The 57,671-nt window shown below is 45.0% G+C and carries 48 protein-coding genes, 1 pseudogene and 1 other annotated feature (2 of these 50 cut by a window edge); of the genes and pseudogenes, 12 read left to right on the plus strand and 37 right to left on the minus strand.

Features of this window, described 5'->3' with window-relative positions:
- From MC50_RS26040 to MC50_RS26055, 4 genes are all read right to left on the minus strand, one after another.
- On the minus strand, positions 1–1,089 hold the 5' portion of the coding sequence (locus MC50_RS26040; RefSeq protein ID WP_032686803.1) for an APC family permease. The gene continues 270 nt to the left of window position 1, outside the view; 1,089 of the gene's 1,359 nt are visible here — the first part of the coding sequence; its start codon is at positions 1,087–1,089; its stop codon lies beyond the left edge, outside the window.
- Positions 1,079–1,144, minus strand: coding sequence for a membrane protein YoeI (gene yoeI / locus MC50_RS29315; RefSeq protein WP_099002043.1), 66 nt, complete (start codon positions 1,142–1,144; stop codon positions 1,079–1,081). Before yoeI ends, MC50_RS26040 begins: the two co-directional genes overlap by 11 nt.
- A 236-nt stretch (positions 1,145–1,380) precedes the next feature.
- The gene (locus MC50_RS26050; RefSeq protein ID WP_047665304.1) at positions 1,381–2,271 is read right to left on the minus strand and encodes a LysR substrate-binding domain-containing protein; all 891 of its coding nucleotides are present in this window, start codon (positions 2,269–2,271) and stop codon (positions 1,381–1,383) included.
- A gap of 37 nt (positions 2,272–2,308) precedes the next feature.
- The gene (locus tag MC50_RS26055; protein WP_047665306.1) at positions 2,309–3,133 is read right to left on the minus strand and encodes an SDR family oxidoreductase; all 825 of its coding nucleotides are present in this window, start codon (positions 3,131–3,133) and stop codon (positions 2,309–2,311) included.
- A gap of 175 nt (positions 3,134–3,308) precedes the next feature.
- Here MC50_RS26055 and hisL point away from each other — a divergent pair, with 175 nt between their 5' ends.
- The 9 genes from hisL (at position 3,309) to hisIE (ending at position 10,564) form a co-directional block, all read left to right on the plus strand.
- Complete coding sequence (hisL, locus tag MC50_RS26060) at positions 3,309–3,359, plus strand: his operon leader peptide (RefSeq protein WP_099130698.1); 51 nt, start codon at positions 3,309–3,311, stop codon at positions 3,357–3,359.
- Positions 3,335–3,457: a sequence feature (His leader region), on the plus strand. It overlaps the preceding gene by 25 nt.
- A 46-nt stretch (positions 3,458–3,503) precedes the next feature.
- On the plus strand, positions 3,504–4,403 hold the full coding sequence (gene hisG / locus MC50_RS26065) for an ATP phosphoribosyltransferase (RefSeq protein ID WP_004864517.1): 900 nt from the start codon (positions 3,504–3,506) through the stop codon (positions 4,401–4,403).
- A 56-nt stretch (positions 4,404–4,459) separates the two neighbouring features.
- On the plus strand, positions 4,460–5,764 hold the full coding sequence (hisD, locus tag MC50_RS26070) for a histidinol dehydrogenase (RefSeq protein ID WP_004864519.1): 1,305 nt from the start codon (positions 4,460–4,462) through the stop codon (positions 5,762–5,764).
- Positions 5,761–6,822: a histidinol-phosphate transaminase gene (gene hisC / locus MC50_RS26075; RefSeq protein WP_004864522.1), complete on the plus strand. Its 1,062-nt coding sequence runs from the start codon at positions 5,761–5,763 to the stop codon at positions 6,820–6,822. Before hisD ends, hisC begins: the two co-directional genes overlap by 4 nt.
- On the plus strand, positions 6,819–7,886 hold the full coding sequence (gene hisB / locus MC50_RS26080; RefSeq protein ID WP_047665309.1) for a bifunctional histidinol-phosphatase/imidazoleglycerol-phosphate dehydratase HisB: 1,068 nt from the start codon (positions 6,819–6,821) through the stop codon (positions 7,884–7,886). The genes hisC and hisB overlap by 4 nt, the downstream gene beginning before the upstream one ends.
- A complete protein-coding gene (gene hisH, locus MC50_RS26085; RefSeq protein WP_032686800.1) occupies positions 7,886–8,476 on the plus strand; it encodes an imidazole glycerol phosphate synthase subunit HisH in 591 nt (196 codons plus the stop codon). The genes hisB and hisH overlap by 1 nt, the downstream gene beginning before the upstream one ends.
- Positions 8,476–9,213, plus strand: coding sequence for a 1-(5-phosphoribosyl)-5-[(5-phosphoribosylamino)methylideneamino]imidazole-4-carboxamide isomerase (gene hisA / locus MC50_RS26090; RefSeq protein WP_032686799.1), 738 nt, complete (start codon positions 8,476–8,478; stop codon positions 9,211–9,213). The genes hisH and hisA overlap by 1 nt, the downstream gene beginning before the upstream one ends.
- Positions 9,195–9,971, plus strand: a complete 777-nt coding sequence (gene hisF / locus MC50_RS26095) for an imidazole glycerol phosphate synthase subunit HisF (protein WP_004864530.1) — start codon at positions 9,195–9,197, stop codon at positions 9,969–9,971. The genes hisA and hisF overlap by 19 nt, the downstream gene beginning before the upstream one ends.
- Positions 9,965–10,564, plus strand: coding sequence for a bifunctional phosphoribosyl-AMP cyclohydrolase/phosphoribosyl-ATP diphosphatase HisIE (hisIE, locus tag MC50_RS26100; RefSeq protein ID WP_004864532.1), 600 nt, complete (start codon positions 9,965–9,967; stop codon positions 10,562–10,564). The genes hisF and hisIE overlap by 7 nt, the downstream gene beginning before the upstream one ends.
- Positions 10,565–10,669: 105 nt before the next feature.
- On the opposite strand, the gene MC50_RS26105 is transcribed toward hisIE, so the two are convergent.
- The 8 genes from MC50_RS26105 to MC50_RS26140 form a co-directional block, all read right to left on the minus strand.
- Complete coding sequence (locus MC50_RS26105; RefSeq protein ID WP_032686797.1) at positions 10,670–11,677, minus strand: acyltransferase family protein; 1,008 nt, start codon at positions 11,675–11,677, stop codon at positions 10,670–10,672.
- Between the two features lie 344 nt (positions 11,678–12,021).
- On the minus strand, positions 12,022–13,326 hold the full coding sequence (locus MC50_RS26110) for a glycosyltransferase family 2 protein (protein ID WP_047665311.1): 1,305 nt from the start codon (positions 13,324–13,326) through the stop codon (positions 12,022–12,024).
- A gap of 121 nt (positions 13,327–13,447) precedes the next feature.
- On the minus strand, positions 13,448–14,593 hold the full coding sequence (locus tag MC50_RS26115) for a glycosyltransferase family 4 protein (RefSeq protein ID WP_162180079.1): 1,146 nt from the start codon (positions 14,591–14,593) through the stop codon (positions 13,448–13,450).
- Complete coding sequence (locus MC50_RS26120) at positions 14,594–15,484, minus strand: glycosyltransferase (RefSeq protein WP_047665312.1); 891 nt, start codon at positions 15,482–15,484, stop codon at positions 14,594–14,596.
- The gene (gene glf, locus MC50_RS26125) at positions 15,481–16,635 is read right to left on the minus strand and encodes a UDP-galactopyranose mutase (RefSeq protein WP_032699196.1); all 1,155 of its coding nucleotides are present in this window, start codon (positions 16,633–16,635) and stop codon (positions 15,481–15,483) included. Before glf ends, MC50_RS26120 begins: the two co-directional genes overlap by 4 nt.
- Before the next feature lie 18 nt (positions 16,636–16,653).
- On the minus strand, positions 16,654–18,546 hold the full coding sequence (locus tag MC50_RS26130) for a DUF4422 domain-containing protein (RefSeq protein ID WP_047665315.1): 1,893 nt from the start codon (positions 18,544–18,546) through the stop codon (positions 16,654–16,656).
- A gap of 14 nt (positions 18,547–18,560) precedes the next feature.
- On the minus strand, positions 18,561–19,301 hold the full coding sequence (gene rfbB / locus MC50_RS26135; protein ID WP_000433876.1) for an O-antigen export ABC transporter ATP-binding protein RfbB: 741 nt from the start codon (positions 19,299–19,301) through the stop codon (positions 18,561–18,563).
- Positions 19,301–20,068 carry an ABC transporter permease gene (locus tag MC50_RS26140; protein WP_015583927.1) on the minus strand — a complete coding sequence of 256 codons (768 nt, stop codon included), beginning with the start codon at positions 20,066–20,068 and terminating at the stop codon, positions 19,301–19,303. The genes rfbB and MC50_RS26140 overlap by 1 nt, the downstream gene beginning before the upstream one ends.
- Positions 20,069–21,450: 1,382 nt before the next feature.
- On the opposite strand from MC50_RS26140, the gene MC50_RS26145 reads away from it, so the two are divergent.
- Positions 21,451–22,455 (plus strand): NAD-dependent epimerase, encoded by a 1,005-nt coding sequence (locus MC50_RS26145; RefSeq protein ID WP_032695380.1) that lies wholly within the window; start codon positions 21,451–21,453, stop codon positions 22,453–22,455.
- Positions 22,456–22,849: 394 nt separating this feature from the next.
- Here MC50_RS26145 and ugd read toward each other — a convergent pair whose 3' ends face one another.
- The 21 genes and pseudogenes from ugd to MC50_RS28615 form a co-directional block, all read right to left on the minus strand.
- Positions 22,850–24,016 (minus strand): UDP-glucose 6-dehydrogenase, encoded by a 1,167-nt coding sequence (gene ugd / locus MC50_RS26155; RefSeq protein ID WP_004864551.1) that lies wholly within the window; start codon positions 24,014–24,016, stop codon positions 22,850–22,852.
- A 384-nt stretch (positions 24,017–24,400) separates the two neighbouring features.
- A complete protein-coding gene (locus tag MC50_RS26160) occupies positions 24,401–25,516 on the minus strand; it encodes an acyltransferase family protein (protein ID WP_047665319.1) in 1,116 nt (371 codons plus the stop codon).
- A 241-nt stretch (positions 25,517–25,757) separates the two neighbouring features.
- Positions 25,758–26,904: pseudogene (locus MC50_RS26165) on the minus strand (UDP-glucose 6-dehydrogenase).
- A 230-nt stretch (positions 26,905–27,134) separates the two neighbouring features.
- The gene (gndA, locus tag MC50_RS26170; protein ID WP_047665321.1) at positions 27,135–28,538 is read right to left on the minus strand and encodes an NADP-dependent phosphogluconate dehydrogenase; all 1,404 of its coding nucleotides are present in this window, start codon (positions 28,536–28,538) and stop codon (positions 27,135–27,137) included.
- A 170-nt stretch (positions 28,539–28,708) separates the two neighbouring features.
- Positions 28,709–30,106, minus strand: coding sequence for an undecaprenyl-phosphate glucose phosphotransferase (gene wcaJ, locus MC50_RS26175; RefSeq protein WP_047665323.1), 1,398 nt, complete (start codon positions 30,104–30,106; stop codon positions 28,709–28,711).
- Positions 30,107–30,196: 90 nt separating this feature from the next.
- Positions 30,197–31,576 carry a phosphomannomutase CpsG gene (gene cpsG / locus MC50_RS26180; RefSeq protein ID WP_047665326.1) on the minus strand — a complete coding sequence of 460 codons (1,380 nt, stop codon included), beginning with the start codon at positions 31,574–31,576 and terminating at the stop codon, positions 30,197–30,199.
- A 15-nt stretch (positions 31,577–31,591) separates the two neighbouring features.
- Positions 31,592–33,007, minus strand: coding sequence for a mannose-1-phosphate guanylyltransferase/mannose-6-phosphate isomerase (locus tag MC50_RS26185; RefSeq protein ID WP_047665328.1), 1,416 nt, complete (start codon positions 33,005–33,007; stop codon positions 31,592–31,594).
- Positions 33,008–33,040: 33 nt separating this feature from the next.
- Positions 33,041–34,063, minus strand: coding sequence for a hypothetical protein (locus MC50_RS26190; protein WP_047665330.1), 1,023 nt, complete (start codon positions 34,061–34,063; stop codon positions 33,041–33,043).
- A 28-nt stretch (positions 34,064–34,091) separates the two neighbouring features.
- A complete protein-coding gene (locus tag MC50_RS26195; RefSeq protein WP_047665333.1) occupies positions 34,092–35,162 on the minus strand; it encodes a glycosyltransferase family 4 protein in 1,071 nt (356 codons plus the stop codon).
- 17 nt (positions 35,163–35,179) lie between these two features.
- Positions 35,180–36,238: a hypothetical protein gene (locus tag MC50_RS28610; RefSeq protein WP_127913553.1), complete on the minus strand. Its 1,059-nt coding sequence runs from the start codon at positions 36,236–36,238 to the stop codon at positions 35,180–35,182.
- Between the two features lie 202 nt (positions 36,239–36,440).
- The gene (locus MC50_RS26200) at positions 36,441–37,709 is read right to left on the minus strand and encodes an oligosaccharide flippase family protein (RefSeq protein ID WP_047665336.1); all 1,269 of its coding nucleotides are present in this window, start codon (positions 37,707–37,709) and stop codon (positions 36,441–36,443) included.
- 68 nt (positions 37,710–37,777) lie between these two features.
- Positions 37,778–38,854 carry a glycosyltransferase family 4 protein gene (locus MC50_RS26205; protein WP_047665339.1) on the minus strand — a complete coding sequence of 359 codons (1,077 nt, stop codon included), beginning with the start codon at positions 38,852–38,854 and terminating at the stop codon, positions 37,778–37,780.
- 38 nt (positions 38,855–38,892) lie between these two features.
- Complete coding sequence (locus tag MC50_RS26210; protein WP_190306315.1) at positions 38,893–39,975, minus strand: glycosyltransferase; 1,083 nt, start codon at positions 39,973–39,975, stop codon at positions 38,893–38,895.
- Positions 39,976–39,977: 2 nt separating this feature from the next.
- Positions 39,978–41,144: a glycosyltransferase family 4 protein gene (locus MC50_RS26215; RefSeq protein ID WP_047665342.1), complete on the minus strand. Its 1,167-nt coding sequence runs from the start codon at positions 41,142–41,144 to the stop codon at positions 39,978–39,980.
- Positions 41,145–41,427: 283 nt separating this feature from the next.
- Positions 41,428–43,578 carry a polysaccharide biosynthesis tyrosine autokinase gene (locus MC50_RS26220; protein WP_047665344.1) on the minus strand — a complete coding sequence of 717 codons (2,151 nt, stop codon included), beginning with the start codon at positions 43,576–43,578 and terminating at the stop codon, positions 41,428–41,430.
- Positions 43,579–43,595: 17 nt separating this feature from the next.
- Positions 43,596–44,030, minus strand: a complete 435-nt coding sequence (locus tag MC50_RS26225) for an arsenate reductase/protein-tyrosine-phosphatase family protein (protein ID WP_072025013.1) — start codon at positions 44,028–44,030, stop codon at positions 43,596–43,598.
- 5 nt (positions 44,031–44,035) lie between these two features.
- Complete coding sequence (locus MC50_RS26230) at positions 44,036–45,169, minus strand: polysaccharide export protein (protein WP_047665346.1); 1,134 nt, start codon at positions 45,167–45,169, stop codon at positions 44,036–44,038.
- 133 nt (positions 45,170–45,302) lie between these two features.
- Positions 45,303–46,742: a capsule assembly Wzi family protein gene (locus MC50_RS26235; protein ID WP_047665349.1), complete on the minus strand. Its 1,440-nt coding sequence runs from the start codon at positions 46,740–46,742 to the stop codon at positions 45,303–45,305.
- 959 nt (positions 46,743–47,701) lie between these two features.
- Complete coding sequence (locus MC50_RS26240) at positions 47,702–48,331, minus strand: phosphatase PAP2 family protein (RefSeq protein WP_047665352.1); 630 nt, start codon at positions 48,329–48,331, stop codon at positions 47,702–47,704.
- Between the two features lie 473 nt (positions 48,332–48,804).
- Positions 48,805–49,695, minus strand: coding sequence for a UTP--glucose-1-phosphate uridylyltransferase GalF (gene galF / locus MC50_RS26245; protein WP_032686773.1), 891 nt, complete (start codon positions 49,693–49,695; stop codon positions 48,805–48,807).
- Between the two features lie 171 nt (positions 49,696–49,866).
- The gene (locus MC50_RS28615; RefSeq protein ID WP_127913552.1) at positions 49,867–50,166 is read right to left on the minus strand and encodes a hypothetical protein; all 300 of its coding nucleotides are present in this window, start codon (positions 50,164–50,166) and stop codon (positions 49,867–49,869) included.
- Between the two features lie 440 nt (positions 50,167–50,606).
- Between MC50_RS28615 and MC50_RS26250 the strand changes: the two genes are divergently transcribed.
- Positions 50,607–52,193, plus strand: coding sequence for a TerC family protein (locus tag MC50_RS26250; RefSeq protein ID WP_047665688.1), 1,587 nt, complete (start codon positions 50,607–50,609; stop codon positions 52,191–52,193).
- Between the two features lie 626 nt (positions 52,194–52,819).
- Here MC50_RS26250 and asmA read toward each other — a convergent pair.
- From asmA to alkA, 4 genes are all read right to left on the minus strand, one after another.
- Positions 52,820–54,667, minus strand: a complete 1,848-nt coding sequence (gene asmA, locus MC50_RS26255) for an outer membrane assembly protein AsmA (RefSeq protein ID WP_047665354.1) — start codon at positions 54,665–54,667, stop codon at positions 52,820–52,822.
- Between the two features lie 27 nt (positions 54,668–54,694).
- Positions 54,695–55,276 carry a dCTP deaminase gene (gene dcd, locus MC50_RS26260; RefSeq protein ID WP_004864592.1) on the minus strand — a complete coding sequence of 194 codons (582 nt, stop codon included), beginning with the start codon at positions 55,274–55,276 and terminating at the stop codon, positions 54,695–54,697.
- A gap of 90 nt (positions 55,277–55,366) precedes the next feature.
- Complete coding sequence (gene udk, locus MC50_RS26265; protein WP_004864593.1) at positions 55,367–56,008, minus strand: uridine kinase; 642 nt, start codon at positions 56,006–56,008, stop codon at positions 55,367–55,369.
- Positions 56,009–56,237: 229 nt separating this feature from the next.
- On the minus strand, positions 56,238–57,086 hold the full coding sequence (gene alkA, locus MC50_RS26270; RefSeq protein ID WP_047665356.1) for a DNA-3-methyladenine glycosylase 2: 849 nt from the start codon (positions 57,084–57,086) through the stop codon (positions 56,238–56,240).
- Between the two features lie 137 nt (positions 57,087–57,223).
- On the opposite strand from alkA, the gene yegD reads away from it, so the two are divergent.
- A protein-coding gene (gene yegD / locus MC50_RS26275) for a molecular chaperone (RefSeq protein WP_047665690.1) crosses the window boundary here: on the plus strand, positions 57,224–57,671 show its 5' end (the start). It continues 905 nt past the right edge of the window; only the first 448 of its 1,353 coding nucleotides appear in the window; it begins with the start codon at positions 57,224–57,226; its stop codon lies beyond the right edge, outside the window.

Below are 57,671 nucleotides of genomic sequence, written 5' to 3' on the forward strand. Positions count from 1 at the left end.
GTTAATCAGCGCCGTCGCCGTCACCAGGTCGAATTTAATCGCCAGCAGAGCAATCGCGCCAACCAGCAGCACGTTCCACGCCGGAGTACGCCATTTCGGGTGGACGTAGCCGAAGAAACGGGTCGGGAACACGCCGTCGCGGCCCATGACGTACATCAGACGAGAAACGCCTGCATGCGCGGCCATACCGGAAGCCAGCACGGTCACGCTGGAGAAGATCAGCACGCCCCACTGGAAGGTTTTACCCGCGACGTACAGCATAATTTCAGGCTGTGATGCGTCCGGATCTTTAAAGCGCGAGATATCCGGGAAATAGAGCTGCAGGAAGTAAGAGGCGCCGATGAAAATCAGGCCGCCAATCAGCGCAGTCAGGAAGATAGCCTTCGGAATCACGCGCTCAGCGTCTTTGGTCTCTTCAGACAGCGAAGAGATGCCATCAAAGCCGAGGAACGAGAAGCACAGAATGGTCGCACCGGTAATCATCGGCACCACGTGCGCCCCTTCAGACCAGAACGGACGGGTGCTGGTCAGTGTGCCTGCGCCTTCGCCGTGCATCACGCCGTAGATAATCAGGCCAACAATCACCGCCACGATCCCCATCTGCAGGATAACGATCAGGGTGTTGAAGTTCGCTACGGTCTTGATGCTGCGCAGGTTAGAGATGGTCATAAAGGCCACCAGCGCGACAACGAAGATCCACGAAGGAATTGAAGGCACCAGCGCTTCAAAGTAAATTTTGGCCAGCAGAATATTGATCATCGGCATGAACAGATAGTCCAGCAGCGATGACCAGCCCACCATAAAGCCCACGGCCGGGCTGATGGATTTCTGAGCGTAGGTGTAAGCGGAACCCGCTGACGGGAAACGACGAACCAGTTTACCGTAGCTCAGTGCCGTAAAGAGAATGGCGATCAGTGCGAAGGCGTAAGCCGTCGCGACGTGACCGTCGGTCAAACCAGAGACGATACCAAACGTATCGAACAGCGTCATCGGCTGCATATAGGCCAGGCCCATCATTACAACCGGAATCAACGTAAGCGTTTTACGTAATTCCACGCGAGAGGTTTTTGGAGTAGCGTTATGCGACATGGTGGTTATCCCCTTTTACGGCGAAGGCCAGCGCGTAAGCAAAAAATTGCCCCATTTTAGTGTATTCCTCAGCGACAACGACTGTCGGTTTTTAGTAAATATCTATCCGGTACGAAGCCCGGCCTCTTGGTATTGAATGATGTGTCTTTAAAGCAAAAAAATAACCGACACTTTAAAAAAGCGTCGGCTAGTTTCTATTTTTTCAGGCCGCGTATTTTGCAACACTTACTGGCCAAATGACAAGATGTTGGAGCGCCAAATCGTCGCCACAATTACTTAACAGATTAATATTTATACAATTTTAATATCATAGATCGTATGGATAGCATTATTTGCTAAAATCTCGCTGCGCCACCATGCGCAAGAGAGTCCGGCGGCGTCTTCATTCCAGCCCAGCCATGCCCGATGCGCGGGTAAATGAGAGGCCACCTCTTTCTCTATCAGCTCACCGCTTTCCAGCTGAGCCTGCACCAGATACCTTGGCACATACCCCCATCCCAGCCCCGCGCTAATCAACATCAGCTGGCCGGCAAAATCGTACGTCACCAGGCTTTCCTGATCGTCAACCGACGGCCACTCCCCGCCGCTCACAATAGCCCGATAGTGTTTCATCGCCCGCCAGCTTAGCGGCGCATCCATTTTTGCCAGCGGATGCTGCGGCGCGATAACGAAGATGTGCGCCAGCTCACCTAGCTGGCTAAAGCCATAGCCGACCCGCGCCGGCGGATCGCTTAATACCCCAACGACAATATCTGCCCGCCCTTCCACCAGCGCATTCCAGCCACTGGCCGGCGTATCGCGGACAAAACGCAGTCGGGCAGCGGTATGCTGCTGATAGAACCGGCTGACCAGAGGCGCCAGTAAAAAGAAGGGGAAAGTGTTATCCACCGCCAGCACCAGCGCATTTTCCCAGCCCTGATGCAGTTTAATCGCCTGTTTTTCCAGCTCGCGGACGGTATGCAGAACTTCGCGCCCCTTTTCCAGCAGCATCTGTCCGGTGGGGGTAAAGCGCGCCCGATGGCCGCTGCGGTCAAGCAGCTGAATATTGAGATCGCTTTCCAGCTTATGAATGGTATAGCTCAGCGCAGAAGGCGTTTTGTACAGCTTTGCCGACGCAGCGGCAAAGCTCCCCTCTTTTTCCAGCGCATCCAGAATGACGAGCACATCCAGCAGTGGTTTCATCGCCGCCCCCTCAGGTTCGCGATTCCCCGCTGGCGGATTACTCCATCGGCATCACCAGCGGATCGGGGTACTGATAATCAAACCCCAGTTCATAGCAGATACGGTTACCATCAATAATTTTTCCGGTGCCGCCGTTTGGGCTATCGGCAAACACCGGGGCCGGTAAGCCAAGTTCACGGGCCATTTGCGGATAGAACACGCCGCGCGCCGGATGTTTAGGCGCACATATATTATAGATGTGTCCGCCCTTCGGAGCCTGCAGCAGCAGCTCGATTGCTGAAATGACATCCTGCAGGTGTACCAGGTTCACGCCGTGCTGACCGTCCGGCGCGGACTTCCCGGCAAAGAAACGCCCGGGATGACGAGAGGGCCCCACCAGTCCGGCCAGACGCAAAATATCCACCGAGGTACCCGGAAGGTTGTGCAGCCAGTCCTCCAGCTCCTTCAACACCCTGCCGCTGGCGGTTTGCGGATCGCGCGGCGAATTTTCTTTTAACGTCCCGCTGGCATTGCCGTATACGGAAGTGGAACTGGTGAAGACAATCCGCGGGATATGGTAGGCCAGCGCCGTATCGACGAGCTCCTGTACCGCCTGCAGATAAAAATCCTCCCCAGGCCCGCTGCGGCGTGCCGGCAGCGTAATCACCAGCGCATCCACGTTCATCAATGCATCCAGATCTTCGGCATCGCAGACCAGCTGCGGCTCCAGGCGTAACGGATAGCTGTCGATACCGCACATCCTCGCCGCCTCCACGCCATCCTGGGTGGTTTTGCTGCCGGTAACCTGCCATCCCCGCGCGCTCAATGACAAAGCGAGCGGCATGCCCAGCCATCCTAAACCGACAATTGCGACCTTTTTCATACCTGGCTCCTGACTCTTTCGCTGTGCTGACTTAAGGCTACGCCAGCCAGCGGCAACTGACAATTTCTTCAGTAAAGATGAAATGAATTAATGATGGTAAAAAGCCCTTGCTTTCTGCGCTTGAAGTGGTTTAGGTTAAAAGGCATCAAATGCATAGTCATTCAAAGAGAATTTTATGAACAGCGTTCAATTTAAACACCATCATCATCACCATCATCCTGACTAGTCTTTCAGGCGATGTGTGCTGGAAGACGTTTAGATCTTCCAGAGGTGCATGAGCGCGAATAGAGCCCCCGGAAGATTTACTTCCGGGGGCTTTTTTTTGAACCAAATTCGGACAGATTCAGACAGGAATTAAGAGGAAATAAGAATGTTAGACAACAGCCGTTTACGCATAGCTATTCAAAAATCAGGCCGCCTGAGCGAAGATTCACGCGAATTACTGAGCCGTTGTGGCATTAAAGTGAATTTGCACACCCAGCGTCTGATTGCGCTGGCGGAAAATATGCCGATCGACATTCTGCGTGTCCGCGATGACGATATCCCGGGGCTGATTATGGACGGCGTGGTGGATCTCGGCATCATTGGCGAGAACGTGCTGGAAGAAGAGTTGCTGAGCCGTCGCGCTCAGGGTGAGGACCCGCGCTATTTCACTCTGCGTCGCCTTGATTTTGGCGGCTGCCGCCTGTCGCTGGCCACTCCGGCGGATGAACGCTGGGAAGGCCCGTCGTCGCTGGACGGCAAACGTATTGCCACCTCCTATCCGCACCTGCTCAAGCGCTACCTCGATCAGAAAGGCATCTCCTTTAAATCCTGTCTGCTGAACGGTTCCGTTGAAGTCGCCCCGCGCGCTGGCCTGGCCGACGCGATTTGCGACCTGGTCTCCACCGGCGCCACCCTGGAAGCCAACGGTCTGCGCGAAGTGGAAGTGATGTTCCGCTCTAAAGCCTGTCTGATCCAGCGCGATGGCGAAATGGCCGATGCCAAACAGCAGCTCATCGACCGTCTGCTGACCCGTATTCAGGGGGTGATTCAGGCGCGCGAATCCAAATACATCATGATGCACGCCCCGACCGAACGTCTGGAGGAAGTGGTGGCCCTGCTGCCAGGCGCTGAACGCCCGACTATTCTGCCGCTGGCAGGTGACAAACAGCGTGTTGCCATGCATATGGTCAGCAGCGAAACCCTGTTCTGGGAAACCATGGAAAAACTGAAAGCGCTGGGTGCCAGCTCCATTCTGGTACTGCCCATCGAGAAAATGATGGAGTAATCCACGGGGAACAGGCCCGACGGGCCTGTCTCAGAGATTAGACAGGGGAAACGACCATGAGCTTCAATACCATCATTGACTGGAACAGCTGCAGCGCAGAACAACAGCAACAACTCTTAATGCGCCCGGCGATTTCTGCCTCCGACAGCATCACCCGTACGGTGGCGGACATTCTTGATAACGTCAAAACCAATGGCGACGCGGCGCTGCGCGAATACAGCGCAAAGTTTGATAAAACCGACGTCAAAACGCTGCAAGTCAGCGAAGAAGAAATTGCCGCTGCCGGCGCTCGCCTCAGCGATGAGCTGAAACAAGCCATGGCGGTCGCAGTCAGCAATATCGAGACCTTCCACAACGCGCAAAAACTGCCGGGCGTGGACGTGGAGACGCTGCCGGGCGTACGTTGCCAGCAGGTGACCCGCCCTATCGCCTCCGTCGGCCTCTATATTCCCGGCGGTTCTGCGCCGCTGTTCTCGACGGTACTGATGCTGGCGACGCCGGCGCGCATCGCGGGATGCCAGCAGGTCGTTCTGTGCTCCCCGCCGCCGATTGCCGATGAGATTCTTTACGCGGCCCAGCTTTGCGGCGTGCGCACCATCTTCAACGTCGGCGGCGCTCAGGCGATTGCCGCGCTGGCTTTCGGCACCGAGTCGGTGGCCAAAGTCGATAAAATTTTTGGCCCGGGCAACGCCTTCGTCACCGAAGCCAAGCGCCAGGTCAGCCAGCGTCTGGACGGCGCGGCGATCGATATGCCGGCAGGGCCGTCAGAAGTGCTGGTGATTGCCGACAGCGGCGCGACGCCGGACTTTGTCGCCTCCGACCTGCTGTCGCAGGCGGAACACGGCCCGGATTCTCAGGTGATCCTGCTGACTCCGGATGCGGCGATGGGACAACAGGTCGCCCGCGCCGTTGAGCGCCAGCTGGCGGAGCTGCCGCGCGCTGAGACCGCCCGGGAAGCGCTCTCGGCCAGCCGTATTATCGTGGCCCGCGATCTCGCCCAGTGCGTAGAAATCTCCAACCAGTACGGTCCGGAACACCTGATTATCCAGACCCGTAACGCCCGTGAACTGGTTGACAGCATTACCAGCGCCGGTTCGGTGTTCCTCGGCGACTGGTCGCCGGAATCCGCCGGTGATTATGCCTCCGGCACCAACCACGTGCTGCCGACCTATGGCTATACCGCCACCTGCTCAAGTCTGGGACTGGCGGACTTCCAGAAACGCATGACCGTGCAGGAGCTGTCGCGCGAAGGCTTTGCCGCCCTCGCCTCGACCATTGAGATCCTCGCCGCCGCAGAGCGCCTGACCGCCCACAAAAATGCCGTTACGCTGCGCGTTGCAGCCCTTAAGGAGCAAGCATGAGCATCGAAGATTTAGCCCGCGCTAACGTGCGCGATCTGACGCCTTATCAGTCTGCTCGCCGTCTGGGCGGCAAAGGCGATGTCTGGCTGAACGCCAATGAGTTCCCGACCGCCGTCGAATTTCAGCTGACCCAGCAGACGCTGAACCGCTACCCGGAATGCCAGCCGAAAGCGGTGATTGAGAATTATGCCCGCTATGCCGGCGTTAAGCCGGAGCAGGTTCTGGTCAGCCGCGGCGCCGATGAAGGTATCGAGCTGCTGATCCGCGCCTTCTGCGAACCGGGACAAGATGCGGTGCTGTATTGTCCGCCAACCTACGGCATGTACAGCGTTAGCGCTGAAACCATCGGCGTGGCCTGCCGGACGGTACCGAGCCTGAGCGACTGGCAGCTCGATCTGCCGGGCATCGCCGCGAATCTCGATGGCGTGAAGGTGGTGTTTGTCTGCAGCCCGAACAACCCGACCGGGCAGATTATTAACCCCAACGATATGCGCACGCTGCTGGAGATGACCCGCGGGAAAGCGATTGTGGTGGCCGATGAAGCCTATATCGAGTTCTGTCCGCAGGCGACGCTGGCCGGCTGGCTGAGCGACTATCCGCACCTGGTGGTCCTGCGCACGCTGTCAAAAGCCTTTGCCCTCGCCGGACTGCGCTGTGGGTTTACCCTGGCGAATGCCGAGGTGATTAGTCTGTTAATGAAAGTCATCGCCCCCTACCCGCTGTCAACGCCGGTGGCCGACATTGCCGCCCAGGCGCTCAACGAGCAGGGTATCGCCGCGATGCGCGCGCGCGTGGCGCAGATTCTCGACGAGCGTGAGTATCTGATCGGTCAGCTGCGCGATATCCCGTGCGTTGAACAGGTCTTCGACGCCGAGACTAACTATGTCCTCGTACGCTTTAAAGCGTCCAGCGCAGTGTTTAAATCTTTGTGGGATCAGGGCATTATCTTACGAGACCAGAATAAACAACCCTCATTAAGCGGCTGTTTGCGTATCACTATCGGTACCCGTGCAGAGAGCCAGCGCGTGATTGACGCTTTGACTGCGGAGAATGTATGACCCAGAAGTTTCTCTTTATTGACCGTGACGGTACGCTGATTTCCGAGCCACCGGTTGATTTTCAGGTAGACCGCTTTGAAAAGCTGGCCTTTGAGCCGCAGGTGATCCCTGCCCTGCTGAAACTGCAGCAGGAAGGTTACAAGCTGGTGATGATCACCAATCAGGACGGTCTGGGGACCGACAGTCTGCCGCAGGCGGAGTTTGACGGCCCGCACAATCTGATGATGCAGGTGTTCTCTTCCCAGGGCGTCAGTTTCGACGAGGTGCTGATTTGTCCGCATCTGCCGGCCGACAACTGCGAATGCCGCAAGCCTAAAACCCAGCTGGTGCTGCCGTGGCTGGAAGAGGGCGTCATGGATAAAGCCCGCAGCTACGTTATCGGCGATCGCGCCACCGACATCGAGCTGGCGGATAACATGGGCATTACTGGCCTGCGCTATGACCGCGAGACGCTGAACTGGCCGACTATCAGCGAACAGCTGACTCGCCGCGACCGCTATGCCCACGTTGAGCGCAACACCAAAGAGACCCAGGTGGATGTCAAAGTCTGGCTGGATCGCGAAGGCGGCAGCAAAATCCACACCGGCGTCGGCTTCTTCGATCATATGCTCGATCAAATCGCCACCCACGGCGGTTTCCGTCTGGAGATTAACGTCGGCGGCGACCTCTATATCGACGATCACCACACCGTGGAAGATACCGGTCTGGCGCTGGGTGAGGCGTTGAGGCTGGCGCTGGGCGATAAGCGCGGGATCAACCGTTTTGGGTTTGTGCTGCCGATGGACGAATGTCTGGCCCGCTGCGCGCTGGATATTTCCGGTCGCCCGCACCTGGAATATAAAGCCGACTTCGCCTATCAGCGCGTCGGCGATCTGAGCACCGAGATGGTGGAGCACTTCTTCCGTTCGCTCTCCTACACCATGGCGGTCACGCTGCACCTGAAAACGAAGGGCAAGAATGACCATCATCGCGTCGAAAGCCTGTTTAAGGCCTTTGGCCGTACGCTGCGTCAGGCCATTCGCGTGCAGGGCGATACGCTCCCCTCGTCGAAAGGAGTCCTGTGATGAACGTGGTGATCCTCGACACCGGCTGTGCCAACCTCAATTCGGTAAAGTCGGCAATCGGCCGCCACGGCTACCAGCCGGCGGTCAGCCGCGATCCGGATGTGGTGCTGCGCGCCGATAAACTGTTTTTACCCGGCGTCGGTACCGCGCAGGCGGCCATGGATCAGATTCGCGAACGCGAGCTGATTGAGCTGGTGAAAGCCTGCACCCAGCCGGTGCTCGGCATCTGCCTCGGCATGCAGCTGCTGGGGCGGCGCAGCGAAGAGAGCAACGGCGTGGATTTGCTGGGCATTATCGAAGAAGACGTGCCGAAAATGACCGACCACGGACTGCCGCTGCCGCATATGGGCTGGAACCGGGTCTACCCGAAAGCCGGGAACCGTCTGTTCCGCGGTATTGATGACGGCGCGTATTTTTATTTCGTTCACAGCTATGCCATGCCGGTGAATCCTTACACCATCGCCCAGTGTCATTACGGCGAGCCGTTCACCGCGGCGGTACAGAAAGATAACTTTTTTGGCGTCCAGTTTCACCCGGAACGCTCGGGCAGCGCCGGCGCGCAGCTGCTGAAAAACTTCCTGGAGATGTGATGATCATTCCTGCTTTAGATTTAATTGACGGCACGGTTGTCCGTCTCCATCAGGGCGATTACGGCCAGCAGCGCGACTACGGCAACGATCCGCTGCCGCGCCTGCAGTCCTACGCCGCGCAAGGGGCCGAAGTGCTGCACCTGGTCGACCTGACCGGCGCGAAAGACCCGGCGAAGCGCCAGATCCCGCTGCTGAAAACGCTGGTTGCCGGAGTGAACGTGCCGGTGCAGGTTGGCGGCGGCGTGCGAACGGAAGAAGATGTGGCAGCCCTGCTTGCCGCAGGCGTGGCGCGCGTGGTGGTGGGTTCAACGGCGGTGAAATCGCCGGAAGTGGTAAAAGGCTGGTTTACGCGTTTTGGCCCGCAGCATCTGGTGCTGGCGCTGGACGTGCGTATCGACGCGCAAGGCAACAAGCAGGTGGCAGTCAGCGGCTGGCAGGAAAACTCCGGCGTGACGCTGGAAGAGCTGGTGGAGAGCTATCAATCCGTCGGCCTGCAGCACGTCCTGTGCACCGATATCTCTCGCGATGGCACTCTGGCGGGGTCCAACGTCGCGCTGTATGAAGAAGTGTGCGCCCGCTATCCGCAGGTGGCCTTTCAGTCTTCTGGCGGTATCGGCGATCTTAATGATATTGCCGCGCTGCGTGGAACCGGTGTGCGCGGCGTGATTGTCGGTCGCGCGCTGCTGGAAGGTAAATTTAACGTAACGGAGGCTATTCAATGCTGGCAAAACGGATAATCCCCTGCCTCGACGTTCGCGACGGCCAGGTAGTGAAAGGCGTGCAGTTCCGTAATCACGAAATCATCGGCGATATCGTCCCGCTGGCGAAACGCTATGCCGACGAAGGCGCTGATGAGCTGGTGTTCTACGATATCACCGCCTCCAGCGACGGCCGCGTCGTCGATAAAAGCTGGGTGTCGCGGGTAGCGGAAGTGATCGATATTCCTTTCTGTGTCGCAGGCGGAATTAAATCCCTCGACGATGCGGCGCAGATTCTCTCCTTCGGCGCCGACAAGATTTCGATTAACTCCCCGGCGCTGGCCGATCCGACGCTGATTACCCGTCTGGCCGATCGTTTTGGCGTGCAGTGTATTGTGGTGGGCATCGACACCTGGTTTGATGCCGAAAGCGGTAAATATCACGTTAACCAGTACACCGGCGATGAGAGCCGCACGCGAGTGACTCAGTGGGAGACTCTCGACTGGGTGCAGGAAGTGCAGAAACGTGGCGCCGGCGAGATCGTGCTGAACATGATGAATCAGGATGGCGTGCGTAACGGCTACGATCTTGAACAGTTGCGTAAAGTCCGCGCCGTCTGCCACGTGCCGCTTATCGCTTCCGGCGGCGCCGGCACCATGGAGCACTTCCTTGAAGCCTTCCGCGACGCCAACGTCGACGGCGCGCTGGCGGCGTCGGTGTTCCACAAGCAGATTATTAATATTGGTGAACTAAAAACGTACCTGGCAGCACAGGGCGTGGAGATTAGGGTATGTTAACTGAACAGCTGGACTGGGAAAAAACCGACGGCATGATGCCGGCCATCGTACAGCACGCCATCTCCGGCGAAGTCCTGATGCTGGGCTACATGAATCAGGATGCGCTGGCGAAGACCGAAGAGAGCGGTAAAGTGACCTTTTATTCACGGACCAAACAGCGTCTGTGGACCAAAGGGGAAACCTCCGGCAACTTTCTCAACGTGGTGAGTATTACTCCGGATTGCGATAACGATACCCTGCTGGTGCTGGTTAACCCAATCGGCCCGACCTGCCATAAAGGCACTTCCAGCTGCTTCGGTGACGCCGGCCACCAGTGGCTGTTCCTGTATCAGCTGGAACAACTGCTGGCCGAGCGTAAGCATGCGGATCCGGAAAGCTCATATACCGCGAAGCTGTACGCCAGCGGTACCAAGCGTATTGCGCAAAAGGTCGGGGAAGAAGGCGTGGAAACCGCGCTGGCGGCAACGGTGCATGACCAGTTTGAGCTGAAGAACGAAGCGTCGGATCTGATGTATCACCTGCTGGTACTGCTGCAGGATCAGGGGCTGGATTTGACGGCGGTGGTCGAGAACCTGCGTAGCAGGCATAAATAAATCGATGAAGGGAGGGTAGGCCCCTCCCCTTTTAGCCGTCGCAACGCTACTCCGGCTGCAGTGCACTAACCAGTTAAATACCGTTCAATAAAACCCAAACTATAATTAACTTATTTTGGCAATCTGACGCTTTAACGCCCGATAGAGAGGATAATCGATAAATCGCGCATAAATATAGGCAATGAATATTGATGCAAATGCCGCTATTGATATTGATACCCAGGCATTCTCAGAGTCAAAAATGAATCCGGATACGATAACCAGTTCATGCAATAAATACAAAGGGAAGCTAATATAACCGAGAAACAAGAATAAATTAGAGGTGAAAATTCTCTTTATCAATTGATTATCCGGAAGATGATCGATGAATAGCATCGGGATAAACGCAACAAATAAAAAATAGTCCAGTCGACTATGGTTCATTGCATATACGCCAACGATCGATACGATCGCCGCTGCGGTAATAAAGAAAGCCATGAACTTTTCTTTCATCAGACACTTAAAGTACTCTGTCTGTGATAAAGAAAAAAACAATGAACCAATCAGCATTGACAGCATTGCTGTTAGCATTGATGGCGGTATCCCTGATGGATGTTTATGCCACAGAAAAATAAATAATAAACCTGCAACTACCGCACGAGTCATATTTCCTAATCGCGTAAAGATTAGAGGAATTAAAAGTGACACCCAAAACTCAATACTGATACTCCATGATGGCTCATTGACTAACTTGAAGTCATGCCAGTAAAGACCATGAAGAAATAATATATTTTTTAATATCACGCTAATAGAAAAAACATCCGGACTGGAAACATAGCCGCCATGGTGTGCATTGTAGTAATAAATGGCTACCATCAGTATCGTTGACAGAAAATGAAGCGGCCATAATCTGGCAAAACGTGTAAGAACGTATTTGAAAAAGTTTCCTGAGGCGTGGGCATAGGTTAGAACAAAGCCACTCATGATGAAAAAATATACCACGCACAGATAGGCACCGCTAAATGGTCTGACTTGCGGCCAACCCATAAAGCTGCCAAACATATGGCTGAGCATGACCATACCCGCCAATATCCCACGAGTGCCATCAATGGCATCAAATCTATTAACAGACAATCTACACCCCATATTCCAATGAGTAAAACTACATTCTTTTAGAAGAAAGAATTTATTAGTAATAAAAAGAATAGCTATCAATATTCAAAGGTGATCACTGCCCGATAGAAAAAATTCAAAAGGCAGGAAGTCACAAAAAACACAAGTACACACATCGAGATATTACTGCCCCCAGTAAAACTCGACAAAAACCTATTACTCTCTAACTAATAAATTATTAATCTAACAGGAATAGAGACTCGCAAATCATATGACCAGGAGCTCTTTTATTTAACGAAAAATTTTTATTGAAAATAACAAGAACACTAACAAAGAAGTGAAACTTGCTTAACTTCTTTTTGAAATTATTTAAAAAAACGTCTTACCACTCGTAGTGGCTTAGTCAACTTCCAGGATAAAGAAGAGATTAAATTTTTGTGATGCTGATAAATTTCATTGAATTCTTGCTGTTTGATAGTTATTTCATGATGCATATTATTATTTTTGTCAGTTAACTGACGAATATTCTTTTCCTGTTCAGTAACCCGCTCTTCAATCTCATGCAATTGATTATGTAATATCGCATTTTCATCCTTTTGCTCAGCGAATGAGTCAGTCAGCGTCTCAACTTCTTGCTGTAATGCGGAGCTCTTTGCCTGGAAAAACTCAAGCTCCTTCAGAACACGATCTTTAAGGGAGAATAGGTACTCTTCAGCTGACAGCGTGGTGATTCTATGATGCGCGGCGGCGATAAATTCATCATAAAAATCATCATCCTTTGCATCTAACGCAACAATAAACTCTTTCACTTGCTGATAAAACGGATGAAATGCCGGACCAGATATCGTGTTTAAATGCCACTCAAGGAAAACGACAACATAGTTTTTGTAATCTCTGAGACGTTGATCCATCATCCCCTGCTGACAGATAAATGCTTTAAGAGCCACTAATGCTTCAACAGCACAGCGGTGCGATTCTGCTCTCGTGGCGGATAAGGATTCACTACGATTGATGGTATGAGAAATTAACGTTTCATTTAAGACCGAGATTCTGTTCGCCATCAGCATGAAGGCACAGACGAAGAAAAGATCGTTTGTTGTCCTGATTTCCTGAAAACGAAGCTGATGAGTAGCAATAAATTGACGCCTGAGAAGCTTGTCCCATGGCCACCAGACAAAGGCGCGGAAAAAGTCAGAGGGAATATCCTGGGAGGAAAAAACCATAAGCTCAGGTAGCAGCTCCTGGCGAACTGACCACGGCATCGGAGCATAAACTTGTAAGGAGGGATCAAAAGACTGGCTGCGACAAATAACGACATCCGCTTGTGTATCGCTGGCCTGCGCGTACATGCGCTCCAACATCATGTTATCAGCGTAATCGTCGTCATCGAGGAAAATAACGTACTCACCGATAGCAGCATCCAACCCAACGTTTCTCGATCCTCCACCACCAAGATTTGTCGTGTTGTTAATAACTCTAATCCGTGAATCAGTTTCAGCCAGCGCAGAGACAATCTCTAAGGTATTATCGTCAGAACAATCATTGATAATAATGATTTCGATATCATTTAATGTTTGCGACAAAACGGTGCTTAATGTATCGGAAATATATCCAGCAGCATTGTGCACAGGGATAATAACAGAAACAACAATACTCTTTTTTTCAGACATGTAATCACCTTGACGCTTAGCTTCTAAACGCAATTATATTTATTTATTGGTAGCGTTTAATTTGTAGGTTTCCAGTTCATTAAGGATAGGTAAGATGAAAGCGACTCAGCTTCATCAAAAATTACTCTTCAACAACATCGCGATATGTTTTTAATGTTTTATTAATGATCATCACGCTCGAGAATTTATCTTGAATACGCTTTCTGCCATTGATACCCATTGCGACTCGCGTTTCAGGATTATCTAACAGGAAACCGAGTTTCTCCGCTAATTCCTCGACAGATTTACTTTTTACAATTAACCCATTATCGTTGTTGATAATTAAGCTATCACAGCCACCAACATCATAAGCGATACAAGCACGCCCAACCGAGGAAGCTTCCAGCAAGATACGTGGTACGCCTTCGGCGTAGACCGACGGCAAAGCAACGATATTTGATTCTTCAATTAAATCAAATACATTAGAGCAATGACCGAGCCAGTTAATCACGCCTTCGCTTTGCCACTTCTGTATCGTCGCTAGCGGAATCGCGTCTTTATCATTCTCAACTAAGATACCGGCAACATTCAGCGTAAAGTGAATATTTTTATTACTCAGTATTTTTTTGGCTTCAATCAGATCACCAAGTCCTTTACTCCACAGCATACGGCTGGCAAAAAGGACGACCGGGACATCACGTTGCTGCTCCAGAGAATATTTGTAAATCTCTGGATTAATACCCGCACCATCAATAACAATAGTCTGTTTGTAATCGATACCAACCAGATCGGCGAGTTTGGCTCTGTCTTTATCATGTTCGAACATAAACAAGCTGCATTTGTTACTGGCGATATATTTATATGCCATAACAGTAAAACTACGCAGCAGCTTAAGACAGCCAGACTCTGCCGAAAATACTCGGCCTAAACCGACAAAACTCAGAATAACAGGACGATGGGTACTTTTAGCCAGAAATCCGCCGATCAAACACGGTTTGATGGTAATGCAGTGTAATAAATCAGGATTAATGCTTTGAATAATTTTCCGAGCCTTAAAAAAGGCCCGAAAGAAAATCAAAACGTTGAACGATTGAGCGACAAGAGGAATATTATGACAAATAAAACCTAGTGTCTTGAATTTTATCGCTATTTTATCATCGACAAAATGGCTAATAATGTGAATCTCATAACCGGCATCTCGGGCGGCAATTGCACGATCGGTCCAATGCAAATCAAAATACCAATCCGAATTTATGAAATAACACAGTTTTTTCATTGCTATGTCCACTTAGTGAAACTTACCGCTAATTCCTTTTACACCATGTACAATCCCACGGCATAAAAATTTTAGATATACCCATTTCCGGCGCTGTACAGGGAATATGGAGATATACTTGCATAGGCGCAAAAGGATTGATGAACTACTAAAAACTGCCACTTCCGTAAATATTCTCTTAGCCAAAATTAAGTTTCGACAAAGATAGTAAACCTTCCACTCTGGCGATATGACCTTTCCCTGGATACTCACATCATGAGTAAAAACAAGTTCCGGATTATAGGTAATCTTCTCGCCACTTAGAGTTAATTGACAACCAAAATAGAGGTCATCAAAATAAAGGAAAAGTTCATCATAAATATGATGAAGGTGCTCATTCAAGACTTCACGCTTAATGATCATGCCAACAAATGAAACTGTTTGCACCAGTATTTCCTTATTATCTGGTACGTATCGTTGGGGATGTTTAATATATTGCAAAGTATCACTAAACGAGGTCGGGACTTTTGCAAATGGAACATTCATCGCGCATGTCCGGCCCTGCAAATCTTTAACTAAAGCCGTAAAAACACGACAACCTTCTTTATTTATCGTTGAGAACTTATCAAGAATATCACTTTGCGGATAAGCATCATCGTCATAAAAGAAGACCCAATCGCTATCAACAGAACTGCATATGTATTGACTACCGGCCTTAAACCCTCCGGCGCCACCGTTATTACAGGCCAGATTCAAGACAATTACACGGGGATCAGTGATTGTCTGAAGCCAATCAGAGGTCCCATCCGTGGACCCGTTGTTGACAATAACGATAGAGGTAAAGTGCAGCTTAACAGTTTCAGCAACCGTCTTTTTTAGCTTTTCAAGACGGTTAAAAGTGACTATTAATGCAGTATGTTTCATCGTACGTCGGCCACAAATACAGGCATCGCTTCGTCGTTGGACAATGAGGACAGATATTTATCGGCCGTTTTCAATGCTTCTGCAATCGTTACATCCATATCAAGGTAGCGATAAGTCCCCAGGCGTCCAACGAAAGTAATATTTTTCTCATTCTCCGCCAGTGATAAATATTTATCTAGCAGAGCCATCTCACCCATCTGGCGGATTGGATAGTAAGGAATATCATCTTCACCGCAAGCGCGACTATATTCCTTATAACATACGGAACCTTCATGGCTTTCCCACGGGGAAAAATATTTATGTTCCGTAATTCGCGTATACGGGACATCAACTGAGCAATAATTCATGACCGCGCAGCCCTGATAATCACCTTGCCAGGTAAATCGCTCAAAGTCCAGAGTACGGTAGCCAAGACGCCCATGCTGGTATGAATAGAACGCGTCTAACGGCCCGCTATAAAACACATGATCATAACTGTCACGATTTTCAGCCGCAAACTCACGCTGTAATTGCAGAGTGATATTTTCATGATCGGCGATCGCTTCAATCATATGGGTATAGCCCAACTTCGGCATGCCCTGGAATTTATGATTGAAGTAGTTATCGTCATAATTGAAACGCACAGGCAACCGTTTGAGTATAGATGCCGGAAGCTCGGAAGGCTGCATCCCCCACTGTTTTATGGTGTAGCCTTTGAAGAACGCTTCATATAATTCTTTACCAATAAAGCGCAAAGCCTGCTCTTCAAATGTCTTCGGTTCCAGAATCGAGCTATCACCTTTTTCGCTAATGAGCGCGCGAGCTTCATCAGGAGAACAGGTTTTAGCAAAAAACTGGTTAATAGTATGCAAATTAATCGGCAGTGAAAAAACCTGACCATTAACAGTCGCTTTTACTCTATTAACATAGGGCATCATCTCAGCATACTGATTGACAAACTTCCAAACGGTTTCATTATCCGTATGGAAAATATGCGGACCGTAGACATGAACCATGACATCAGTCTGAGGATCGCGAGTGTCATAAGAGTTTCCTCCGATGTGGTCCCGCTGATCGATGATTTTAACCTTGTGACCTTGTTCAGCAAGCTGGCGGGCAATGACCACACCTGAAAAACCAGCACCGACGATCAGAATATTGTTACGCTTCATAATGTATCTCCAGTTATATTAGCCAAGAATCGAGCGGCGAACTTTATAATAATATTTAGTGAGCTTATTTCTTCTTGGCGAACCGACAGGAGCATATTTGTTAACATATGGCATTAAAGCTCGTTTAATCTTTGTCTGCAGTAACACGGTTTGCTGCAGTTCAGTATGTTGATTATGTACTACCGTGGCCACAGGTAACTGGCGATAGTAAATTTCTTTTTCCCATGGCGTATTTAAAACATTCTCAAGAAAATCATCATAGAAATCGACTTTCTCAGTATTCCATGGTTTGTTTTCACCCGCATAGTGAATCATTTTTGGATTTCTTCTGGCTTCCAAAAACCGCATATAGGTTGAAAACTTGAGATTCGGGAAGAAATCATCGGTATTACCATTACCATGGTACACATTCCATTCTAATGGTAAAAACTTGACTCGGCCAAAGAAGACTTTGTTCATGATATCCTGATCTAAGAACCAATACTTTTTGGCTTTCAATGCTGACATCAATTGAGCAAAGGTGTTCTCTTTAACCATTTGTTCGACGTTAAAAACAATAATCCCGGCCTGAAAATATTCGTCAGGATTAGTCATTCCTAATGTCTTTTTCAGGTATTGCTCTGCAGGCATAATGCCATCATCTGATTCTGACATGGTACCAAACTTCACAAACCCTTCCATGACGATGTCTTTAACAGCGGCAACCAGGTTAGTGCCGATCTCGACATCCAGAAGTGTCGCCAAATCAGCCTTCACCACGGTGTCAGAATCGATAAACACAACTTTTTTATACTCGCGGAAAAGTTGCGGGATGAACAAGCGCGCATAGGTCGACGCACTAAAATGTGCACGGGTATGAACATCACTCATCTCAGTGAATGAATTCACATCAAAAAAGCGCAATGATATGTTGTTATGACCAGCAACTAGCTTGATAAGGCGTTGTTTATTTAAATGACTGACCTTATTTTCCAGAACAACGATATCATAGTTTCTGTTCGCATCAGAATGGCGAACAATTGAATTGATTAATGCCCCGCCACTTAATGCATAGTTATTATCAAAACTAATAACAACCGGTACGCTTTCGTCAAAAACGGGCTTTAATTTACCATTAAATGTTTCAGCAGTAACAAACGTGCGCTGTAGTTCTTTTATTTTTAGCTGTTTATCTTGTTGACATTTGATGATATAGATATTGAATAAACGCTCAGCGATGTGCCCTATAACTCGTTTTTCTTGAGCGTTGTAGTTATTCATCGAAATCCGATCTTCAAGATTAGACAAAATAGCAAAAAGCCATTCAGAATAATCCAGGAACATGTCTTTGCGCATAACAAACATGTTCGTATAATAACCATCAGTTGCATTATTGAATTGTTGAATCGCAGCTTTATATTGTGGATACAGCTCTTCAACGACATCCAGGGCAGACTGATAGTCTTTAATGTGTAAAAACTCACCTTTTGCATAATGATCAAGGTTATTCTTACTTCCTGCCGATGTTACCGACCATTTTTTGGGTAACAGCAGATCATATCCATCGACGCAGGTGCTTATGGATTCATCACTTAATCCAAACTGGCTTTCGTATTCGGCATTGATGAGCGGGTAGTTGACCACCCCCCAGTTATCCTCAGGATGATTTTGTTGTTCTGCAAAGTTCAAGTGTCTGCGGTAATGCATGAACCCCACATAGTCAGCCAGAGATTCATTCTTCCACACCCAGTAGTGGGCCGTCAGCTCACAATAAAAGGGGTTTTTAAAGGAAATGTTGTCTCCGCTATCATCCCCTTCACAGCCAATATCATTATAAGTATTAGCCTTCCCGACATGCAGTGGTTTAATAATAGAGGCATTTAGAAAAGCACTGGGTTTGTGGTGACATGTATAAATTTTGATACTATTCATCTTATTACCAATTATTAAGCCATTGCTTGCTTGTAAAGTTCAATGATTCTCTCTGCTGAGCCAATTTCGCGGAGTTTATGGTTTTCGATCCAAACAACTCTGTCACAGATTTTTTCAACATCACTCATATTGTGGCTAACGAATAATATCGTTACACCCTTATTTTTGAAGTCTCGTATTGTTTGTATACATTTGGCCTGGAACGAAATGTCACCGACAGCAAGTACCTCATCGATAATAAGTATATCGGGTTCTACCTGGCTGATGACAGAGAATCCAAGCTTCGCAAGCATACCACTTGAGTACACGCGGATAGGTTCGTCAATGAAATCACCCAGCTCGGAGAACTCAATTATCCGATCCATCCGTTGCTGAACCTCTTTGCGGCGTAGCCCAAGCAGGGTCGCATTGAGATAAATATTTTCTCGCCCGGTTAATTCAGGGTGAAAACCGCCGCCTAGCTCAAGCATTGAGGCAACGCGCCCCTGGGTTGTAACGGTGCCTTTTGTTGGCTTAATGACGCCTGCCACCAGCCCAAGGGAGGTACTTTTCCCGGCCCCGTTACGGCCAATCAGCGCTACGGCCTCGCCTTTACCCACGGTGAAGGTAATGTCTTCGATCGCAAGATATTTACGCCCTTTTAACAGCTGAAAAGCTCTTTTAGGGTGAAATACGAGATCCTTAATTCCTGAGCCAATATGGTGGTAAAGAGGATACTCTTTCGTAACGTGACTAAAGTTTATTACTGGTTCCATTACAAAATCTCTGCAAATCGATATTTTAATTTATTAAAAATACTCAGGCCCACAATTGTCAGGACTAAACCTGTAATGTAAAGGATTGAAATATATTCATAATTTAAGACGCCATCCATGAACAGCTGCCGCCAGCTGAGGATCATGCTTGCCAGAGGATTATAGGTAATAATCCAGCTAAATTTTTCAGGAATCATATCTGACGCATATAATATCGGCGTGCAATAAAACATGAGCATGATACCAAGGCTGACAAATCGCTCTAAATCCCTGAAGAACAGATTGAGCGTAGAAAATATGATTGAAATACCAAATGTAAAAATCACCTGACCAAGCGCAATAATTGGTACGCCCCAGAGCCATGAGAGAGATGGACGCATACCATACACGAACAGGAATGCAATAATCACAGGAATTGTACACAAGAAATGTAACCCTTCCATCATGACATTACTCAATGGAATAACTGAGCGCGGAAAAACTGTTTTTTTGATTATTTGCGCATTGGCTATAAACGAAAACAAGGAATTTGTCGCCGAGCTGGCAAACCACTGCCACGGAAATAAACCGGTAATCAAGAAAAGGGTATAATTCGGGATCTGCACTCGCATAACGAGTTTAAAAATGAAATAATATATCATTGCAAAAAGCAGTGGATTCGCAATTGACCATAAGTAACCAAATACGCTGCTTTTATAACGTACCTTTAAATCTTTGTTTGTTATAACAACAAGAAGATCAAACAAATACCCTATATTATACTTCATTTTTATACTCATAAATTATTCTACAAAAAATTCCGTACGTAATATGTATCAAACAGAATTATCGATAAGATCTGCTGTGCTCGAGAGACGAACAGCTATTCCCATAAACAAAGACCAATTGTAACATTATTTTGCACAAGCAATATGTAAACAATCTTTCCTGCGCATTAGCACTCCGGAATCGGAGATGATCGCTAACCTCAGTAACCGCTGAATGAAAATGTGATTCTCGTGGAAGACACATAAACCATCCTTTAAGATTGTAAATAAAATGTTAAATCGAACAATGAGTTTATTCTAAAATTCAGACACGCTACCGCCATTGGCTATCGCAACCAAAATGCGGACTCCCCTCTCTAAAGTGTCTGTCTTACCCGGTCTTACCGTAACGAAGAGGATTCGCTCGTCGTTAGCTCCACAAGCATTACCGGCGCAGCATTCATGAAGCCACAAACAGCCTAGTCAGCGTTCGGCAAAAAAGCTAAAAACAAACGGATATCTGTACTCAGCGCCCCTCTCCGGACTCACATCCATCGCTACACCGCAACAAATGCACCGCTACTCTCCTCAGTTTATGGCATCCTATCCATCAGGACTTTCTCATTTCACCCTTGAAACCAACAAAAAGCGCCACTCTCAGCAGTGAGGCTTCAGCAGCCATGTAGCAAGGCGCTCCGCATCTCTACATGAGTCGGGCAGAGTATCAAATTCGCGAGCAGGCAGCGGTAGCACTATCAGGGTAACGTACTTCCTCAACCTCTTTTGCATAAAAGTGAGTTTGACTTTTCTTCAAAAGTGGCCACTCCGTACTTCGCAGAGTACGTTTGTTGCGCATTATCAATAATACATACGTAGGTTGTGAATTACGCGCGCATTATAGCTCTGGTCTGGAAGAATAAAAATGAAAAAGCATAACCAATCCATTCAGCCAAAAAACATACAGCTATCGCACATTATTCGAACACCGCGCCAGAACAACTTAACAACATGATAATAAAGAAAAAAAGTAGTTTTCATTACTATCATTACAATAGTAATACTGACTGATTATTCAGGAATTGTTCGGAAAATATATAAAAAGAAACAATATTGACCAGGCTCAGCCTTCCGCTGCTTTGCTTACGAGGCGAACAGAGTGCGGTAACTATCAAAGAACAGCAGGAACGGTTATAACGCTAACTTATTTTTCATGTAATAATGATTATCATTTGCGAACTCACCCTAAATCTTCTGCACTCACTCAGACCCGGGAAGTGTGCAACCCTGTACTTCCCACGGTACCTGCTTATATCCTGCAACGGTAAAGCAGATGATCCCGAAGGCAAGCCAGTGTAAAATCGACAAATATATATAGCGGGGAACACCGATCCCGGAGGATGAATATGAAGTTTTTAGTCACTGGAGCCGCAGGATTTATCGGCTTTCATGCAAGTCAGCGCCTTCTGGAGGCGGGTCATGAGGTTGTTGGCATCGACAACATGAACGATTACTACGATGTCAATCTCAAGCAGTCTCGCCTGGATCTTTTACAGTCCCCTCTGTTCAGTTTTTACAAAACCGATCTTGCCGATCGCGAGGGCATTGCCCAAATTTTTGCTACTGAGAAGTTTGATCGCGTAATCCATCTGGCAGCGCAGGCTGGCGTACGCTATTCGCTGGAAAATCCGCATGCCTATGCCGATGCCAACCTGATTGGTTATCTGAACATTCTGGAAGGCTGCCGGCATACCAAGGTACAGCACCTGCTGTATGCCTCTTCCAGTTCAGTGTATGGGCTGAACCGCAAGATGCCGTTCTCCACGGATGATTCGGTCGATCACCCAGTGTCACTGTATGCGGCAACCAAAAAAGCCAATGAACTGATGGCGCATACCTACTCTCATCTCTATGGTATCCCCACCACCGGCTTACGTTTCTTCACCGTGTATGGCCCGTGGGGACGCCCGGATATGGCGCTGTTCAAATTTACCAAAGCCATGCTGGAAGGTAAAAGCATCGACGTCTACAACTACGGCAAGATGAAGCGTGATTTCACCTACATTGATGACATTGTAGAAGCGATTGTCCGCGTGCAGGATGTCATTCCGCATGCAGATCCTGAATGGACCGTAGAAAACGGCTCACCGGCCACCAGTTCAGCCCCTTATCGAATCTATAATATCGGTAACAGCTCGCCGGTGGAGTTGATGGACTACATCACCGCTCTGGAAGAAGCGCTGGGGATGGAAGCTGAGAAAAACATGATGCCGATCCAGCCAGGCGATGTCCTGGAAACCAGCGCGGATACCAAGCCACTGTATGATCTGGTTGGCTTTAAACCGCAGACATCCGTTAAGGATGGCGTGAAGAACTTCGTGGACTGGTACAAGGCGTATTACAACGCCTGAGTGGTTACCTGATTCTTTCTGAACCGCAATCGCAGGGTTGCGGTTTTTTTGTTCCCGCGTTTTACAAAAGCGTTGATGCGCATCCGCTTTGGTCGGAACTCCTGCTTGATTAGTGTCCAATCTCTGAGTACAAAAACAAAAAAAGCCCGCATAGCAGGCTTCTTTTCCCTTCCGGCGCTTATCTCCGGCATCTACATCTCAGTGACGGTAGCTCTTCACAAGGTATGATTTAACATATCTGACCACCGTTAGCCGGGCAATGGGTTTAACGTAAAATTACAGCCTGCATCACACTACCGAGGTCGTCGTTATGGAAGGTGGAAAGTTTATGAAAGCGGGGACAAAGGTGGTATGAGCCCAGCGGCCGCACCGCTGGTACTCAGGATCGAAAAGACTAGTCGTTGCCAAACAGATCGCGGGTATAAACCTTATCCGCAACATCAGCCAGCTCTTCCGCCATACGGTTAGAAATGATGACATCTGCTTCTTGCTTAAAGGCATCCAGATCGCGAACAACGCGGGAATTAAAGAACTCATCCTCTTGCATCACCGGTTCGTAAATAATAACCGGGATACCTTTAGCTTTAATGCGCTTCATAATCCCTTGGATCGAAGAGGCACGGAAGTTATCTGAGCCGCTCTTCATGATCAGACGGTAAACCCCAACCACTTTCGGTTTACGCGCAAGGATGGAGTCAGCAATAAAGTCTTTACGGGTACGGTTAGCATCCACAATAGCGCCAATGATATTGTTTGGCACCGATTCGTAGTTGGCCAGCAGCTGTTTAGTATCTTTCGGCAGGCAGTATCCACCATAACCAAATGACGGGTTGTTATAGTGATTGCCGATCCGCGGGTCCAGGCACACGCCTTCAATAATCTGCTTGCTGTTGAGACCCTGGCTTTCTGCATAGCTATCCAGCTCATTAAAATAGGCGACACGCAGAGCAAGGTAGGTATTGGCAAACAGTTTGATTGCCTCCGCTTCGGTCGAATCGGTAAACAGTGTCGGGATATCCTGCTTAATTGCGCCTTCCTTCAGCAGGTTAGCAAAACGCTCTGCGCGTTCCGAACGTTCACCAATGACGATACGAGAAGGATGAAGGTTGTCATACAGCGCCCGGCCTTCACGCAGAAACTCCGGGGAGAAGATGACATTGTCGATCCCCAGACGCTCTTTAATATCCCGGGTGAAACCGACCGGAATGGTCGATTTGATGATCATGACAGCGTTGGGGTTAATCTCCGCAACATCACGAATAACGGCTTCAACGGTTGAGGTATTGAAGTAGTTGGTTTTCGGATCGTAGTCAGTCGGGGTGGCGATAATGACATAGTCAGCATTGCGATATGCATCTTGCTTGTCAGTTGTCGCACGAAAATTCAGCGGTTTTTCGGCCAGATATTCCTGAATCTCTTTATCGACAATCGGCGATATCTTCTGGTTCAGCATATCAACTTTAGATTGTACGATATCCAGCGCAACCACTTCGTGGTTCTGCGCAATCAGGATGCCGTTCGATAAACCAACATAACCGGTACCGGAAATAGTAATTTTCATTCGATCACACTTTAATCAGTTAACGGGATTGCGGCAGTTTGCCACAATACATGCATGCTATTCGCGGTTTTACTCCCTGATGAGAAGTGTGTCAAGAACGACAGAGTCTCATTAGAAAATAAGTTAGCGCTACGTGAGAACATTATCTTAACTAAGCCTCATTTTATTTCCTACAATGGAACAAGGAACAAGGAACAAGGAACAAGGAACAAGGAACAAGGAACAAGGAACAAGGAACAAGGAACAAGGAACAAGGAACAAGGAACAAGGAACAAGGAACAGTAAAAATATACTATTACAAAAACCTTCACAAAGATAAAAACACCCCATAAAAATTGATTTATAAAAGCCAGTGTAATTTATTATTTTTTTTCGAAAACACTTTCATTTGTTAATAACCTTCTTTCCAAACTTCACGCCCGGCCTCTCAATAAATGAATATGTTAACACAGACAAAAAATAAACAATCGGAATTGATACAGCAAGAACCTTAAAAAATCGCAGTAAAGGTACGTCATATTGAACGTTGTAATGATGTATGAAATACGCAGAAACAGGAATAACTATCAATAGATGTATCAAATAGACAGAATATGAAACATCACCTAAAAAAAGAGACAGCCTATTATTAAATAACCATTTCAATTTATTTTTTAAACGAGTGTCTTCGTTGTAATTCGAAGCAATATAAAAGATCAGGCCGCACATTATTAATTGTATTATAAGTTGCACTCCATTTATATAAAGACCAGTAACTGAAGAAAAAATTATAACAATGAAAGCAATACCCAAATCTAACAATCGTCCACTACGGACAGAATAATAAACAAACATCCCTGCAATAAAAATCGGCAGCTTTAAAAAAATAAATGAAGGGAGATTGAATGCTCTATAAAAATCAGGGAAAACAAAAAAAAGAATAGAAGATACAGTAGATAAAGAAAACAGTACTACTCTAAATCCAGACTTTAGAACCAAAAACATTATAAAAGGAAATAAAAAATAAAATTGAAACTCGAGACTAATACTCCAGTCAGGCAATGCTGTATTTGCACTATAATAAGGGAGAACCCCAAAAAATAATGACAAATGAATTATTATATTAGCAACAGTCCGATCATTAAATTTAGTTAAATCCATAGCTGAAGAAGGATCTACACTACCTATGATAGCTCTCATTTCCCCAATAAATGGACCAATGCACAAAGCGACAAATAATAATATATAGTATAATGGAGCTATTCTAAAAAAACGCCTAAGCCAAAAGTTCCAGACAGTTCTAAAGCTATTCCATGGTTCATCGCCTTCTCTTTCCATATAGTTCTTAGCCATAAGAAAACCTGACAACAAGATAAACATATCCACACCATAACTTGGACTTCCCAATATGGGGATATGACACTGAGCCAATATACAAACATGGCCAAAAAAAACCCAAAGTGATGCAAAACCTCGTAGACCTTCTAATTCTGGGATCCACATAGTTTTAACTTTACTCATAATAGATACCTATTTAGTTACAACCAAGTTATATTTGCGACAGAAAAAAACAACACCCAACTCTACACCGCATCACTGTCCATATTAATCCCAATTAAAAATATGTAATGTAATAATTTCTCATAGAAAAAACTGTCAAGTTACATCTTAAAATAAGAATATTTTAATATCTCCAGGAATATTAGAGATCGTTATCAAACAGGTCGCAAGTATAAATCTTTTTTGCAATATTAGACAACTTTTACGCAAATAGGTTTGAGATAATGACATCGACTTATTATATAAACACCTCCAGATCGCAAACCATGTGGCAATTGCAAAACTCCTCTTCCACCATCACCAATTCGTAGATAATAACAGAAATACGTTTAGCTTGATACACTTCATGACGCCCTAGATGGATGGGCCGCGGAAATTCTCGGAGTCACTCTTCATGATCAAGCGATACACGCCTAGCCCCTTTGTGAATCTGCGATAAAATCATTACGGGTGCGGTTGATATCGAAGATAGCGCCGATGATGTTTTTCGGCACCATTTCGTAGTTCGTCATCAGTTACTTGATATATTTCGGTAAGCAGTGGACGCCATAGACGAATGACGAATGACGAATGACGAATGACGAATGACGAATGACGAATGACGAATGACGAATGACGAATGACGAATGACGAATGACGAATTGTTATAATGATTACCGATACGCGGATCAAGCCGAACACATTCAATAATCAACTTACTGTTCAGGCTCTTGCTTTATGTATAGTTATACAGTTGGTTGAAATAAGCAACACGCAGAGAAAGGTGGATATTAGCAAACAGATTGATTGCTTCGGCCTCTGTCGAGTCCGTAAACAGGGTTAGAATATTCGGCTTTATTGCCTTTTTTCAGCCAATTGACAAAAGTTCGCAAACGACGATACGTGACGGTTGAAGGTTGTCACACAACGCTCCACCTTTACGCAAAAATCAGGAGAGAAGATGACATTATCAATACCAGACGCTCTTTAATATCATGGTAAAAAACCAACAGCAATGGCTGACGCGATGATCATCATAGCATGAGGGTTAATTTCGGTAACATTGCAAATGAAGGCATTAATTGTCGAAGAGTTGAAGTAGTTGGTTTTTGGATCGTAGTCAGTCGTTGTATTGATAATTACATAGCTATCATTGCAATAGGCATCTTCCTTATCCTTTTCACACAGAGATACAATTTTTCAGTCAGATATTCCTAAATCTTTTTATCAAAAATCGGTGATATATTCTGATTCAGCATATCGACTTTGGATTGTACAAATCCAATGCGAGCACTTCGTGTTAATGTACAATCAATCAGTTTTACGTGCGATAAACCAACAAAACTAGTACCGGAAATGGTAATTTTCATTAGATAACACTTTAATCAGTTAACTGGACTACAACCGATAGACGCACTGCCTATATGCTGTTCACGGTTTTAATTACTGAGCAGAAACACACTAATAAAAAATAATTGAAGGTAGCGAGCTATTAAAAGAAAATTAAAGTAATAATAAATCAGTAACAAGCAGTTAAAATTAAGAAACACTCAAAGAAAACCCGGTTAATTAATAACCGGGAAAAGATTAACAGTTACTATTACATCCACTCGGTATGAAACACCCCTTCTTTATCAGTGCGCTTATAGGTATGAGCACCGAAATAGTCGCGCTGAGCCTGAATCAGGTTAGCCGGCAACACTGCAGAGCGATAGCTGTCGTAGTAGGCAATGGCAGCAGAGAATGTCGGAACCGGGATACCATTCAGAACAGCATAAGCCACAACATCACGCAGCGCATGCTGATATTCATCAGCAATCTGTTTGAAGTACGGCGCCAAGAGCAGGTTAGCAATGCTTGCATTCTGCTCATAGGCATCAGTGATCTTCTGCAAGAACTGAGCGCGAATGATGCAGCCTGCACGGAAGATTTTAGCAATCTCACCGTAGTTCAGATCCCAGTTGTATTCGTCCGATGCAGCACGCAGTTGGGAGAAGCCTTGAGCATAAGAAACGATCTTACCCAGATACAAAGCACGGCGAACTTTCTCTACAAACTCTGCCTTATCACCTGCCGGTTGAGCTTCTGGCCCCGTCAGGACTTTAGACGCTGCAACACGCTGGTCCTTCAGTGAAGAGATGTAACGCGCAAAGACAGATTCAGTGATCAGGGACAGCGGTTCGCCCAGATCCAGTGAACTCTGGCTGGTCCATTTACCTGTACCTTTGTTGGCTGCTTCATCAAGGATCACATCAACCAGGTATTTACCTTCTTCATCTTTTTTAGTGAAGATGTCTTTAGTGATATCAATCAGATAGCTGCTGAGCTCACCTGCGTTCCATTCGGTAAAGGTTGCCGCCAGTTCTTCATTAGAAAGTGCCAGACCACCTTTCAGTAACGCATAGGCTTCAGCAATCAGCTGCATGTCGCCATACTCGATACCGTTGTGGACCATTTTAACATAGTGGCCCGCACCGTCAGCACCGATATAGGCAACACAAGGTTCGCCATCTTCCGCGCGAGCAGCAATCTGCTCGAGAATGGGCGCTACCAGCTCATAGGCTTCTTTCTGTCCACCAGGCATGATAGAAGGGCCTTTCAGTGCGCCCTCTTCGCCGCCAGAAACACCGGTACCGATAAAGTTGAAACCTTCGGCAGACAGCTCACGGTTACGACGGATGGTGTCCTGGAAGAAGGTGTTGCCACCATCAATGATGATGTCGCCTTTATCCAGATACGGCTTCAGGGATTCGATAGCGCTATCGGTACCTGCTCCAGCTTTCACCATTAATAGAATGCGACGCGGAGTTTCAAGGGATTCAACAAACTCTTCAACAGTAAAATGTGGGACCAGGTTTTTGCCTGGGTTTTCGGCAATCACTTCTTCGGTCTTATCACGGGAGCGGTTAAACACAGAGACGGTATAACCACGGCTTTCGATATTGAGCGCCAAGTTGCGCCCCATCACCGCCATACCGACAACCCCGATCTGCTGCTTGGACATTACATACTCCTGTCTGGTGTGGTCACTGCGAAACTCTCGCAGTTTAAATGTGATGATTATGTTAGCTCAAAGTAGATAAGCAGCATAGAGTTAAATGATTTTTTATCACTTACAGAAATGAGCAAGAAACCGGCTAAGGTTCCAGAGGATTATGGACAAATCAGAAGAAATTAATATGCAGATTTATTGATGAAACCTTTAAAAACCGTAAGGAATATAATCTTCAAATCTAGCCAAATAGTCCAGCCCCGAATATAAAGTAAATCATACTCGACTCTTTTCTCCATTTTTTCTAAAGTATCAGTTTCGCCGCGCCATCCATTAATCTGAGCTAACCCTGTAATACCAGGCTTAACTTTGTGTCGAAGCATATATCCTTGGATAAGAGAACGATACTGCTCATTATGAGAGACAGCATGTGGCCTTGGACCAACAACCGACATTTGCCCAAATAAAACATTAAAGAACTGTGGTAATTCATCAAGTGATGTACTTCGGAGAAATCTTCCTACTTTAGTAACTCGGATGTCATTTTTTGTAGCTTGAATAACCTTATCATCATTTTCCATTACAGTCATTGAGCGAAATTTCCAAACTTTAATTGGTTTTCCATCCATGCCATATCGAACCTGTCTGAAAATAATTGGTCCTTTGGAGCTTAATTTCACAGCCAGAGAAATAAAAATCAAAACAGGTGAAATGATAATTAAAATTAATAAAGAGACAATAATATCCTCCAATCGTTTAAAGACCATATTAATACCGTTAAGAGGGGTATCAAATAAAGGGACGACTGGAACACCATTTATTTCTTCGGTACGCGAGTGAAGTATGTTAAAAGTAAAAATATCAGGTATCAATAGAACAGAACATGTTGTATCCGTCAATTTCCCAACTAGATTTTTAATTTTTGCTCCATCACCAATTGCCATAGCTATATATATGCGTTCGATTTTACCAGCACGAGCCTCTTCTACAAGCTTTTCAATATTTCCAGCATAAGGAACGCCATCATAGTTTGATGCGGGTATATCATCATAAATACCCTTGACGATGAGTCCAAGCCAAGGCTCTTGCTGAAAGCCTTTTAGCAAGTTAATACCGACAGGCATTGACCCAACAACAGCAACAGTTCGGGTATTGTAACCTAATTTCCTTAACATACCTGAAGCTAACCGAATTGCTGAACGGCAAATAATAAAGCCGACGCAAACAATGAAGTACCACTGAATGAAAATAATGTATCCCAAATGAAAATCCGGGAGTAAAGATATTCCTCCAAGAGTAAGTAAAAGGGTTAAGGTCCAATTTTTAAGGATTAAGATAAGTTCTGAAGAGAGATCGACACCACGCCATGAACGATAAAAATCAGTTATACCCCCAATCATTTGAAATACTGCTAAAGCGATCAGGGAGATTAGAATGTAAACATATTTAAATGATGCACCAATAAGCAAACAAGATAAATAAGACCCTAAGAAAATAATACTTATATCAGATAATCGCTGCACCATTGAAATTATCGATGCATTAGCATTTGATCGCGTACGATGCTGTAGAAGTGTCATGATAATGTGCTCTTATATATAGACAACCTAAATAAATTTAATAGATAACTTTGGCACGGTAATTCAAAAGAGTAGGGTACATATTTATATTTATTTAGATCTTAATAAATCAAGAATCTCAATGGTTTTAGAGTTCATCAAATCCTGATCAGAACGAGACTCAACATTTAAACGAACAACTGGCTCAGTATTTGAACTTCGTAAGTTAAAACGCCAATCTGAAAATTCAACACTAATACCATCTGTATAGTCAACATTGATAGCATCATGCGTATATCGTGCAAGGACTTTTTTTATCGCTTTCTCTGGCTCATCCAAAGAACTATTTATTTCTCCAGATGCCGGATAAAGTGAAATGCGTTCACTAACCAAACTGCTGAGTGATTTATTTTTATTACATAATAATTCGATAATCAAAAGCCAAGGAATCATACCGCTATCGCAATAGAAAAAGTCACGAAAGTAGTGATGAGCACTCATCTCACCACCATATACAGCATCCTCTTCACGCATTCTTTCTTTAATAAATGCATGCCCTGTTTTTGACATTACAGGAATACCACCTGCACGTTGGACAACATCAATAGTATTCCAACTCAAACGAGGATCATGAATAATCCGGGAACCGGGATACTTTTCAAGGAAAGCCTCTGCTAAAAGACCAACTATATAATATCCCTCGATAAAAGCACCATTCTCATCAAAAAGGAAACAACGGTCAAAATCCCCATCAAAAGCAATACCTAAATCAGCACCATATAGATTTATTGCATTAGATGTATCCTCTCTACATTCAGGCAAAAGAGGATTTGGTATTCCATTAGGGAAATTGCCATCAGGCTGGTGATGAATTTTAATAAATTCGACAGGTAACTCAGCCTGTAAAAATGCTTTCTCGATTTCATCAATTACATGACCAGCAGCACCATTCCCTGAGTTGATAACTAATTTGAGTGGTTTATTAATATTTTTTATTTCAATATACGAAAGTAGTTTGGAAATATATGCATCCAGAATTGACAGTTTTTCATAATTACCTTTATTATGCGAAACTATCGTAGGGAACGTGTTTCTTTCTGCTAATTCCTGGATATCGCGTAAACCAGTATCACCACTTATAGGCTTTGATTGTTCACGAACCAATTTCATACCATTGTAATCCATAGGGTTGTGACTAGCGGTTACTTCAATCCCTCCATCAACATTGAGGTAAGAAGTTGCAAAATATATCTCTTCAGTACCGGTTAGTCCAATATCAATCACATCAGCACCAGCATCCTGCAAACCTCTAGCTAAAGCAAGTTTAAGTGATTCACTTGTAAGCCTAACGTCACCACCAAGCACTATTTTTTTGGGTTTTAAAAGTTCTCCGTATGCTCGGCCTATTCGGTATGCTATATCCTCGTTTAGTTCTTCTCCAAGTTTCCCTCTAATATCGTAAGCTTTAAAGCAAGAAAGTTTATTAGACATATTATAATCTCTTATTTAAAATTGCCCATAGTGATCTGTTAGACGAACAATGTCATCTTCCCCTAGATAAGAGCCCGACTCAATTTCCAATATTTCTAAAGGAATTTTACCGGGGTTCTCAAGCATATGAATTGAACCGATTGGAATAAAAGTTGATTGATTTTCAGTTAGTAAAAATTTTTTATTATCAAGCGTAATTTCTGCAGTCCCAGATAATATGACCCAATGCTCAGCCCTATGCAAATGTTGTTGCAATGAAAACTTTCCACCAGGTTTAACCGTTACTCTATTTACATGATATTTATTTGTGTCAATGATCTTATCTTGAAGTCCCCAAGGACGATAAGATTCACGATGAACTTTATATTCAGGTCGAGATTCTTCTTTTAAATATTCTACTATTCTTTTAACATCCTGTACTTTAGATTTATTAATAACCAATACTGCATCTTTTGTATTAACAATAACTAAGTTTTCAACGCCAATTGCGGCGACAAGTTTATCATCTGTATTTATATAACAATTAGTTGCATCATGAGTAAAAACATCACCGGTCAAAGCGTTACCATTAAGATCTCGACTGTTTACTTCCCAAAGTGCTGACCATGAACCAACATCATTCCAACCAGCATCCAACGGGATAACTATACCGTGGTTCGTTTTTTCCATTACAGCATAATCTATAGATTCATCTGGACATTTTTTAAATATCTCTGCATCTATACGGATAAAATCTTGGAGTGAATCATAACTTACTGTTTCAATGGATTTTTCACAACATTCAAGTATATCAGGTCGGTATGCTTTCAATTCACGAATATAGTCCTTTGCTCTAAATAAAAACATACCACTATTCCAATAATACTCACCACTATTGTGGTATTTTTGGGCATCGATTAAATTTGGTTTCTCTATAAATCGATCAACACTATATGCACCTGACCCATTTATATTTTCACCTCGTTGAATATATCCATATCCAGTTTCAGGGCCTGTAGTAACAATACCAAAAGTAACTAACTTACCATTTTCTGCGTGAGGTATTGCTGTTCTTACAGCGTTATGAAATGCTTGTATATCCCCAATGACATGATCGGCTGCAAGTATCAGAAGGAGGGCATCTTCATGCTCCGCTAACGAATGTAGCGAAGCCAATGCTATCGCAGGAGCAGTATTTCTACCAAAAGGTTCTAGAATTATATTTTTTGAAAAGCAATCAATCTGATTTAATTGCTCAGCAGCTAAAAACCTATGTTGTTCATTGCAGATTAATAAGGGTTGTGCCAAATTCAACCCTGCAAGACGATGTACAGTTTCCTGCAGCATCGATAATTCACTATTCAGACGTAAAAATTGCTTAGGGTACAACTCCCTGGACATTGGCCATAAACGGCTACCCGACCCTCCAGCCATAATAACAGGAATAATCATAGTGTTATTTTCCTCTGTAATTTATTTGATTTATTAGTTTTTTAGATTAAGAAACTCATCCATTATTTTCTTAGGTGCTCCGTCATTATTAAGCAACCCAAAATTCTGTTGTATCTCGTTTTTATTTTTTCCATCATCTATCAAATCATACCACCATATTCCCTTGATAAAGCTGTAGCCACTTGCTTTTGAATATAAATTGTGAATATATTCGGATATGTCAGAGTCTGAATATTTTGCATATTTTACGAGTGGAACTCCAATTTCAGTAACATACAAGTCTACCTCGTTCCCTTCATTAGCTTTTACCAGCATTTTATGTACTTCAACTAACTTATCCATTACCGGATCACTAGAGATATTACTATCATTAGGATAGTAGTATGGGTGAAGTGAAATACCATCAAGACATTTCATTATTCCTGTAGACACAACCTTCATCATCCATATTTCAGATTTTTTATCAAATGGATCAATACCACCAGCAATTACTTTCGCTTTAGGATTATTATTTTTTATCTCGATGCATGAGCGTAATACCAAATCAGAAAATATTTTGGCTGAATCGTCGTTGAAAACTGAAAAATGATTTAAACCTTTGCGACCGTCTGTTTGGATCCATTCATTCCAAACCTCGTACATGTTTACTTTTAATCTAAAATGAGAAGCTACCCATCCGGAATATTTTATAAACGCATCCCTAGATGCAATCGAATTAGGTTTGCTTCGAGGGTTATCATCTGTCTTAGGATCATATAATATATTGCCATAGTCTAAGATAAGCATAGGCTCTATTTTTTTATTTACAGCAGCATTTACGATGCTATCAATTCTGGAATCTGCATCCTGGTATACTCCTTTTTTTTTCTCTACTCGACTCCATGGATAATCAGTTCTAAACGATGTTATATTATATTTTAACAATATATCGAAAAAATTTTCATCCGTAAGTTCATGTGTTAAAGGATGAATACCTACACCCTTAATTAGATTATCAGCAAATACTTTAATAGGAAAGATTGATAATAATAAGTAAAACACAAAAAATTTAAACATATATAATCTCCGAAAAAAGATCAGTGATTTAATTATCCATATTTTTTAATAATCTTACAATTTTATCTGCAGACTTTCCCCAAGAAAATCTATCTAAATTACATAATGCTTTTGAGTGTAGGATTTTCTTCTCATTTGTCGTCAGAGATACAAGTTTGTCCATAGCAGATTGCATATCTTCTATACGTAAAGGATCAAAGAAAATTGCTGAGTGCTCCAATACTTCAGGCAATGAAGCTGCATTTGACGATAAAACTATACACCCACACGCTTGTGCTTCTAACGGTGGAATGCCAAAGCCTTCATATAGTGATGGGAATACAAATGCTCTAGCTGAACGATATAATTCCTTTAATTCTAAGTCGGTTACGCGCCCTAAAAACTCGATTTTTTTATCCTTGCACGATAAATTCCCATTATCATATTTAAATGAGTTTGATAGGGAGCCGATAATTTTTAATTTAAAGCGATTATTATGATTTGTGTTAAAAAGAACAAATGCCTCTATTAAGCGCTGGAAATTTTTATGATAATTGGGTGAAGACACTGCCAAAAAATAGTCTTTATTTTGAAGTTCATCAACTTCATCTTGTACATCAAGAAACACCTGATCTACAGCATTATAGACAACTGAAATATCATCCTCTGACAGTTTAAAATGAGAAACAATATCATTTTTAGAAAAATCACTAACAGTAATAATATGTTTAGCACTCGATAAAACTGCAGGAATAAAAAAATTGTACCATAAAATAAATTTTTTAGAGAATGATTGAGGGTATTTTATAAAAATAATATCATGCAATGTCACAACTTTATTTTTGTATAATATTGGAGCTGTGTTACACAAGTTTAATAACAATGGCTTCCTATTTTTATACAGATACAACGGTAAGTCTAGTTGCTCCCAAGCATGTCCAGTATTCACACCAACAACTTGAGCATTTAATTTTTCAGCTATCTCTGTTTGAATTATATTTTTTGGCGTTATAAAAACTATATCTTTATTTATTTTTTTTAATTCCAATGCAATATTCGCAGCAAACCTTTGCACACCTGTAATATTCTGAGTCAAAAACCTTGCATTAACATATAGCATATAACATCACCTTTAAACTATTTATTTTTATTTGCTGTCGCAGCGATCAAAAATAATCCGCCCCACAAAACTGGATATGAAACATCAGGTATAGTGAAAATCATTGCTGATAATAATGATACTATATATATCACCTTATCAAAACTCTCTTTTCTAAGGATGTTAGTGACAAATAAAATGAATAGTAGAGTTCCAACAAATCCAGTTGTAGCTAATAAATTGAGAAACCCTCCCCCACCCCTAGTTATTCCAACACCAATACCGAAACCATATGTGTTATAAAATATATCTAATGCAAGTACAGCCTGTGAGTACCTAACATCACCAGAATGTGAATTACCTTTATCTAATATAAAGGCAATGAGATATTCAAGAACACCAAATATATACAAACAAAAAACAATAAGGAAAAGAATTATTAATGTTATTAATAATTTCTTTCTTCCATAATAGAAAAAATATAAGCAAAAACCGGCAAAGAATGAAATTAAAGCTGAACCGGATACACTTAGAATCATAGCCGCAATTAAAAGACAAGAAAGTAATATTCTTCTATGATAAATAGCGACCCAAAATGCAGCCCCAAGAAAAGCACCACAAAATGATGCCTCAGGAAATCCAGCCTGAAACCTCAATGCTGCATCTATTAGCTGTGCATAACCAGGATTATTATAGAAAATAGGTATAAGGATTTTAGATACACCAATTAATCTTAATGCATATGAAATAAATCCAAATATGCAGGTAATCCATGATGAAATTATTACTATTTTTTTAAAATCGAAATTATAATAACTCCACAAATCATTCCTACGGCATTTTATAATTAATGATAAACAAATAAAATGAATTATTAGATAGCCAATCTGAGCAAAACTTATGATACTTGGATTTGGCCGACCTCCATTTCTTGCCATATCATCAGGATCTATACTGACCTGAAGATTAGAAAAAACACTTGGGGATACTGCTAAGATAAGAGTTGACCATGTAGTAAACAAGAAAAGATAAGCTTCGCTCTTAGATATTATAGAAATTCGTCCACTAAATTTGCTAAAAAGAGCAATAATGAGCAAGATTTCCCCCACTAAATATAATGGTATCCCTTTACCTCCTATATTTATAAAACTAGCTGCGAAAAAATTTGCGCTACATACGAAAACTGTTAGTAATAGTAACCTATTCTTGAGCATAACACATGCACACAAAGACAGATATATTAACCCTGATATTTCCAATTATCACCCCATTTATATATCGACTTTTGTATTAAGACAACTATTTTTTAATTAATTTGTTTATTTTCAAAGAGTTAACATGCATATGGAAAACCACATTATTTTTAAAAGGATAATTATAAATACTCATAGAAATTAGCTCAGTCAAGAAAGTTGCAACCGCTGCACCAATAATACCATATTGGTAAATTAGCGGAATATTTATTAGACTACTAGTGAATGCAACACAAAGTGATTTTTTTGAAAGAAAAGTATAACCCGAATATTTAGCAATTAACCGTGCAGATACAGTGCCTAACATAGATATTACAGCAGCTAGTGTTAGAATAATTAGTGGTATATAAGCATCAGTGAAAGCATCACCATAAAGAAAACCAATCAGATATTTACCAAAAAAAATCATAAAACACAAAAAAGGAAGTGACATAATAAAAACTATTAATAATAACTTACTGAAACCATCAATAACTTTGTCGTCTTTATTTTCAGAGAAAAGTCCTGGTAATGTAGAAGTAATAAAAGCATTACATACAAAAGTCCAACATGCTGAAAGAGACACTGCCACTGCATAAATACCCACATAGACTTTATTTGTCATTACACCTAGAAGTAACATTGACATACGAGTGTAGATAGCTCCAGATATAGTTGAGATTACAAATGTAGAGCCCACACAAAACATATATCTTATATAGCGAATCTGGTGCTTTTTTTTAACCTTTGAACCTCTATCTATTTTGTTCCTAAAATAAAACCATCTAATAATGAATGGTATAAAACCAGTCAATATGATAGGAATAACAAGGAACCTTGGATCCAATTCAAGAAATGCAATTAACCATCGTAAAAATAAACAAATAATCAATGCAGCAACATTTACTATTGTATTGATTTTAGAGTTTAATGTCGCATCATTGTATATTGCAAAGACATCCATTGCCATAAAAAAACAAGATAGCATGCAACCAATAATATAAACAAATCCTAACTCATGAGCAAATAGCCAATAATAAAAAATAACCGGGAATGTAATTATAACATATGCGAATAATCTTAAGTAAACAGTAGAAATTATTAGCCTCACACCTGATATTTGGCTCTTCCCTATTCTTTTAAAAATTATAATATCACTTCCAAACTGAGATATAATTTGAACAATTTGGAAAAGTGATGTAGCGAACGAAATCTCACCAAATATTTTCGGACCTACATACTTTGCAACGAAGGATGTAACAAAAATCAGCCCGACTATTGAGACAAGTTTTTCTGACATCATCCATATTGAGTTGGAGATTACTTTTCTATTCAAGAATCGCCTCTATACCTTAAGTTCAAGTGGTTATAATACAAAAAGAAGGTGCCTAATAATAAAAGATATTAAAAGAGGGACTTATATACTAAATTAATATTCTCTATCATTTTCATCGTTGTGAAATTACTCTTATAATTTTTTAAGCAATTTTCTTTTTTTAACCCCCATTCTGATTTCTCCACTGAGCTAATAATATCCCATGCTTCTGTTATATCATCTTTTTTAAAGAGATACCCTGTAATATCATCTATGACAACTTCAGGTAATGAAGAGCAGTTTGATGCGACGACAGGTAAACCATAACTTTGAGCTTCAACCGCAACTAAACCAAATGATTCCCATCTACTTGGCATAAACAAAAAATCAGCATAGTAAAAGAATGGGGCAATTTCTGTAGTACTCATCCAATTTTTATATATGATACTTGAAATACCATCTTCTTTCTTTTTGGCTGAATCTCTAACAGCGTCTCCAATAACAGTAATTTTAGTGTTGTCTTTGACCAAGTGAGATAATTTCTCCACCAGATCAAACCCTTTTTGATGGTCAAAGCGTCCAACAAATAATATATTTGTAAAGTTACTTTGATATGGAGAACTAGCATCGCTTACATCTTGAGGATCCTCTACTCCATTATAAACCACCTCTAGATTATATTCTTTCAACCCAAATTTAATTGCTGATTTTTTTTCATATTTACTTGTGCAAATTATTATATTGGCATATGGCTGAAGCATTTTTTCTATAAAAAGGAAAACTTTATTCATAGAACCTTTTACATCCATTATGAATGCAAAGGCATGTGGACAATAAACTACTTTTATATCTTTTTTCTTGACTAGAATGTTAATCAATCTACATACAACACCCGCAAAAGAACTATGAATGTGTATTATGTCTGGATCTATTTTCTTCAGTAATTTTAAATATTGAATAGATAAATTAATAAGAGATAACATTCCTCTTTTTTTTCTTTTGAATGTATAAATAGATAAATCAGGCACTTCCATAACATCTTTACAATGCGTATCAGGCAGTAAACAGTAACTATCTACATCATCATTTTTTAGTAATTGTCTAATAACTGTAGCTACACCACCTCTTGCAGTTTCAGCAACATGCAAAACTTTTTTTTTAGTCATTTATCTCTCCTTTTTATTTCTATTTTGCTATAAATGATTTATGCTAATTTATTGAATTGACTTTGAATCCTATCAATATTATTTGACCACGAGTGTTCCTCTATTACTTCAACAATTCTTTTATCCAAAAAATAATTACTCTTTGCTTGCTCGTAACATTTAATTAACTCATCGTCATTATTATATTCCCACAAAAAACCAACATTTTTAACTTCATTTAGATCAATATTAGAATAAATTACTGCCAATCCTGAGGCCGCATATTCCCATAATTTCATTGGGCTACGCCCATGATTTGAAGGATGACGACTCAGCGTTAATAAGCCTATTTTTGCTTTCTGCATGATATCAGGTGTTTGGTTATAATCCACAGCACCATAGAAAATAATATTTTCATATATATCAGTAATCTCTTTCACTTTTTGTTTATAACTATCAATAATTGGTCCATATATGTTAAATTTATCCTCTGGAAATACTTTTGCTAATATACTAATAGCATCTAAATCGAAACGCTCGTCCACGGCCCCTATATAGATAGCACCGGAACGATCCTTATTATTTACTGATTTAAACATTTCCGCATCATAGCCATTTTCTAAAACGATTGAGCCACAACTCGGTTTAAATCTTTCATCAATTGATCTTTTCACACTTAATGAAGTAGAAATAATCAGGTCAGAAATACCCGTTATTTTTTTTTCATATTTATTTGCAACTTCGCCATCAAACTTAAAATAATCATCTGTCGGTCTGTAAATCATCTTTTTATAATTAAAAATATTAATATATGGATAAAAATAAGGATTGTCACATACTATTAAATCATACATATTATCTTTGATAGATACTTTACAAAAAAAATAATTTATTAAGTCGAATAATTTCCCATTTTTATTTTTTATTGGAAATAACATATAAGGTGTTAATAAGTTAACTCTCATATCAAGTTGATAGACACCCTCATCTTTTTTTTTACCCATCAATTTGTGAGATAAGGTATAAGGACTGCCTAAGAATGTAACTTCATGACCTTTTCTGATAAATCCGTTCGCATAATGATGGCTACCGATTTTAAAATTAGAGTACTCACGTGTGTGACTTAATATTAAAATTTTCAAAATCATTCTCCCCGAGTCAACCTTGAGTATAGATTATCGTATTTTATAGCGAGTTTACTAACATCGAAGTTGTCCTCTACGAATGTTTTTGCAGCATATTTTATAGAATTAACATCATCTAACTTCATAACTTTTTGGAGTGTTTTTTTGATGGAATCAGAATCAACACTTTCAGTTAGAAAACCGGTTTCATTATTGATAATTTTATTAGGAATCCCGCCTACTTTTGTTCCAATAACAATACATCCATGAGCCATAGCTTCAAGTGTTGTTAAACTACTGCCTTCAAAACGTGAGGGCTGTACAAATATATCACATATACTAAGATAACTATTCACCTCTTCATCTGTAGCATATTCAATAATTTGATAGTTGCTTTTGCCTGAGGATATTATTTTTTCGATGTCACTCTTTCTACTCCCTCTACCAAGGTGTATCCATTTTATTTTTTTATTTGAGTAATATTCATTATTCAACTCACTAATTGCTTTGGCTAGTAAATCATACCCTTTATTAAATTCAATCCGCCCTAAGCTTAAAACTATAAAATCATCTTTTTCTCTTATGTGTTTAATAAATTCTTTATTTACTAAGGAAGTAAGACGAAGAATATTTACCCCATTTGGTATCAATAAAATTTTATCATCTGTAACATTAATATTTTTCTTAACTTTATCAATTAATAACTGATCCGTAGCTATAATCACATTGGCATGTTTAGCTTTTTGCGCTAACCATCGAATAAAAAATCGGTTAAACTCACTTTTTAATTTACCCGATGTAAACTCTTCCATGCCATGAGGATTTGCCACTGCTTTATATTTTTCTCTTTTATTTTTAGATATGAAATAAATAGCACCCACTGCAGCACCATGAAAATGTAATACACTACCTTCAGGCACATTTTTCTCTATATATTTAGCCACACGATTACACCATAGGACATACTCATACCCAAAAATACTCACTACACTCTTTTGGGGCCATGGTACATCTTGGAAAGATATATATTCAGGTATATTGCCAGCTACCTTTTTAGCTGGTGAAATTAGCGACACTCGATATCCAATTCTATGCATTTCTATAATATGATCGTATGCGCTCCTTTCAAGCCCCCCAACTCCATCATCAAAAGAAATAGCCCGAGTAATCACAAATATTTTTTTCATTTAAATCTCCAGTGTCTTATCTATAATAAAAACACTTTATAAAATGACAGCCTTGAGCAAAAATTCAGTTTTACAGTCATACTGCTGATACTTTCACATCTTATGACTTTTCTTCCCCTAAAGAAAAATAAAAAACAACATGTAATCAATGAATATTGAAAAAATAAAACGTCTGTGAAAACATTTATTCAAAGATGTGTGTTTTGTTCTTTATTAATCAATAAAGCCGTAAAATGCATCGTATTTTCACAGCTTTATTTTTAGATCATTAGAAATCTATTTTTTAGTCGTCATTGTATGTATAGCCATAGTTACTGTACCCGTAACCATAATATGTACTAGCTTTCTTCACAACCCCATTCAATATAGCACCTTTTATATCTACACCGCTCTGATTAAATCTATTAACACTAACCTCAATTTCTTTTGCTGTGTTAGCTTCGAATCTCGCAACAAGTAAACTTGTACCAACATAATTACCAATGATTGCGGCATCAGTAACTGCTAAAATTGGAGGTGTATCAATTAATATAATATCATATTCACTTGACACCCAATCTAATAAATCTTTAAACCTCGGATGCATTAATAGCTCAGCCGGATTAGGCGGGGTTTTACCTCTTGAAATAAAATCAAAACCTATTTGATTATTTTTTTTGATACACTGTTCTTTATTTATTTGACCGGACAGCACATCAGACAATCCTCTTTCATTATCATCACTAAAAATCCTATGGACATATCCTTTCCGCATGTCAGCATCAACAAAGAGTACTTTCTTTCCACTTTGAGCTATAATAGCAGCCAGATTACTGCTAACAAATGTTTTACCCGCATTCGGACTCGCACCAGATATCATTAATATATTATTTCTTGCTTCCATCATTGCAAAATGCAAACTCGTCCTGAGACTTCTGATTGCTTCAATAGCTACATCAGCAGGATTATCAATTGCCAAAAACCGAGTGTTTTCTACATTTGATTTTTTTCCCATTTTGTGATTTTTCGACATCCATTCTGAAACGGGTATACTTGCATATACGTTAATTCCCAATTCTTCTAATTGCTCTGGTGACTCAATTCCTTTTCTAAAGAAAACTCTCATTAAAATAATTGCAATTGAAGTAAACATGCCTAAGAAAATACCAATAAATACTACAAGTACTTTTTTTGGTTTGACTGGTTTTGGCTGTGTTATTGCATCATCTATTATTCTGACATTACCTATTGCGCTCGACTTAGCAATATTTAACTCTTGCTGCCTATTCAGTAACTGCATAAATACTGCTCTTCCTGACTCAACATCTCGACTTAGTCTTAAAATCTCTTGCTGAGTTTCAGGCATAGATGAAACTTTTTTGTTTAGTTTCACTCTTTCATCTTGTAAAGTTTTACGTTTCTCTAATAGAGCTTTATAAGTCGGATGTTCTTTAGTATAAAGCTGAGATATCTCAGATTCTCTAAATGTTAACTCATTGAGTTGATTATCTACATTAACAATTTGATCTAGTACAGATTTAGCCTCAAGTGAAAGATCTACAGAATCACTGAGCCGACGATATCGATTAAGTTTATCTTCTGCAATATCAAGATCATTACGAACCTTCGGCAATTGCTGGTTTAAAAAATCTAAACTTTTAGCATCCTGTGCCGCTTGTCTTGCGATGTTTTGTGACAGATAATTATGGCTAATGCTATTGATAGTTCTTTTTATTAGGTCTGGGTTATCCCCATATAATGACAGGACAAGTATTCCAGTATCCTTCCCTTGATCTACTGCTGTAAATCTATCTTGTAGATCTGAAATCGCTTTTAGTTTTGTAACTTTACGTATACTGAAGTCTGTACCTATATCAGCTGAAATTGAATCAACTTTAATTAATAGTCCACCTTCATTTACTAAATTGCCAACTTGGCCATTTATTAGCTTATCATGATATGTAATTTGATAATGATTTTTATCAAGAACAACCAAATTAAATTCAGGCTCTTCATCATCTTGACCATTTGTGATATCTAATTTAGATATCACAAGAGATCCTTGTGATTCATTGAGTAAACGAGCCCATCCTCTGCCAAAAAAAGGAAAGTAACTCTGTTTAACAATTATTTGTAGATTCAAATCATCTACTGTTTTTCCCAATATCATTCGAGATTGGAGAACTGCAATTTCTGGCGCAGATTGAGGTTGACTATCCGGAAGCATTTGTGACAAATTATTTAAGATAGCATTACCTTGTTTTTGCTCTATTTGAACTAATGAATCAGCTTGGTAAGTAGGAGTTGCAAATAGAACGTAAACTAACGCTACTAAAGCAAAAATAGATGTTAATGATATAATCAACTTCCGGTGGTCAATAAGCTCACCAATCAATCGACTTAGATCAATCTCATCCGTCTCTCTATTAACATTTTTATTGACTACCGATGGCATGGTCTAATTCCTGATATTTATACGTCTAATTTTTCAACCCAGCTTAAGCCGGCCTGCTCGATTAATTTATATACTGCCAAAAAAGCTTCATCACTCTTTCGATATGGGTCGGGAATCTCTTTGCGATTTAGCCATTGTCCAAACAACATTGTCTTTCCCCGCATTTCTGGAGCTATTTTTCCTACTTGTTCAATATGGAGTTTTTCCATAACTAATATGAGATCATATTGCCGCCCTAATGATGCGGTAAATTGCCTGCCTAAATGCCCATCTAAAGATAGTCCATTTTGAGAAGCAATTTTTATTGCACTTTTATCAGGGAGATGGCCGACCAAGGCCCCCGTACCAGCTGAATCAACTCTTTTAGTTGGTAAAACTTTACGTAGAAAACGCTCACCGATTGGTGAGCGACATATATTCCCGGTACAAATAACAAGGATTGAATCAAACATACCTATCACCAAGTCCGAATAAATTTCGCAGTTTCAGTCATATCATGCACACCGCTAATTGTTGGTACTAACTGGGAAATGACACGATTCCAACGGACCAATGGTGCTGTTGTGACATACACAATATCATAGGGCTGTAATTGAAATTCTGTACCTAAAACCATCGCTGAAGCATCCTGTGCGTTAAGCTGATAAACGTTAGCAATCTTACCTTGTTTATCACCTTTCATCTGGCGAATAACAAAGATACCGGTCGCATCGCTCATTGCTTGTGATATGCCTTCGGCATTTCCCAGCGCCTCGGCAAGCGTCATACCACTGCGGTCCATCTTCATCGTACTTTGCTTGCCAACCTCTCCCATAACGAAGACTTTCAGGTCGTCATTGCGTGGTACAAACAGAATATCGCCGGGATACAGCAGGTGGTTCTCGGTCAAATCGCCTTTTTGCATCAGGGCATACAGGGAGATTTTGGTATCTTTACCATTATGCGTCAGAACAACGTTGCGCCAGTCAGCATCCGGCGCAAGACCACCCGCGGCGTTGATAGCATCCATAACGGTCAAAGGTATATTGGTGATCGGCTGCTGACCCGATTTTATGACTTCACCTGTCACGTAGGCTTTCTGCGAACGGAATGCGGCAACGCTAATATCAACCTGCGGACTTTCAATATAGGTCGTCAGGCGACTGGCGATATCCTGGCGCACCTGGCTCAACGTTTTCCCCGCGACCTGCACTTTGCCAATATATGGATAGAAGATCGTACCATCGGCGTTCACCCAGTTGCCAGTGTCGCTGGCGCTGCGGTACTGACCGGCAGGGGTGGTCAGTTCAGGGTGATCCCAGACGGTTACCATCAGCACATCGCCCACGCCAATCCGGTACTCATAATTTTTAAGCAAGCTATCCAGTTGCGCATTTGGCCGGGCCATCACACTTGTCGGGCGCAGTTGCTCAATTAACCCTGGCGTCATCGGATAGACGTTAACCAGTTTATCCAGGTCATAATCGCTATCCGGTAATTCAACCACATTCTTACGTAAGCTGTTCAATCCCTGACCAGGAATAATGGTACAAGCCGATAAAAAACTTATTGCCAATGCTAATGCCGAAAATCTAACCATTTTTTTCTTCATAATGTCACATCATCAGTAAACTAAAATTTGCCAATGCCTGAGCTACATATCGTCCACCAGTTTATTCCTGTCTGGCTGCACGCGGAGAATGGTAGGCTAAACTCCATTCTCCTGACTTCCTGTAGCATCTAGCCTATAAACTAAATGGGATCTCGATCCCGGCGCTTGCGCCAACATCATCGCTATCGCTATGGTCCGCATTTGTATACCACAGCGACGTATTCAGACGAACGGTCTTATAGACATCCCCGCTCCACCCCAACTGTACACCTTTCAATGTATCGGAGTGCGGGAATGCCTTATTAATTGATTGATCCTTCGGGTTCACTTTGGCATAGACCAGACGAGTGCTCCAGCGCTGATTATCTTCGGTAATCAGTTCAACTTTACCAGCAAACAGCTGCCCATCCCCCCCCATCGCGTCTCCCAGCGGGTAGCCCTGCTGATAATAGCCATCTTTATAGATATGGTGGGTATAACTGTAGTTGGTCCGGCTCATATTTGTGCGCGTATCATGGGCCTCCACATACCAGTTCACCGCATCTTTCCCCCAGCCATGGTGCCCTTCTACTCCACCAAGGTACATATTGGCAGAAGGCAAGAAACCTGATTCATCCTCACCAATCATCTGGCCATATAAGCTAACGGGTAAACCGAGAGTCGGTTCTAGTTTCAGCTTAAAGTCAAACCCTGCCAGCTGGTTGCCAGGCTCATTCGGATCGTTTGCCGTGGTATTATCTTTCCCGGTAAAACCATCCCAGAAATTACTCAGCGATTGCGGGCGCCCTTCCCCGCCCCACTGCATAATCCGTGAAGCGCCCAGTTCCAGAGACTGGAACGGGGAGAAGGTCAAACGGCCGCCGATAATCTTGGCATGCGGTACCGCTGTGTACTGGTTCATCTGGCTGGCGGAGATCTGATACTGCCAGGGGCCAATCCAGCGCAGCCACCAGGTTTCCGGTGCCGCCTGTTCAGCGCGCTGCATCAGGAATCCGGTCATTGGCCTCGCAGCATCGCCGCGGATCAGGCTCCCTTCATAGCCCGGTCCCCACCACTGCGGCATCTGGCCAAACGACAGCCACTGGTTCCAGAACTTCACCGCGCCGTACGCGCCGTTGGCATTGAACCGGGAGCCGTTGCTGATACGCTCACCGCCTTCCACATTGCCCTGCAGATGAACATCCCACCAGTCGCCACTGTTGTTAAAGGCCAGCGATAGCGAGTTATCTGCCGGTTGACTTTGCGCAAAGCCCTGAGGTGTTCCCGGTTGATCGGTAGAGGTGTAGCCGCTGACGCGAAAATCAGCCTTTAATGAGGAAAGCCGCTGATTAATACGCGCCAGCACCACCTGTTCAGAAGAATAGGAAGGTTTGGCCTTTTTTAACGCCCGGGTAATCTCTTCCTGGCTCAGGGGCCAGGTAGAAAGGCTAAGCTGGATAACTCCCCGGTCAGACAGCCAGGAGAGATCGTTACGCAGTTCGTTATCATTGAGTACCAGACCAGAGGCATAAACCTGCGCACTCACCGATGTCAACAGCCCCAAAGCAAGTGCAAGACGCGCGATTTTCATCATTATACAAGATCCATTTTTAGCCCCGTTTCCGCAAGCTAGCGAGTCATGGGGAATATGAGTTTAGAGAGCGCACGCTGACGCCAGTCGTAGTATGTTAGTTCAGCAGTGATGATGCAATAAGCAGTCCCTTCGAACGTAATCAGCCACGCAGTATTTGAAATGTCAGTGCAACAGCCAAAGCGCCAACGACTCCCCTCACACCGATCGCCGCCGACCCTGGACATGAGCTATCTCCAGTCAACCAGAGGGATAACACGCTGTTTAGTCAGAAAGATTGCCGATTATATACGGTGCTTGCGGATAATCATCCGTCGCAATCGGTTTTAGGAATTTCGAACATATAGAAGATGACTGCAGAATTGACGCTGGCGGTTTCGATACGCTACCGCCCTTGGCTTAACAGCTACCAATGCACTGTACTTCATTTATACATTTTTGCTGGCACAGTGCCCGCGTGATTATTAGTCACTGACAATATTTTTGCGGCATCAAGTTTACGAGATTCTGCCGGCAAATGGGAGTAAAAATGACAACTATTCGCTTATAAAAACAACCCAAACCGACTCCTCCGACAAGCGGACGACACCTCAATAAGATTGTTTAATAATATCTCATCGTTCCAGCTCAAGATGCTTGCTTACGCACCACAACCAAAGCAACGCTATGTTTTTTAAGGATTTTATTGGATAAGTATATTAACCACGCTAATTCTCGTCACTTCCGTCAACTACAAAAATTAATACCTGCCATTCATTTTTTATACTTGACAAACATAATTTAATTTCAGGAATAAGGGGCAGCCTGTCTATTTAGGATTGTTCTCAGCCACGTTATTTCCTGTGCCAGCAAAAATATTGCTGCAGAATGTAGTAGCAACTATTTATTTCACGAATATGAATGTACGAAACCGGGACTGATTCTATTATTTTCTCTGGTCCCATTCATCGTCAGCAGCACATTCAGTAAAAACGCTTATGCAAATCCGCCCGGGTAAAGGGCTTTTCCAGCGGACCCAGCTTAACGGCAATTTCACCCAGCAGAGACTGAGTCGGCGCTTTAGCGCCAGTATTTAGCAGCACAACGGGGATGATAATCAGACTGAGCACCCCGCCCCAGGAGAGCTGTGCATCGACCACACGCGACGAATTCCGCTGCAGCAGCAGAAACAGCGCGCTACCGCAGGCGCCAAGCAGCAGCCCGGCAATCACTTCAGATGGGGAGTGGGCATGAATCGCCAGACGGGAATACCCCACGAGGATAGCCAGCAAATACCCTATAACCATGGCAGTCCGGCGTAAAGCAATGCTACCGCGGGCACAGAGCAGCCATAAGAAAATGGGCCAGAAGGCGGTAGATAAAGCGGTGTGCCCGCTAAAACCGGTGAAATCGAGCTCGCGGATGCCGATGCCCCAGCCCATAAAAGCCAGTTTTGATGCACTGACGATGGCGCCGGTAATACCAAACAGCAATCCCCACTGCCAGGCAATCTGTCTGGAAGGCCTGCGCAGAAATAAAACCATGAACACTGCTGCCGCGCTGGGTAACAGCACGGTACTATCGCCAAAAAAAGAGACCCACTGCCAGTTCATTTATTTTTCATCCTTTGACGATTTTCCAGTTCGCAGCGCCTTTGTCCATGACGTTGGTATGGGCATACACATCCGATAACTTCACATTTTTATGCATGCATCACTGTTGTTTAATGCGTAAGCATGATCTCAGTCAAGTTTTATTTTTTTATGACAGCCAGCGGCATGCATATTTTTTTAAGAAGATTCTGACTAACTCATTATTAGCAAACATAAAATTATGCTACTCCGACCATTGCATCACAGGAGGGCCAGCACAACAACCAGATGTCTCTGAAGTCGCTTTTTGTTTACACATTAAGTGTGTTTCAGCAAATCAGCATAACCATCTGATTTATATTGATTAATATTTGTCTAAAATATGCTGTTTTAATCAGCAGGGTTATCTACAGAAGCATGCAACATCGCGGTCTTATGCCACATACTTCTGTAAACCCTACATTTTCACACTTCTGAAATCCGGCGTAGCCTATTTACGCGAGTAACTTCTTAATGCTCTCGCGGAATTTCGTGCCTTCTTTATGGTTACGCAGCCCGTAGTTTACGAAGGCCTGCATATAGCCCATTTTTTTCCCGCAGTCGTAGCTTTCGCCGGTCATTAACATGGCGTCAACGGGCTGCTTCTTCGCCAGTTCAGCGATCGCATCGGTCAGCTGAATACGGCCCCATGCGCCGGGTTGAGTGCGCTCCAGCTCAGCCCACACATCGGCGGAAAGAACATAGCGCCCTACCGCCATCAGATCGGAATCCAGCGTCTGCGGCTCGTCAGGCTTCTCGATAAACTCAACGATTCTGCCAATCTGCCCTTCCACATTCAGCGGGTCTTTGGTCTGGATCACCGAATACTCCGACAGGTCGCCGTCCATTCTCTTGGCCAGCACCTGACTACGCCCTGTTTCGTTAAAGCGGGCCACCATGGCTGCCAGGTTATAGCGCAGCGGGTCAGCGCTGGCATCATCCAGAACGATGTCCGGCAGCACCACAACAAACGGGTTATCACCGACGATCGGGCGCGCGCAGAGAATGGAGTGTCCCAGTCCCAGCGGCTGCGCCTGGCGTACGTTCATGATGGTCACGCCCGGCGGGCAGATTGCCTGTACCTCAGCCAGCAGCTGACGTTTGACACGCTGCTCAAGCAGCGCTTCCAGTTCATAGGAGGTATCGAAATGGTTTTCCACGGCATTCTTAGACGAGTGGGTAACCAGTACAATCTCCTTGATGCCTGCAGCCACAATCTCGTCGACGATATACTGAACCATTGGCTTATCAACGATTGGCAGCATCTCCTTCGGAATCGCCTTGGTGGCCGGCAACATATGCATCCCCAATCCGGCTACCGGAATAACTGCTTTCAAACTTGCCATTCTCATATCCACCCATATAGTGATAAATCTTCGATACCCACCTGATTACAGGTTCTCCTGGTATCAATCTGTGATATTACCGTTTTGCTCTCAGTCCGACTTCCAGCAAAATTCCGAAACTACATGTTTCATCAGAGAATACACGCAAAGTATTAGGTCCGACAGAGCGGTTTAAGAAAATTCTGATGACGCAGATGCCATATAGCGCCCTGCCTCAGGATTTTCTTCTGTTCTCGTACCACCAGCAGGACTTATCGCTGCATCCCCGGTAGAGAATACTGTAGAGGATACACCTGGATAATTCGCAAAACGTAGGGAAAAAGAGGATTTATTCTTATGAACACCGGTCCATAATTCATAAAAATAATCTGCAGGCGCTATTTTCAATAGAAAATAGCGCAGAAAGCTCACCGCTGCGCTCATCATGCCCTCCCTCGCCTCTTGCCCGCTATCCATGTCATCCATCGGCACTGACTTTTACACCTGATTAAAAGCTACTGATATCGTCTGATTAAACAAGATATTTTGCAAGCCACGACATTCAGTAGTATCAAAAACTGGATCGCTACGATTAAGTAATTGAATTGGGCGTTTACCCCCGGCGTCTGAATCCGTCTGATTTTCATACCGCTATGCGACCAGAGAGAGCAATAACCGGCATTATTGATCCAGTACACTTTTTGCAAGTTTATATTCAGTCGTCCACAGTCATGCCTTTTATTAATAAGCTTATTTGCATAAAAAATAAGCTCGCGCGTCTATAATTCATGCAGTCTAATATTGCGATCCGCAGCATTTCTCCCGCAGCTGTACCCGCCCGACGTCATAAGACGAGAATATATTGCAATTTATCTGTCGCTTATCCATGATCGTCGGATGGCACTCTCAGGTAGTATAGGTTTTAACTAATGATGGAATGGATTGCCGACCCCTCAATTTGGGCCGGTCTCATAACGCTGGTGGTTATAGAGCTGGTCCTCGGTATTGATAACCTTGTTTTTATCGCGATCCTCGCGGAAAAGCTCCCTGCGACTCAGCGTGACCGCGCGCGGGTGATTGGCCTGCTGCTGGCGATGCTGATGCGTCTGCTGCTGCTCGCTTCGATATCCTGGCTGGTCACCCTGACCACACCGCTGTTCACCTACCACGACCTCAGCTTTAGCGCGCGAGATTTGATTATGTTATCTGGTGGGTTATTCCTGCTGTTTAAAGCCACCGTTGAGCTGAATGAACGGCTGGAGGGCAAAGACAGCGATAATCCGGTTCAGCGCAAGGGCGCGAGGTTCTGGGGGGTGGTCGCTCAGATTGTGGTACTGGATGCCATTTTCTCCCTCGATTCGGTGATCACCGCCGTAGGCATGGTCGACCATCTGGCGGTGATGATGGCGGCGGTGGTTATTGCCATGAGTTTGATGCTGCTCGCCAGCAAAGCGCTGACGCGGTTTGTCAACAGCCACCCGACTATCGTTATTCTCTGTCTGAGTTTCCTGCTGATGATTGGTTTCAGCCTGATTGCCGAAGGGTTTGGGTTCCCCATCCCGAAAGGTTATCTGTATGCGGCCATCGGCTTCTCCGTCATCATTGAGTCGCTGAACCAGCTGGCGTTGTTCAACCGCCGTCGCTTCCTCTCCGCCAATCTCACGCTACGCCAGCGCACGACCGAAGCGGTGATGAATTTACTCAGTGGGCATAAAGAACATGCCGAGCTCAGTAGCGATACGGCCGCGCTGATCGACAGCCAGGCCGATAACCCGCTGTTCAACCCCCAGGAACGCCGGATGATTGGGCGGGTGCTTAATCTCAACCAGCGCACCGTCAGCAGTATTATGACCTCGCGCCATGATATCGAGCATATAGACCTTAGCGCACCGGAGGAGGAAATCCGCGCCTTGCTGGAGAAAAACCAGCACACCCGGCTGGTCGTCACCGGCGGAAATGATGATGAAGATTTGCTCGGCGTGGTTCACGTCATCGACCTGTTACAGCAATCGCTGCGCCATGAACCGCTCGACCTGCGCGTCCTGCTTCGTCAGCCACTGGTGTTCCCTGAGACGTTGCCTCTGCTGCCGGCACTGGAGCAGTTCCGCCACGCCAGGACCCATTTCGCCTTTGTGGTGGACGAGTTTGGTTCCGTTGAGGGGGTGGTGACCCTGAGCGATGTCATGGAAACCATCGCCGGCAATTTACCCAACGAGGCTGAAGAGATTGATGCCCGCCACGATATCGCGAAAAATCCTGACGGCAGCTGGACCGCCAATGGGCATATGCCGCTGGAAGATTTAGTGCAGTACATTCACCTGCCGCTCGATGATAAGCGCGAGTATCACACGATTGCCGGTCTGTTGATGGAAAATCTGCAGCATGTCCCTGAAGCGGGTGAAGAGGTGAAAATCGGCGACTACATCGTACGCACGCTGCAGGTCGAGAGTCACCGGGTACAGAAAGTGCAGATTATCCCGCCGCCGCCGCGGGAAGATGAGCTGAGCTACGAAGTGTAATCCCCGCAGCCGGCAGATACTCCCCGGTGGCGCTGCGCTTACCGGGGCTACAGGGAGAGTCCGCTCGGGTAGCCCGGATAAGGCGTTTGCGCCACTATCCGGGAAAACCACCGTGATAACCTTTCAACCTGCATCTGTCTGCTTCCCCGGTGGCGCTGCGCTTACCGGGGCTACAGGGAGAGTGCGATCAGGTGGCCCGGATAAGACGTTCGCGCCGCCATCCGGGAAAACCACCGTGATAACCTTTAAACCTGTCTCTGTCTGCTTCCCCGCTGGCGCTGCGCTTACCGGGGCTACAGGGAGAGTGCGATCAGGTCGCCCGGATAAGACGTTCGCGCCGCCATCCGGGAAAACCATGGTGGTAACCTTTCAACCTACATCTGTCTGCTTCCCCGCTGGCGCTGCGCTTACCGGGGCTACAGAGAGAGTCCACTCGGGTAGCCCGGATAAGGCGTTTGCGCCACTATCCGGGAAAACCACCGTGATAACCTTTCAACCTGCATCTGTCTGCTTCCCCGGTGGCGCTACGCTTACCGGGGCTACAGGGAGAGTACACTCAGGTCGCCCGGATAAGGCGTTTGCGCCGCCATCCGGGTCGGTAAAGTCGCTCCGCCGGTCAATCCCGGTTAGTGTTTCTCAAGCAGCTTCTTCACTTCTTTCCCGTCCTGGGTGTTTTTATTGCGCTCAATCCAGTCATTAAGCCGCTGTTTAGCTTCATCCTGCAGCTGTTTACGCAGCACCTGGTCGACCTGCAGGCTATAGCTCAGCGCCTGCCATTTTCCGTAGATACGCAGCGGAATCGCGGTCTGTTTGAGCTTGTCGATAAGCTTGCTTTCGCCTTTCCAGCCGCCCAGCACACGCACGTTAAAGCGCATATCGCACTCTTCTTTCAATAAATTCAGGTCGCCCTGCCCGGTCAGCGCCATCATCTCTGATTGCCCCTGCAGGCTTTGCAACGTGACCTGTCCCTGCGCCAGCTGCAGCTCGCTGCTCATGGAGTCGAGGCGGGTCGCGTTGTCGTAATTTTCCTGCGCCTGCACATTGGTGCTGCGCTCAACGGCCTGCTGCACGAGCTGCTGGAAGTTAAGCCCTTCGGTGCGGGTATTCGCCATCTGTATCTGCGCATCTCCTTGCCAGCGACGACGGAAATCGTCGGCATCAATTTTTTCACCGGAGAAATCCCCGGTTAACGAGAGCTTACCGGTCAGATTGAGCGAATAGTTAAATGCTTTCAGGATGGTGGCAATCTCAACGTTATCCAGTTTGGGCTGGAAGGAGGCTTGCGATGTCTCTCCCCGCGCGTCAAGGGTGCCGGGCAACGATATCAGGCCGCCATCCAGTTCGCCCTGAAGCTGGTTGATGGTCAGCAGTCCGAGCTGGTTACTGATGTCGCTTTTCACCTGAGTAAAGGTCATCCCACGCCACTGAAGCTGGTCGGCCGTTAGCGCCATATGGGCGGTAAATCCGCGCAGGCTGTTGTAATCTTCCTGAATATCGCTGTCGGCAATCACCGGGCGCAGCTGCCTCGGCTGGCTTTGTCCCTGCTGGCTGGCGCCAGAATCCGTTGCCGGCGAACCGTGCGTCAGCAGAGTGTCGAGGTCAAGAGTCGTGGCATGAAGATTGAGGTTCCAGTCGGCCCGGTCACCTAAAATCACGCTGGCGCTGCCGGCAATCGTGCTGCCGTTCGCCGTCAGATTGAGGTTATCAAAGCTCAGCTTTTTCTCGTCCTCCTGCCAGTTCGCCTGCATACTGCCCTGCCCGCTCACGCCGTCAGCCGGCAGCTCGGCGCCGCGCAGCTGCCAGTCGAACCGGGAGATGTCAGCCTTCAGAGAGTGTGGATAGTCACCACCCTGAACCTCGGCGGTGAAAGAGAGCGCCAGATCGCGCTGGTCGCGGTTGATTCGCCCGGCAAAGTCGAGCGTCGCGTGATGATGTTCATCTTGATCCATCTGCAGGCGAATATCGCGCACGGTCACCTGTTCGCCATCTTCATGCTGGAAAAAGAGGACGCTGTCCACCACCTGCAGCTGCCGCACGTCGTAGGACCAGCCGCTGTCTTCCGCCACCAGCGGCAGCGAATTGTCGTGAGGAACCACCGGCGCATCCTGGCCGCGTACGGCTTCGGTCTTCGGCGTCAGCTGAATGACCGCTCCCTTGAGCATCACCTGTTTGACCTGCAGCTGATGAGAAATCAGCGGCATAAGGGCGACATCAAGACGCATATTGTCCGCGCGCACCACCGGTTCAGCAGCCCCCGGTGCCGTCAGCGTCATGCGGCCGGAAAGAATACTCAGCTGCGGCCAGACGTGCCAGCGCAGCGGGCCATCGAGTTCGAGCTGATAACCGCTACGTTCCGCCACCTTATGCACCATATAGGCGCGAAAATCGTTGGGATTGACCAGCAATACCAACGCGGTCAGCCCGGCGACAACCACCGCCAGCAAGATCATCAGCGTCGTCAGAATTCGTCTCATGGCACCCTCAGTACACCGCTTACGTTATCAATCCTTGTCGATTCGACTCGCCACCGCGCCCTGCTGGTCGCGATATTTGGCGTCTTCACGGCGGTTATAGGGCCGTGCCGCAGGGCCTGACAGCGGTTCAAAGCTCAGTGCGCCGATCGGCATCCCCGGACGCAGCGCCAGCGGCAGCTTGCCGGAGTTGAAGAACTCGAGCACGATGCAGCCAGACCAGCCGGGATCGATACGGTGAGCGGTGACGTGCACCATCAGCCCCAGACGCGCCAGAGAGGAGCGTCCGTCCAGCCAGCCGACCAGATCGGCCGGTAGCGTCACCGACTCATAGGTCACCGCCAGCGCCAGCTCTCCCGGATGCAGATAGAAGGCTTCGCCTTCCGGCAGCACGATCTCTTCGCTCATCACCCGATCCAGCGCCGCGGTCACTTCTGCTTTTGGCCCGCTCAGATCGATAAAGGGCGCCGTGTGGCCGCGAAACGTGCGGAATTTATTCCCCAGCCGAACGTCGACGGTCGCGCCGTTAATACGTTCAATGGGCGGGCGCGGGCTGATAGATAGCCGCCCCTCATCCAACCAGGCTTCTATATCTCGGTCGCACAGACGCATGAGCTCTCTCCTTTATGGCATCGCGCCCCTACACCTTCCGGGGCTAAGGGCAATTTGGGTTCTCTTTGCACGTTACACAATTCGTCTGTGTTATTCAAAGAACTGACTGATTTTTGCCTTCAGAATATCAATCGCGATGCGGTTTTTACCGCCGCGCGGCACAATAATGTCGGCATACTGCTTGGAAGGGTCAATAAACTGCAGGAACATCGGACGAACCGTTTTCTGATATTGCGCCATCACTGAGTCCATCGAGCGCCCGCGTTCATTCACATCGCGCTTGATGCGGCGCATCAGGCAGATATCCAGCGGCGTATCAACGAAGATAGAGAAGCTCAGCTCATTGCGCAGGCGAACATCCGTCAGCAATAAAATTCCTTCGAGGATGATCACTTTTTTCGGTTCGATGTGGATCGTTTCCGGCATACGCGTATGTTCAACGTAGCTGTAAACCGGTAATTCAATCGGCTGGCCGCTTTTCAACATCTGCAAATGTTGAAACAGTAAACTGTGATCCATCGAGCTGGGATGGTCATAGTTCGTTTTAACACGCTCTTCCATCGACAAATGACTTTGATCTTTGTAGTAGCTGTCTTCCGGAATAACGCCAATATGTTCATCACCAACCTGTTCGCGCAATTCGCGATACAGCGTGCTGGCGATAAGACTTTTTCCCGAAGCCGATGCGCCGGCGATACCTATAATGACGCACTGATGAGACGTATCAGTCATAACTTTTTTGCGACCTGATTAACCTGGATGTATATACACATAACCCTTCGAGCTGCCGCCGCGTGACTCGGCTTGCAGCCTCGCCCCTGTGGGGTTTGTTCAAAACGCTAACGAGTTTTGAGGCGCATCTCGAATAATTTCATGTATTGGAAGGGTGACGTTTGACCGTCAAACGCGGCAATTATAGGGATTTCAGCGCGTCGATACCAGTGATATGCACCCTGCATGGCTATTCCTCCGTCGGCGCCCATCCTTCGCTATACCAGATATGCAATAACGCATAGGAACGCCACGGCTGCCAGCGGCTGGCGTAACGGGCAATACGCGCCGGGGTCATGCCGCTAAACCGCTGCTTAATCAGGTAATCATCCGGCAGAAAAATGTCCTTCGCCTGCCAGCCGCGTAGGGCAAAATAGCTGGCGGTCCAGCGGCCGATACCGGGCAGCGTTTGCAGCTGTTTCATCCCGGCCTCAATGTCGTCCGGCGCCGTCAGCGGCAGCTGACCGTCAATCACTGCCTGCGCCAGATGGATCAGGGCCTCGGCGCGCCGCAGCGACATCCCCAGAGCTTTAAGCGCTAATGGATCCGCTCGCGCCAGGGTTTGTGGTTCAGGAAAGAGCCGGTATTCCGGCGCCTCCGTCAACGGTTCCCCGTAAGCCGCCGCCACTTTTGCCGTCAGCTTCGCCGCCATCGCCACGCTGACCAGCTGCCCCAGCACCGCGCGTACCCCTTGTTCAAAGGCATCAAGCGATCCCGGTAGCCGCAGCCCAGGACGCGCGCTGGCCAGCGTGCCCAGCGTCTGGGCCACCCGATGCGGGTCGCAGGCTAAATCAAACAAGCGCGCAACCCGATCGTGGCACGCATCGGCCACCGGCAGCAGGCCGGCAGATAAGGTCACGCGTAATCCCTGCGTCGCCATATCAGGCTCAACCGCGATCAGGCCACGATGGCCCGCCAGGGAAAAGCTGCGGGTGTAACGCCCCTCGCTGAACGTTTCAATACCCGCCACCGCACGGGCGCGTAGAAAACCGAATATCCATTGCGGGTCGTAGGGGGGGTGCCAGGGTAACAGCGTCATCATTTCTCCTTCTTTAATTGCCTCAATGATAGACGCTCCACGTCCGACATACCTTGCTTTTAAATTCCAGTTGTCGCCGTGGCGGCAATCCGCTAAAGTCGCCCCCCTTCTTCACTGGCATGGGGATTTTTCAGGTCATGTTTATTGGTTTTGACTACGGAACCGCCAACTGTTCGGTTGCCGTAATGCGCGATAATCTTCCGCAATTGTTAACGCTGGAAAACGGCAGCAAGCTGCTGCCGTCAATGCTGTCGGCGCCAACCCGCGAAGCGGTCAGCGAATGGCTCTATCGCCATCATGACGTGCCGACCAACGGCGCTGAAAACCAGGCGCTGCTGCGTCGCGCCATCAACTATAACCGCGATGAAGACATCGATGTCCTCGGCAACAGCGTCCAGTTTGGTCTGGCCTCGCTGCATCAATATGTCGACGATCCGGAAGAAGTGTACTTCGTTAAATCTCCGAAATCGTTCCTCGGCGCCAGCGGCCTGAAGCCGCAGCAGGTTGCGCTGTTTGAAGATCTGGTGTGCGCCATGATGCTGCATATTAAACAGCAGGCGCAGACGCAGCTTCCGGAAACCATTG

The sequence above is a fragment of the Klebsiella planticola genome (genome assembly GCF_000783935.2).
In the GTDB taxonomy this organism is placed as follows: domain Bacteria; phylum Pseudomonadota; class Gammaproteobacteria; order Enterobacterales; family Enterobacteriaceae; genus Klebsiella; species Klebsiella planticola.

Excerpts from the sequence above, each read along its gene's own strand:
- MC50_RS26050 (WP_047665304.1), bottom strand. The coding sequence starts at position 2,271 with ATGAAACCACTGCTGGATGTGCTCGTCATTCTGGATGCGCTGGAAAAA.
- MC50_RS26055 (WP_047665306.1), bottom strand. The coding sequence starts at position 3,133 with ATGAAAAAGGTCGCAATTGTCGGTTTAGGATGGCTGGGCATGCCGCTC.
- hisG (WP_004864517.1), top strand. The coding sequence starts at position 3,504 with ATGTTAGACAACAGCCGTTTACGCATAGCTATTCAAAAATCAGGCCGC.
- hisD (WP_004864519.1), top strand. The coding sequence starts at position 4,460 with ATGAGCTTCAATACCATCATTGACTGGAACAGCTGCAGCGCAGAACAA.
- hisC (WP_004864522.1), top strand. The coding sequence starts at position 5,761 with ATGAGCATCGAAGATTTAGCCCGCGCTAACGTGCGCGATCTGACGCCT.
- hisB (WP_047665309.1), top strand. The coding sequence starts at position 6,819 with ATGACCCAGAAGTTTCTCTTTATTGACCGTGACGGTACGCTGATTTCC.
- hisH (WP_032686800.1), top strand. The coding sequence starts at position 7,886 with ATGAACGTGGTGATCCTCGACACCGGCTGTGCCAACCTCAATTCGGTA.
- hisA (WP_032686799.1), top strand. The coding sequence starts at position 8,476 with ATGATCATTCCTGCTTTAGATTTAATTGACGGCACGGTTGTCCGTCTC.
- hisF (WP_004864530.1), top strand. The coding sequence starts at position 9,195 with ATGCTGGCAAAACGGATAATCCCCTGCCTCGACGTTCGCGACGGCCAG.
- hisIE (WP_004864532.1), top strand. The coding sequence starts at position 9,965 with ATGTTAACTGAACAGCTGGACTGGGAAAAAACCGACGGCATGATGCCG.
- MC50_RS26110 (WP_047665311.1), bottom strand. The coding sequence starts at position 13,326 with ATGTCTGAAAAAAAGAGTATTGTTGTTTCTGTTATTATCCCTGTGCAC.
- MC50_RS26120 (WP_047665312.1), bottom strand. The coding sequence starts at position 15,484 with ATGAAACATACTGCATTAATAGTCACTTTTAACCGTCTTGAAAAGCTA.
- glf (WP_032699196.1), bottom strand. The coding sequence starts at position 16,635 with ATGAAGCGTAACAATATTCTGATCGTCGGTGCTGGTTTTTCAGGTGTG.
- MC50_RS26130 (WP_047665315.1), bottom strand. The coding sequence starts at position 18,546 with ATGAATAGTATCAAAATTTATACATGTCACCACAAACCCAGTGCTTTT.
- rfbB (WP_000433876.1), bottom strand. The coding sequence starts at position 19,301 with ATGGAACCAGTAATAAACTTTAGTCACGTTACGAAAGAGTATCCTCTT.
- MC50_RS26140 (WP_015583927.1), bottom strand. The coding sequence starts at position 20,068 with ATGAAGTATAATATAGGGTATTTGTTTGATCTTCTTGTTGTTATAACA.
- MC50_RS26145 (WP_032695380.1), top strand. The coding sequence starts at position 21,451 with ATGAAGTTTTTAGTCACTGGAGCCGCAGGATTTATCGGCTTTCATGCA.
- ugd (WP_004864551.1), bottom strand. The coding sequence starts at position 24,016 with ATGAAAATTACTATTTCCGGTACCGGTTATGTTGGTTTATCGAACGGC.
- MC50_RS26160 (WP_047665319.1), bottom strand. The coding sequence starts at position 25,516 with ATGAGTAAAGTTAAAACTATGTGGATCCCAGAATTAGAAGGTCTACGA.
- gndA (WP_047665321.1), bottom strand. The coding sequence starts at position 28,538 with ATGTCCAAGCAGCAGATCGGGGTTGTCGGTATGGCGGTGATGGGGCGC.
- wcaJ (WP_047665323.1), bottom strand. The coding sequence starts at position 30,106 with ATGACACTTCTACAGCATCGTACGCGATCAAATGCTAATGCATCGATA.
- cpsG (WP_047665326.1), bottom strand. The coding sequence starts at position 31,576 with ATGTCTAATAAACTTTCTTGCTTTAAAGCTTACGATATTAGAGGGAAA.
- MC50_RS26185 (WP_047665328.1), bottom strand. The coding sequence starts at position 33,007 with ATGATTATTCCTGTTATTATGGCTGGAGGGTCGGGTAGCCGTTTATGG.
- MC50_RS26190 (WP_047665330.1), bottom strand. The coding sequence starts at position 34,063 with ATGTTTAAATTTTTTGTGTTTTACTTATTATTATCAATCTTTCCTATT.
- MC50_RS26195 (WP_047665333.1), bottom strand. The coding sequence starts at position 35,162 with ATGCTATATGTTAATGCAAGGTTTTTGACTCAGAATATTACAGGTGTG.
- MC50_RS26205 (WP_047665339.1), bottom strand. The coding sequence starts at position 38,854 with ATGACTAAAAAAAAAGTTTTGCATGTTGCTGAAACTGCAAGAGGTGGT.
- MC50_RS26215 (WP_047665342.1), bottom strand. The coding sequence starts at position 41,144 with ATGAAAAAAATATTTGTGATTACTCGGGCTATTTCTTTTGATGATGGA.
- MC50_RS26220 (WP_047665344.1), bottom strand. The coding sequence starts at position 43,578 with ATGCCATCGGTAGTCAATAAAAATGTTAATAGAGAGACGGATGAGATT.
- MC50_RS26225 (WP_072025013.1), bottom strand. The coding sequence starts at position 44,030 with ATGTTTGATTCAATCCTTGTTATTTGTACCGGGAATATATGTCGCTCA.
- MC50_RS26230 (WP_047665346.1), bottom strand. The coding sequence starts at position 45,169 with ATGAAGAAAAAAATGGTTAGATTTTCGGCATTAGCATTGGCAATAAGT.
- MC50_RS26235 (WP_047665349.1), bottom strand. The coding sequence starts at position 46,742 with ATGATGAAAATCGCGCGTCTTGCACTTGCTTTGGGGCTGTTGACATCG.
- MC50_RS26240 (WP_047665352.1), bottom strand. The coding sequence starts at position 48,331 with ATGAACTGGCAGTGGGTCTCTTTTTTTGGCGATAGTACCGTGCTGTTA.
- galF (WP_032686773.1), bottom strand. The coding sequence starts at position 49,695 with ATGGCAAGTTTGAAAGCAGTTATTCCGGTAGCCGGATTGGGGATGCAT.
- MC50_RS26250 (WP_047665688.1), top strand. The coding sequence starts at position 50,607 with ATGGAATGGATTGCCGACCCCTCAATTTGGGCCGGTCTCATAACGCTG.
- asmA (WP_047665354.1), bottom strand. The coding sequence starts at position 54,667 with ATGAGACGAATTCTGACGACGCTGATGATCTTGCTGGCGGTGGTTGTC.
- dcd (WP_004864592.1), bottom strand. The coding sequence starts at position 55,276 with ATGCGTCTGTGCGACCGAGATATAGAAGCCTGGTTGGATGAGGGGCGG.
- udk (WP_004864593.1), bottom strand. The coding sequence starts at position 56,008 with ATGACTGATACGTCTCATCAGTGCGTCATTATAGGTATCGCCGGCGCA.
- alkA (WP_047665356.1), bottom strand. The coding sequence starts at position 57,086 with ATGACGCTGTTACCCTGGCACCCCCCCTACGACCCGCAATGGATATTC.